The sequence below is a fragment of the Neorhizobium turbinariae genome (assembly GCF_023223505.1).
GTDB lineage: Bacteria > Pseudomonadota > Alphaproteobacteria > Rhizobiales > Rhizobiaceae > Neorhizobium > Neorhizobium turbinariae.
In genome coordinates this window covers 1-53,490 of the sequence record NZ_JALPRY010000012.1, presented here as the reverse complement: position 1 = coordinate 53,490, position 53,490 = coordinate 1, and the positions used below count along the sequence as shown (strand labels likewise).

The following is a 53,490-nucleotide window of genomic DNA, read 5'->3' as shown; positions in this document are numbered from 1 at the left end:
CCATGCCGGTCGGCCGCAGCGAGCGATTTCATGATCTGCCAGCCGGAGAAATTGGACACGCCGATGTAGCGCAGCTTGCCGTCCTGCACGAGGCGATCAAGCGTCGCGACCACTTCCTCGACCGGCGTGGAGGCATCGAAGGCGTGCAACTGGAAGATGTCGATATGGTCGGTGCCGAGGCGCTTCAGCGCCGCCTCGACGGAAGCGATCAGCCGGGCGCGGGATGAGCCCCAGTCATTGGCGCCGTCGCCCATCGGCAGGCTGGCCTTGGTGGAGATCAGCACATCGGCCCGCCGGCCCTTGATCGCCTGGCCAAGCACCTCTTCCGAAGCACCGGCGGAATAAACGTCGGCTGTGTCGAACAGGTTGACGCCGGCCTCAAGGCAGATGTCGACGAGGCGGCGCGCCTCTTCCACGTCGGTTCTGCCCCAATGGCTGAACAGGGGGCCGGAGCCGCCGAACGTGCCGGCTCCAAAGCTCAAGACCGGCACCTTCAGGCCGGATGCACCGAGATTGCGGTATTCCATGGTCGTTACCCTTCTCTGGATCGTCATTCTGCCGGGCAGGCGAGGGCGGCTTCACGCGGCTCCTTGCGATCAAGCCGGATGGCAGCCGTAGCAACCGCAAGCGCCGCGAGCGGCACCAGGCCGGCCACCAGCGTCACCGCACCAAGGCCTGGGCCGTGGTCGATCACCGCGCCACCCAGCCAGGCGCCAATTGCATTGCCGAGGTTGAAGGCGGCGATGTTGAAGGAGGAGGCCAGCCCCTGGCCGGCACCTTCTGCCTTCTGGAGGACCCAGATCTGCAGGGGCGACACCGTGGCAAAAGCAGCGGCACCAAAGAGGCCGATGGCAATCACCGCAAGCACCGGCTGGTGGATGGCTGCCGTCATGGCAAGCAGCACGGCTGAGAGCGCAATCAGGCTTCCGATCATCGTCGGCAAGAGGTGCCGGTCGGCAAGCCAGCCGCCGAGAAGATTGCCCACCACCAGTCCGCCGCCGAACACGAGCAGGATCGGCGAAACCGCAGCTTCGGAGAACCCGGTGATCTGGGTGAGGATAGGCGCGACATAGGTGAAGCCCGCAAATACGCCGACCCAGGAGAGCACGGTGGTCAGCAGCCCGAGCAGCACGGCACGTCGGCGCAGGACCGCCAGAACGCTCTGGCCTCCTTCTTCGCCTGTCTCCGCCGGGCTGTCCCTGGGTACGAGAAGCGCGATCACGATGAAGGCGAGGATGCCGATCAGCGTTACGGCGAAGAAGGTCGAGCGCCAACCATAGGCCTGGCCGAGCCACGTGCCGAAGGGCACGCCAAGGATGTTGGCGACGGTGAGCCCGGTGAACATGACGGCGATCGCCGATGCCTTCTTGTTGGCCGGCACGAGGCTTGTGGCAACCACCGAACCGACGCCGAAGAAGGAGGCATGCGCGAACGCGGTCAGAACCCGCGCGGCCATCAGCGTCCAGTAATCCGGTGCCAGCGCACAGGCGAGATTGCCGATGGTGAACACCACCATCAGCGCCATCAGCAGGGTCTTGCGCGACCAGCGGCCGGAAATGGCGCCGAGGATGGGCGCGCCGATCACGACGCCCAGTGCATATCCCGAGATGAGCAGGCCCGCGGCGGAGATGGACACGCTGAGATCGGCGCTGACATCGAGCAGCAGGCCCATGATGACAAATTCCGTGACGCCGATTCCGAAGGCGCCCGCAGTCAGGGCATAAAGGGCAAGAGGCATGGGTATTTCCTTGGGAGGAGGAGATTGTCTTGGACGCAATATCGGCCCGGCTCACTTGCCTGTGTAGCGGCACAGGCGGATAATCATCTGTGAAACAAATTCACAGGTGGAACGATGGATAACCGCGCCGGTGAGATGGAAGTGTTTGTGCTGGCGGCGGAACTGCGCAGCTTTTCCGCTGCCGGGCGCAAGCTCAAGCTTTCCCCATCCGCCGTCAGCAAGCTGGTGACGCGGCTCGAAAACCGGCTGGGCACCCGGCTCGTCGTGCGCTCCACCCGCCTCCTGCAACTGACACCGGAGGGCGAGACCTATCTGGCGCGGGCGCAACGGATCCTCGCCGAGATTGCCGATACGGAAGAGGTGGTTTCCGGCGGTGGCCGGATGCGGCCGCGCGGACCTCTAGTGGTCAATGCCTCCGTCGGTTTCGGAGAGCGTTACATCCTGCCGCTCGCTGGCGAGTTCCTGCGGCTTTATCCGGAGGTGCAACTCGACGTCACGCTGACCGACGATACGGTCGACCTGATCCGCGAGCGTATCGACATCGCCATCCGTCACGGGCCGCTGCGGGACTCGTCACTGATGGCAAGGCGGCTTGGTGAAAGCCGCCAGGTCGTCATCGCATCGCCGGAATATCTCGCGCGGCACGGCACGCCGCAGGTGCCGGAAGAGCTTGGCAAGCACAACTGCATCAACTTCAACTTCCGCCGCTCGGTCGAAGGTTGGCTGTTCCGCGATCCCGCCACGGGCCAGCGCGTGATTCTGCCGGTCTCTGGCAGCCTCAAAGCCAGCAGCGGCTCGATCATCCGCCGCTTTTGCCTTAACGGACTCGGCATCGGCCGGGTCGGCCGTTTTCATGTGGAGCCGGATATCACGAGCGGTCGGCTTGTGCCGGTGCTGGAAGACTTCAACGCCGAGGATACCGAACAAATTCATGCCGTTTACGCCGGGCATGAACATCTGGCGGTGCGGGTTCGCGCCTTCATCGACTTCCTTCAGGAGCGGCTTTGACCGAGGCCGGCAGCGACCCGAACGTTCGCCTCAGTGACATCATTGCCACAAAACCGCCTTGCTTAGGTCTATTTCCGGACCCACATCCGCGAGCAGGAGATTTCAGCATGAATCAGCAACTGAACGAAATCATTGCCCGTATCCGGACCGAGGTCAGCGCCGATTCCGCAAGTCGTCCTCATCTGACGGTTGCGACCGAAGAACTTCGTCTCATCCTCCAGAGCCTGGAAATGCTTCATTCGGAGAAGGAAGAGCTGCGTCGCAAGGCGGAGCAGCAGGCGGAGGTCGTTGAAGCCGTCGAAGTCTTCATTGCGGCCTATCGCGACAAGTACAAGAACTATGGCAGCGGCGGCATCCGCCCGAGTGCGGTCTTCCGCCGTGAGGTCAGCATGATCTGGGCGGCGATGAACGGTCGCCAGCTTGCCACCGAGATGAGCTTCTAGACGCCGATTTTGAACTGGTGCATCACAGCCTTTGAGAACTGCCCCCCTCGGGCGGGCGATCGCTTATGATCAAATTTTGTGATGACTCATTTCATATTGTCGCTTGACCTGCCGCTCCGGCCAAGCCTTCACTCACCGCGAATTTTCAAGACGACAATTTTGCAGACCCAAGGAGACTAGCATGTCCGTCGACACCACCCCGCGCTCGACCACCTGGACCTATGTGGAGGGGGAATGGCTGGAAGGTAACCCGAAGCTGATCGGACCGACCTCCCATGCCATGTGGCTCGGGACCACCGTGTTCGACGGCGCCCGCTGGTTTGACGGCATCTCGCCCGACCTCGACCTGCACTGCCAGCGAGTCAACCGCTCGGCCACCAACATGGGCATGAAGCCCACGATGGAGGCCAAGGAGATTGAGGCGCTGGCGCTCGAAGGCGTGCGCAAGTTCGATGGCAAGACGGCGATCTACATCAAGCCGATGTACTGGGCCGAGCACGGCATGCCCTACAGCGTGGTAACGGCCGATCCGGAATCGACCCGCTTTGCGCTTTGCCTGTTCGAAGCGCCGATGCACACTGCAAAGCCGTCGTCGCTCACGGTTTCGCCTTACCGCCGCCCGAACCCGGAAGTCGCCATGACTGGCGCCAAGACGGGCAGCCTTTATCCCAACAGCGGCCGCATGATCATGGAAGCCCGCAACCGCGGTTTTGACAACGCGCTCGCCCGCGACATGAACGGCAATGTCGCCGAAACCGCGTCCTCGAACATCTTCATGGTCAAGGACGGCGTGGTGATGACGCCGATCGCCAACGGCACTTTCCTTGCCGGCATTACGCGCTCGCGCGTCATCGGCCTGCTGCGCCAGGCAGGGCTCGAGGTGCGTGAAACCACGCTGACGGTCCAGGACTTCATGGATGCCGACGAGATCTTCACCTCCGGCAACTATTCCAAGATCGTGCCGGTGAACCGCTTCGAAGACCGCCAGCTCCAGGAAGGCCCGGTCGCCCGCAAGGCGCTTGAAGTCTACATGGACTGGGCTCGCTCCAAGACCAGCGATCTTTGAGCCTCATCGGGCCATTCGCGTGCACCGTGCTGGACGAACAGGACTTCGACCTGCTCTTCGGTGACGCGATAGGCCACGATGTAAGGCGTACCCGTCACCACGAACTCGCGCGCGCCCTTTATCTTGCCCGATCGTCCCATGAAGGGATTGGCGGAAAGGGCGCGCGTTGTTCTTGAATGGATGGCATTCACCACCCGCGCGGCAGCGCGAGCATCATGTGAAGTGGTATAGTCGCCGATGGTGGAGAGTTCCTGCAGATAACGTCTGGTGAAGACGATCCGCATGCGGCTCAGATGCCGCTATATTTGTTCAGGACCGCAGTGATTTCCTGCTCGCTGACAAAGTCCCCATTGTCCGCATCGGCAATGCCGGCCTCGACGCCGGCAACCCACTTCTCCTGCCATGCAAGCGAACGGCCATGCGCCAGTGCATCCTCGATGATCTGCTCGCGTGTCAGCCGCGATCGCGCCGCCAGCTGATCAATCCGGCGGCTCAGGTCTTCAGAGATTTGCAGGTCTTGGGCCATGGGTTAATTCTGCCATATCCCGGCATCAGGCGCCAGCCTTTCACCCGTTACATGAACCGCACGGCAGCCGTGCCGATGATGATAAGCGACACGGCGATCATCAGCGGCTTCACGGGCAGCCTTTTCACCACCAGCGCCCCGATCGGCGCCGCCAGCACACCGCCCAGGATAAGGCCGAGCGCCGAGGACAGTTCCGACCAGCCAAGCGTAATGATGAAGGTCGCCGAGATCACGGTCGTCACCGCGAACTCGGTGAGGTTGGTGGAGCCGATCACCTTCTTGGCGTCGTGCCCACGCCCAAGCAGCGAACTGGTGACGATCGGCCCCCATCCGCCGCCACCCATGGCATCCAGCACGCCGCCGCCACCACCCACGAACGGCACGATCCAGTCATGCACGTCGCGCGGAAATTTCGGCTGGAAGGCCTTGTAGAGAATGTAGAGGCCGACGGCGATGAGGTAGGCTGAAACATAGGGCGCGATTGCATCGCCATCGATGTTGGACAGCGCGTAGGCGCCGATCGCCCCACCCACCATGCCGGCCGGCGCCAGCCGGATGACGAGCCGCCAGTCGACATTGCGCTGGTAGAGGTGAGACAGGCCGGAGGCGGCGGTGGTGAAACACTCGGTCACATGCGTCATGGCGCTTGCGGCCGCCGGCGCCACCCCGACGCTCAGGAGCGCCGTCGTGGTCAACACGCCAAAGGCCATGCCAAGTGCTCCGTCGACGATCTGAGCCAGGAAACCGATAAGCACGAAGATCAGGAAATCGGACGTCAGAAAGTCGAAGGACATGCGGCATCCTCTGAGGGTTCGGCGTCCGCCTTCAATTCGTCGCATGGGAGAAAAGTTCCTGCCGCATCGGCGGTCCTGGCCGGGCATGCCGTCTTCCGGCGTCACAAAACCGCCTCCGCCCGGCTCTCGGCAGATAACCCGTTCGTCCTTTCGCGTTGGCGGGTTAGCGGGAAAAGTCTTGGTGAAAAGCCCCCCATTTTTGGCAAGTTCACCGTTGCCTCTTGTGGCCCGCGCACCTATGTTCCCGCTCAACCCTTCCACACACGTGGTTGCTGAAGAGGAGTAAACCCATGGCTTTCGAACTTCCCGAACTTCCCTACGATTACGAAGCCCTTTCGCCCTACATGTCGAAAGAGACCCTGGAGTTCCACCACGACAAGCACCACAAGGCCTATGTCGACACGGGCAACAAGCTCGCAGCCGAAGCCGGCATGGCGGACCTCTCGGTCGAAGAAGTGGTGAAGAAGTCCTACGGCACCCACCAGACGCTGTTCAACAATGCGGCCCAGCACTACAACCACATCCACTTCTGGAAGTGGATGAAGAAGGGTGGCGGCGGCACCTCGCTGCCGGGCAAGCTGCAGGCTGCGATCGACAGCGATCTCGGTGGCTACGACAAGTTCAAGGCTGACCTCATTGCCGCCGGCACGACCCAGTTCGGCTCCGGTTGGGCCTGGCTTTCGGTGAAGGACGGCAAGCTTGCCATCTCCAAGACCCCGAACGGCGAAAACCCGCTGGTTCATGGCGCAGAGCCGATCCTCGGCGTCGATGTCTGGGAACACTCCTACTATATCGACTACCGCAACGCGCGTCCGAAGTACCTCGAAGCCTTCGTCGACAACCTGATCAACTGGGACTACGTGCTCGAGCGCTACGAAGCGGCCACGAAATAACCAGTCCTCATTGGTTTGATGAAACACCCGGTGCTGCAGAGCCCCGGGTGTTTTTGTTTGCAATGGAGAGCTAGCCTCGATGTAACCGTGTTTGGGTCAAGAATGAAATTGACCCAAAACCGGTTACATCTTATGTTTGACCCTATGTCGGGTCAGGAAAAGAATTATTTCGCGGTCTTGATGGGCGATCTCGTGAACAGCGAGAAGGGCGCCTCGGCGGAATATCACGCTCGCTTCAATGATGTAGTCGAGCAGCATAACAAACATGCCCGTCGCGTCCTGGCGTCTCCCCTTACGATCACCCTTGGAGACGAATTCCAGGGGCTGACGAGGTCCCTCGTGGCTGCAGTCTCCTTGGCTCGCGATATCCGATACGACCTCATGGACCACGCAATCGACTGCCGGTTTTCGGTTGGTGTGGTAGACCTTCAGACACCTCTCAATACGAAGAACGCCTGGAACATGATGGGGCCAGGTCTGGCGAAGACCCGCGCAAAGCTAAACGATAAGGGCTCGAACAATAGATACCGCTTCTCGATCCTCGGCCAGCCTCTTCTAGAGCAGATGTTGGAAGCCTGTGGTGCAACACTGACGGTGATCGAGCAAAGCTGGACGCAGACTCAGCGCCTCGATATCCGGGCGCTTCTTAACGGGGCAACGCCCAACAAGATCGCCAAGGGCAGGGGCGTTTCCGTACACAGTGTTTACAAGGTTCGCGCATCAGGTAACTTCGAACTGTATCTGACCCAGTGGGATGCGATAAACGAGGCGCTTGCAGATCTTGACGAGATGTTCTCCATGAACAGGCCGGACGCATGATCCATGCCTTTATCTATAGCGTTCTGGGACTGCTGCTTTTGACCTATGTTGGCAATGTGATCTGCCGCGGTATCTTCAAGATCACGGGGCTCGCTGCCGCGACCGCGCATGTGCCCGCGCCAGATTATCGGGCCGGCAGAGTAATAGGTATCTTAGAGCGGTTGATCCTTGTCGCCGGGATCATGCTCCAGAGCTGGGAAATCCTCGTTGCCGTTATCGCACTTAAGACCGTTGCTCGGTTTCAGAAGATGGATCAGCGGGAATTTGCCGAGTACTTCCTGGTTGGATCGCTGTTCAGCATCCTCTGGGCACTCCTCGTGACTGGTGCCTGGTCTGCCTATGACCAGCACGTTGGCATTAATCTTCGCCAGACGGTTCGTGAGTTGCTCAGTACGGAGCAGCCGCTAGCCCAACGTACCAATCGGCCAGATCTGCCTGCAAATGCAAACGCGGATACATGACGCACACCACACCCATCCTTCGCTTCGGCGTCCTTGCCGACCGGCAATATGCCGATGCCGAGCCGTGGCTGCTGCTTGATCGCCATTATCGCAACAGCCTGAAGAAGCTTCAGGACGCGATTGCGGTCCTCAATGCCGAGGACCTCGCCTTCGTCGTCACGCTCGGTGACCTGATCGATCGCGATTGGCAGAGCTTTGGCCCGGTGCTGGAGGTGTACAGGACGCTGCGCCACGAAAGCATCCTGCTGCCCGGCAACCACGATTTCTCCGTCGCGCCGGAGTGGTTGGGAGAGGTGCATGCGCGGCTTAAAATGCCGCATGCCTGGCATCATTTTGCCCGCGGCGGCATCCGCTTCGTGGTCATCGATGGAAACGAGGTGGCGGCCGAAGGCAAGCCGAACGCCAAGCAGTGGAACGGCGGCATCGGCGCCCAGCAATTTGCGTGGCTGACGGAGGTGCTTTCCGAGGCCAAGAAGGCCGGCGAGAAGGTCATCGTTTTCGGGCATTACCCGCTTTATCCGGAAAACGAGCACAATCTCTGGGGTGCCGAACGGCTCACCGAACTTTTTGCGCGCTCAGGCAATGTCCTGGCATACCTCAACGGCCACAACCATGCGGGCAATCTCGGCCGCCACGGCTCCACCTGGTATGTGAACTTCAAGGGCATGGTGGATACGGAGCACGAAAACACCTTTGCGGTAGCCGAGGTGTTTCAGGACCGGATCGAGATCATCGGTTATGGCCGCAAAGAAAGCCGAACCTTGCCGCTCTAGTCGAAGAGCACATCAGGAGGCCTCGGCGGGACTTGTGTTCCACCCGTCGATCCAAAGCGCCCGCAGCCGCTCCCCGTCGCCGCGGAAGAAGTCGTCCACCAGCTCGCAATGCTCCACCCGGTCGGCGCGGAAGTTGCGGATCGCCTGGCGCAACTCGCACCAGGCAACGATGTTGGCGGTCTGCGAATAATAAACCAGCGCGATCGGCCGGATGGTGCGCTCGGTGGCGCGGGCATATTCGTCGCGATAATCGAGCGCCAGCTTCTGCTCGTTGCGGATCGCCCGCCGCACGGTGGCAAGATCAACAGCCTCCGGCGCAGGCACGCCGCTGCCCCAGGCATGCAGGGCATTGCCGGAAAAAAGCTCAGCCAGCGGCGGCGGAAGGGCGGCGGCAATCTTGCGGTTCACCTGCTTGGCCGCCTGTTTCAGCCCCATGTCCCCCGTCCGGTCAAGCAGAGCCAGCGCCAGCACGATCGCCTCCGTTTCCTCGATCGACAACATCAGCGGCGGCAGCGTGAAGCCGGGCCGCAGGATGTAACCGATGCCGCGTCCGCCTTCGATCGGCACGCGCATCGCCTGGAGCGCTGCGATATCGCGATAGATGGAGCGCGGCGTTACCTCCAGCTGTGCGGCAATCTCCGCAGCCGTCACCGGCTTGCGCGCCAGCCGCACGATCTGGATGATTTCGAACAGGCGCGAAGCCTTGCGCATCGTTTTTTCTCCGCCCGACGCCAACGCAACTGACATCAGGCTGTCAGTTGGCCAACTGTATAGGAAGCCACATCCACCATGAAAGCAAGGCTTCCCGCAGCGAAGCCCGGATGATGCGAGGCTGGCATACTGACATGACCTATACCGAAAACCTCTGGCTGTTCTTTACCCTGCTCTTCGGCATCATCGTCGTGCCGGGAATGGACATGATCTTCGTGCTCGCCAATTCGCTGACACGCGGCAGGGCGGCGGGGCTTGCCGCCACGGCGGGCATCATGGCGGGCGGCCTGGTACACTCGCTTTACGGTGCGCTGGGCGTCGGCCTGCTCGCGCATCTCATGCCGGTGCTGTTTCGACCGCTCCTGGTCGTCGGCGCGCTCTACATGGCCTGGATCGGTTTCAGCCTGCTGCGCAGCTCCATCACCGTCGATCATGTTGGCCCCGCCCAAACCCGCAGCCACCGCGATGCCTTCCGGCGCGGCATGGTGACCTGCCTCATCAACCCCAAGGCCTACCTTTTCATGCTGGCCGTCTATCCGCAGTTCCTGCGGCCGGAGTTCGGGGCACTGGCGCGCCAAGCAACGGTGATGGCCGGTATGACGGCGGCGACCCAGCTGCTTGTTTATGGTGGCCTGGCGGTCGCCGCCGGGCGGGCGAGGGAACTGCTGGTTGGCAACAGCACCGCCACCATCTGGGTCGGACGGACCGCCGGCCTCCTGTTGATCCTCGTTGCGTTCATAACCCTCTGGGAAGGCGTGGCGGGATAAGGCCTGGTCGTCTCCTCTGAGCGAACACTGTGTTCACACCTGGCATCGAAATCCGCCGTGGGCCTGACAGAAACGTGACTTCTGTCGGCCTCATAAGCTTGTCATCATGTTGGGGCAGTATGTCGCAGTTCGCGATCTGAATGAGGAGCATTTTCATGAAGTTTAAGGGTCTTGCCGTGGCCGCCACGGCTCTTTGTCTGGGCTTTACCGGCGTTGTCGCGCAGGAGACACCCGTTGCAAAGCGCGAACAGATGATGAAGCAGATCGGCGGCTCGCTGGGTGCTCTGAGCGGCATCGCCAAGGGCGAGAAACCCTATGACGCAGAGGTCGTGAAAACCTCGCTGACGACGATCAGCGCCAATATCAAGGCCTTCCCCGACCAGTTTCCCGAAGGCTCGCAGGAAAATTCGGCGGCCGCCCCGGCAATCTGGGAAAACAACGAAGACTTCCGCGCCAAGGCGGCCAAGCTCGGCAGCGACGCCGATGCGCTTCTCGCCGCCATGCCAGCCGACCAGGCAGGTGTGCAGAAGGCCATGCAGACGCTTGGCGCAAGCTGCGGCGCCTGCCACCAGACCTACCGCCTGAAGAAGTAAGACCTCTCCTCTTAAACAACGGTCGCCGGTTCGCGCGGCCGTTGTTGCTGGAGGAGACGGACGGAGAATGAGCATGGCCTCCATCTGGGCTAAGATCCTTGGTGCCTGCATCGTCGTCGCGGCGGCCGGTGCTGCAACCGCGTGGGCTCTGACCAAGCCCGATCCGCATCATGCCTCCCATTGGGATGGTCTGGGCGAACCCGACCTAGCCAAGGGCGAGCAGTTGTTCTGGGCAGGTGGTTGCGCCAGCTGCCATTCGGCCGAGGGGGCGCAGGGCGATGCGGTGAAGGTATTGAGCGGCGGCCGTGCGCTGGCGAGCCCCTTTGGCACTTTCACCATTCCCAATATATCGCCCGATCCCAAGGCCGGTATCGGGGAGTGGACGCTGGCCCAGTTCGGTGATGCCATGACGCGCGGCGTCGGCCGCAACGGCGAACATCTTTACCCGTCCTTCCCCTATGGCTCCTACGCCCGCCTGTCGCCGAGCGATATCAACGACCTCTTCGGATACCTGAAGACCCTGCCGGCAAGCGACAACGTCGCGGCGGGCCATGACCTGCAGTTTCCCTACAATATCCGGCTCGGCGTCGGGGTCTGGAAATACCTTTACCTGAATGACCAGCCGCGAGTGACCCTGGCATCTACCGACGACAAGCTGAAGCGTGGCCAGTTCCTCGTCGAAGGGCCCGGCCATTGCGGCGAATGCCACACGCCTCGAGACAGCATGGGCGGTTTCCTGTCGGGTAAGTGGCTTGCCGGTGGTGCCAATCCGGAAGGCGAGGGGCGCATCCCCAACATAACTCCGGCTTCGAAGAGTATCGGCTCCTGGAGCGAGGACGACATCGTCAATTACCTGGAAACCGGCTTCACGCCTGAGTTCGACACCGTTGGCGGCTCCATGGTGGAGGTTCAGCAGAACCTCGCCCACCTACCGAAAAGCGACCTCGAAGCCATCGCCGCCTATCTCAAGGCCGTGCCAGCTGTCGAATGAGCCGCTTGCACAAAACCTGATCCGATTGGGAATTAAGCCATGACCAATGTGATGACCTACAAAGGTTATTCCGCTCGCATCGAGTTTGATGCCGAGGACGAAATCTTCGTCGGGCGCCTAGCAGGCATCAACGATGGTGTCGGTTTTCATGCGGACAATGTCGAGGAACTGCGGACTGCCTTCCACGAATCCGTCGATGACTACATCGAAACCTGCGCCAAGATCGGCAAATCACCTGAAAAACCTTATTCCGGCAAGGTGATGTTCCGCATCGATCCTGAAGTCCATGCGCGGGCAGCGCGGGCCGCGGAACTTGCGGGCAAGAGCCTCAACGAATGGGCAGGGGAAGTGCTGGCCAAGGCCGCCGGTTAAAGCCGCCAGCTTCACCGGTGCTCGGCGGAAAATGGTGCCAGTTCCTCTTCCGCCGTGGCGTTCCAGAGCCCTAAACCCTTCAGCACTTCCACGGTGAAGGTATAGGGTGCCGTGCCGGCCGCGGTCACGACGCCGCCATCGGACACTGCCTTCGGTCCAGCAACGTATAAGCTTGAGCCGGCATAGCCGGGGTGCTGCTGGTGTGATTCGAGCCGGTTGCCGGTGTGGCGAACCTCGTTGAGCACGCCCGCACCGGCCAGCGCGCTCGCGGCAGCACAGATGCCGGCGGCCATCCTGTTCTCGGCGCGGAAGGCGCGGATCAACTCATCCAGTCCTGGCGGCACTACGTTCTTTTCCCAGGCAAGCCCGCCGGGCACGACAATCGCATCGAACGCGTGCGGCTCTATCTCCGCGAAAGACAGATCCGGCGTCACATGCAGGCCACCCATGGAGGAGACCGGTCTGCCATCGGCTGTTGCGGTCTTAACCGTCACATCGAGATAGCTGCGCGCCACCGCCATCAGAAGCGCGCATTCCCAATCCGCAAATTCTGGCGTCAGAGCCACCACGATCGCCGTCATGTCACCCTCCCAGAGTGCGACGTCAGGCAATCGCCTGCATATAGCGCATGCCGGTCACCGGGCGCGGCTTGAAATCCATCTGTTCGTAGAAGCGGTGCGCGGCAAAATTGCCGGTGGCGGCGCTCACCGAAAGGTAGCCGCATCCGGCATTGCGGGCAATTTCGCGGGCGCGCGAAACGAGATGCTGGCCGATCCCGTGGCCACGGTGGCCGTCGCGAACGAAGAGATGGTGCAGGTCCATGCCGCGGCTGCCTTCCTGGGCGCGATAGAGCGGCACGAGGATCGCGTAACCGATCAATCCGGCGCCGGTATCGGCCACGATGGCGTTGATCCATGGCACGGGCCCGAAAAGGTCGCGCTCGAGCTTTTCCGGCGTCATCGTCACCTGGTCGTTGTGATGGGCAGCAAGCGCTGCGATCATCTCGTTCAACTCCGGCAGGTCACGGGGCTTGGCGGCGCGGATCGTCACCACGGCGGGGCGCGGAAGTGTTTCTTCGGTATCTTCGATCGTCTGGGGGCACATGGCCGGCATTCCTTTTTTCGGTTTGATCGCCGTCAGGTGCCGGTTGAAACAACAAAGCCGCCTGACGGCGGCTTGTTGACATGGTGAACTGTCGGGCCGCCTTTTACAGGAAGGCCCAAAAATACGAGCAGGTGGTGGTGGTGCGCGTGTTCATCATGGGCAGATCAATGCTCCCAGATGCAGATGTTGTCAAGCGCGTTGGTAAAGAGGGCCGTCATTGGGGCGAGGCGATGGTTCGCTGGTGGCGACCCGAAAAGGGCAGGGCAACAGGGCCTGCCGCCAGGGCGAGAAACCGGAGCTTATCCCCTTGCGAGGGGAGGGCGCGTTGTATATCGCTGCCGCGGTCAACGGCGCGCGTGAACGCCGCTGATGCGGCGAGGATCAGACGCCTCAAGCGTCGGCAAATTCCTGGTAGCGGCTTTCGACCCAGTCCTGCGAAAGCGCGGGTGCCTGCACCTCGGGGGTATTGGCATCTGCGGCTTCCATGACCCAGAGCGCCTTGGCGAGCGAGGTCGAGAACAGGGTGCTGCTGCCGGTAATCGCGTTGGGCGACCGGCTGACCTTCTGGGTCTCGCTTTGCTGGGCTTCCTCGGTCTTGCGCTCGGGAGCCTGGGTTCGGTTTGGATACTGGTAGCCGCTGTGGCCGCTATCAATCTTCATGGCTAAACGCCCGCTTGTTCAATAATTTAACGAAGCGTTAACCCTCGAAGCTTGCGTCAAGCTTGCGCGAATGACGTTGTTTTGCGGTGGGCCTCTTGACAGTTTTGGGGCGTTAGACATCCGGCGGGCGAGTTGCTGCTTCGCCCGCCCGCATGTCGCGAGTTCTACATCTTTCCCGCCACCTTGGTGGCAAAGGCGTATTCGAAGGCGATCTCCTCAAGCCGTTGAAAACGCCCGGATTTTCCGCCGTGCCCGGCTGCCATGTTGGTCTTGAGCAGGATCGGTGCATCACCGGTCGTATATTCGCGCAGCTTGGCCACCCATTTGGTCGGCTCCCAATAGGTCACGCGCGGGTCGGTAAGGCCGGAAATCGCCAGGATCGGCGGGTAGGGCCTGGCGTTCACATTATCGTATGGGGAGTAGGCGGCGATCCACTGGTACTCCTCCAGGCTGTCGATCGGGTTGCCCCATTCAGGCCATTCCGGCGGGGTCAGCGGCAGCGTGTCGTCGAGCATCGTGTTCAGCACGTCGACGAACGGCACGGCGGCGATGATGCCGGCAAACTTTTCCGGCGCCATGTTGGCGACCGCACCCATCAGCATGCCGCCGGCCGAACCGCCTTCTGCAATGATGTTGTCGTAGGAGGTGAAGCCCTCCTTCACCAGATGGTCCGCTGCGGCAATGAAGTCGCGGAAGGTGTTCTGCTTGTGCTCCATCTTGCCGGTTTCGTACCAGGCAAAACCCTTGTCCTTGCCGCCGCGGATATGCGCGACGGCGTAAACAAAGCCACGATCGGCGAGTGAAAGATTGTTGGTGGAGAACGCGGCCGGGATGGTGATGCCATAGGCGCCGTAGCCGTAAAGCAGGCAGGGGGCGGAGCCGTCGAGCGGCGTGTCCTTGCGGTAAAGCAGCGAAACCGGCACCAGTTCGCCGTCATGCGCCGGCGCCATCACGCGCCGCGTCACATAGTCATCCGGGTTGTGGCCGGACGGGACCTCCTGCGTCTTCAGGAGCGTGCGCTCGCGCGTCACCATGTTGTAGTCGAAGAGCTGCGTCGGCGTCGTCATCGAGGAGTAGGAGAAGCGGATGACGTCCGTGTCATATTCCGCCGCACCGGATAGCCCGAGCGAGTAGGCTTCCTCGGCAAAGGCGATTGCGTGTTCTTCGCCGGTCTGGCGGTCGCGGATGATGATCTGCGGCAGGCCGTCCTTGCGCTGCAGCCAGATGAGGTGGCGTGCGAAGGCCATGTGGGAAATGATCAGGCGGCCAGGCTCATGCGGCACGACCTCGACCCAGTTTTCCTTGCCAGGCGCGGACACCGGCGCCTCGACGATCTTGAAGTCTTTGGCGTCGCCGTCATTGGTGAGGATGTAGAAGACATCGCCACCTTCCGTCATCGAATACTCGATGCCCTCGACGCGCTCGGCCACCAGCATCGGTTCTGCGGTGAGATCCTTGGTCGAAAGCAGGCGGTATTCGGATGTCTCGTGGTCGTGGATGTCGATATAGATGAAGTCGTCCAGCAGCGAGCCGCCGACGCCCATGAAGAAGCCCGGATCCTTCTCCTCATAAACCAGCCGGTCTTCGGACTGCGGCTGGCCGACGATATGGTGGAAGACCTTCGAGGGCCGGTGGTTCTCGTCCTGCAGCGTATAGAAGAAGCTCTTGCCGTCGGGCGCCCAGACGCCACCGCCGCCGGTATTTTCCAGCACGTCGTCCAGGTCCTGGCCGGTTGTCAGGTCGCGGATGCGCAGCGTGTAATATTCCGAACCCTTGTCGTCGTAGCCCCAGATGCCGCGCGAATGGTCTGTCGTGTGGTCGATGCCGGAAAGCCGGAAATAATCCTTGCCGGCCGCTTCCTTGTCGCCGTCGAGCAGCACCTGCTTGTCGCCGCCATCACGCGGGGTACGGAAGTAATGCGGCTGCTCGCCGCCGGTCACGAACAGCGAGCCATAGGCATAGGGCCCGTCCTTCATCGGCACCGAACTGTCGTCTTCCTTGATGCGGCCGCGCATCTCCGCAAACAGCACCTTCTGCAACTCGGCGGTGTCGCCCATGGCTGCTTCCATGTAGGCGTTTTCCGCCTCCAGATGGGCGCGGATCTGCGGGTCGAGGAGCGTCGGGTCCTTGAACATCGCCTGCCAGTTGTCGGCGCGGAACCAGGCGTAATCGTCGGTGCGGGTAATACCGTGGCGGGTGTCGGTGACGGGCTTCTTGGGCGCAACAGGGGCGGCGGGAAGATTGGCGAAAGGCGAACGGCGGGAGGTGGCCAAGGAAGCACTCCGGGAAGATGTGAAAGGAGTGCCACAGATAGGCAGCGCGTCGCCCGGAGGCAAGCGCGAGGTGGCGGCAGTTACTTCTTGCGCGGCTTCTGGTTAGGCAGCACGCCGTCTCGCCAGCTCTCGAAAAAGACGACAGCAACGGCCAGTGAGACACCGAATACGGGAAGCAGAAGAAGAATGATCTGGTCTGAAGTCATCGCGTGAGGCCTCTCAGGATCCATCCACCCCCTAGATGTAGGACGACGCCCAGGAAAAAGCAAACGAGCATAGGGAGCACAAACTTCGAGAAACCAGCTTCGACCGCAGATCCGTCATACACGAGTCTTGCTACAGGCGTGAATACTCCCACAAGCAGGACACCGATGCCGATGTTGTTCAGGAACGTCGCTCGAAGCTTGATTTGTTCTTTCTGCGCATCTGAAAGCGTTCCGTCAGCCATTGATCCACCACCCACGCGATGCTGGATCCTATCTATGGTTGTGGCATGCGGTCAACAACGACAATCCTTATCCCGGGAGGTTCGGCACCGTCTTGCGGTCGGGGAAGAGCTCCGACAGCACCGTCATGGCAATCAGCGACATCGGGAGCGCCAGCATGGCGCCGACCGCGCCCCACATCCAGGTCCAGAACAGGATGGCGAGGAACACCATGAACGGGTTGATTTCCCACTGGCGCCCCATCACCGCCGGGAACACCAGGTTTTCCATCACCAGGTGGACGGTGAAGAATACGATGGCCGGCAGGAGGCCGATCAGCAAGGTGTCGTGGGTGAGGATGCCCGCGACCGTGACGGACAGCGTCATGACCGTAATGCCGAGGAACGGGATGAAGCTCGACAGGAAGGCGAACACGCCCCACATCACCGGCATGGCAAGGCCGCCGAAATAGGCGATCAGCGTCATGCTGATGCCGAGCGCGAAATAAAGCACCGATGCGGTGGCGAAGTAGTAGCCGAGCACCTTGTCGATGGCGTTCAGCACGCGGATGGCGATCAGCCGCTGGCGACGGGTGGGGAAGGCCATGATGAGCGTGCGGCGCAAGCGCAGCCGACCGTAAAGGAAGAGCAGCAGCGCGGCGAAGAAGATCATGCCCTGTATCACGGCGGGCGTCAGCTGTGCGGTGACGACGCCCAGGATATTGCCCGAATTCTCGATGAGCTTGTCCATCGAAAGCGGGCCGTTGGTCAGCGTCGCAGGCGAAATTTTCAGCCAGCGCTGGCTTTCCAGGAACGGCATGATGCGGGCAATCGTCTGCTCGACGAGGTTGGGTCCTTCGCTGATCAGCGTGGAGACCGGCTGGGCAAGCGAGTTCGCAATCAGGAAGACCGCTGCAAAGACGAGTGACGAGAGGATGAGCGCGATACCAGCGCGCGGCACGCCGTAGCTGCCGAGCTTGTCGGCGGCGAGGCCGAGGATCAGGCCGACGACGATCGCAAGCGTAATCGGGATGAGGATCATCGACATGTAATGCACGAGCGCAAACAGCATCATGCCGAAGATGCCGATGATCGCCCAGGCCATCGCCACGTCGAGCGCTTCGCGGCCGAGGATATAGGGTTCGTCGAGGTCTAGATCGTCACCCGGAAGTGCCGGTTCCTTGCGGGCTCCGGCAGCCACGTCAGCTAACTGTTTCTTTGGCGACTTGAAGCCACCTCTTGCACTGACTATGGCCATGATGATCCCCAATCTGCCGCCTATGGCACAAGAACGCAAAAGCAGCCCTCCGGTTCCGGAGCGCTGCTTCAGCAGAAGCATCAGAGACTAAGGAAAACCGGCCTTTTGCCGCTGTCAAGCGGCGAGTGTTAACCCGATACCCCAAGGGTCGAGCAACTTGTGTCCTTCGGCCGTTTTGGTGGTGGCAATTCCCTGCCGGTCGAGTGCCAGGAGTGCCTTCTCCAGCGTTGCCTTGTCGTTGAACTGGATCGCGTAGTCGGAAAGCCCGGTCATCTTGCCTTCGCGGCTGCGGGCGCCGCGGCTGTTCCAGATGTTGGCGGCGATGTGGTGGTGGTAGCCGCCGGTCGCAAAGAAGCTCGCCCCGGGATACCGGGCCATCACCTTGAGGCCCAGGACGTCGCGATAGAAGGCGTCGGCTTGCGGAATGTCGCCGACCTGCAGATGGATATGGCCAACTGAGGTGCCGTCGGCCATGCCCGACCAGGTTTCCTTAGGGGCGCTGTCGTAGAGCTCCTGCAGGTTCAGCCGCTCGGTGGCCATGGCGACCGTACCGTCTTCGGCATAATCCCAATCCTGCGGCGTGCGGTCGCGATAGATCTCGATGCCATTGCCTTCCGGATCGGAAAGGTAGAGCGCTTCACTCACCAGATGGTCGGAGGCGCCATCGAGCCGGATGCCGCTTTCGGCGGCATTGCGCAGCCAGTGGGCCAGCGCCGTGCGGTCCGGCACCAGGAAGGCCGTGTGGAAGAGGCCGGCGGCATTGCGCGGCGCCGGCGTTGCGTCATTGGAGGTCGTCAGCGTCAGCAGCGGTACGCCACCAACACCCAGCACTTCGCCGTTTGCCGTGCGTTCAATCACCTGAAGGCCGATGATCTTCTGGTAGAAGTTCGACACGAGGGAAAGGTCGCGCACCACGAGATGGGCGTTGCGCACATAGGCGGGGCGGGTCAGGGCAAAGGGCTGCAGGGTCTCAGACATGGTCGTTCCTCGAAAGCGGCTGCTTGCCGCGCAGGACACTGATATGGCTGAAGTGGATTGTTCACGGAAGTATCGAGATCGGTGAAAGATCGTCAACAAGATGAAGACAATCACGCCGCCTGAACAAGTCGCTTGCCACCAGTTGCACGCATCGCCAAAGAAGCATCACGCTGCTTCGTTTCAACAGGCCGATGGAACGAACATGAGTGCAACCGAATTTGAAACCGCCTCCCATTGCATTGGCCCGGGAATGATTTCATGTTGATCTCATTCTGTACCGAAAGGAGACTGAAGGACTGGCATGAGCGACCTTTTTGATTTCGGCCGCAAATACGACTTCCACGAGATCGTAGCAGATGGTGTGGTGCATGGGATCGGCATCATTTTCGCCCTGGTGGGGGCGACCGCGCTGATCTTCTATGCCACCGTCTGGTCGAGCCACAGCGGCATGGTCGCCGCCTGGATCTATGGCCTTGGCCTCGTGCTCTGCCTGTCGATTTCCTTCACCTACAATATCTGGCCGCATTCGCGCACGAAGTGGATCCTGCGCCGTTTCGACCATTCGGCGATCTTCGTGCTGATTGCCGCGACCTACACGCCCTTTCTGGAGCGCGGCGCGGAGGATCCGTTGATCCTCGGTATGCTGATCGCGATCTGGGCGACCGCATTTCTCGGCATCACCATCAAGTGCCTTTTCCCGGGTCGTTTCGACAAGCTCGCCATCCTGCTTTACCTCGCCATGGGTTGGAGCGGCGTCATGGTCATCGGCCCCGTGTCGGAATATCTGCCAACCGTCACCAGCTGGCTCATCGTCATCGGCGGCCTCATCTATTCGCTCGGGGTCATCTTCCATGTCTGGGAAAGGCTGCGGTTCCAGAATGCCATCTGGCATGCATTCGTGGTGGCAGCGGCGGCCGTGCATTACAGCGCGGTGATGACCTGCTTCAGCCTGTCAGGCGGGATCTGAGCCGCAGCGCTGGACAAGAGCGACCCGGACGCCCATAGGAAGCCGACCATATTACGAGCTGGACGTCCCATGACCGATATCATCGTTCGCGATGCCACCGAGGCAGATCTGCGCGCCATCCTGGAAATCTACAATGACGCGGTCGCCAACACGACCGCGATCTGGAACGAGGTGCTGGTTGATCTTGCCAACCGGCAGGACTGGTTTGCGGCCCGCAAGGGCCGCGGTTTCCCCGTTCTCGTTGCCGAACTCGATGGCGTCGTTGCCGGCTACGCCTCCTATGGCGACTGGCGCAATTTCGATGGTTTCCGGCATACGGTCGAACATTCGATCTACGTGCACCGCGAGGCGCGCGGCGGCGGAATCGGCCGGCTGCTGATGCGCGAACTGATCGCGCGCGCCGCCTCGAACGGCATTCACGTGATGATCGCGGCGATCGAATCGGAAAACGCCGCCTCGATCCGCCTGCATGAGCGCATGGGCTTCCGCATCGCCGGCAAGTTTTCCGAGGTCGGCACCAAGTTCGGCCGCTGGCTGGACCTCACCTGCATGGAACTGCGCGTCGCCGGCTGAGCGTTGATCCGCAGGCGGGCGAGCGCTATCTTGGATGCATGGAGAAAACCATGGCAAGCAGCACGAACCTCGGTCAGCCTCTGGAAGATTACGTCAACGGCCTGGTGAAGGCCGGCCGCTTCGAAAGCCGGGATGATGTCCTGCGCGAAGGCCTTCGCCTGCTGCAGATCAAGGAGCGGCGCCAGGCGGAACTCGATGCGGCGCTCGATCGCGGGCTGGCCGATATCGAGGCGGGTCGGTTCAAGCCGCTCGAAGAGGTCGCTGAACGGTTGAAGGCAAAGTACACAGCCATGAAAGACTCTGGCGAGTGATTGTCGTCATCGCCGATGAGGCCGGGAACGATCTCGGCGACATTGGTGATTACATCAGCCAATCTGATCCCGGCCGAGCCGCAACCTTTATCGATGAAATTGTCGGCCGTTGTTTCGCGCTTTCAAGCATGCCTTACCGTTACGCGGTCCTGCCTCGCTACCAGCGCCAAGGCATCCGCCATTTTCCTCACGGCCGTTATGTCGTTTACTATCGTATTGATGCAGAGCGGATAGAGATCGTCCGCATATTGCACAGCGCTCGCGATCACTCCGCGATCCTGGCTTTTGATGACGAGGACGGTATCTAGCCTCTCGATTTCTTCTCCTGACGAATCTTCCGAGAGTTGCCGCATGACCAGCCTTACCCGCATCGCGAACCGCCACCTGACGATCGAGCTTTCCTCGCTCGGCGCCGAAATGCAGAGCGTCACCAGTGCCGATGGTCGCGCCTGGTTGTGGAATGGCGACGCCAGGTTCTGGACCGGCCACGCGCCGATCCTGTTCCCGATGGTCGGCAAGGCGCCCGACAACCGCGTCGAGATCGAGGGCAGGACCTACGAGATGGCGCAGCATGGCTTTGCGCGCCGCAGCGAATTTACGCTGGCCGCCTCGAGCGACACCACCTGCCGTTATGAGCTTTCGGCTACCGAGGCCACGCGCGCCGTCTATCCCTTCGAGTTCCTGCTGGCGGTTGAATATGGGCTCGATGACGCGCGGTTGACGGTTTCGGCAGAAGTCGAGAATCGCGACACACGACCGATGCCGTTCGGCTTCGGGTACCACCCGGCCTTCCTCTGGCCGCTGCCCGGCGGCGAAGGTGAGGCACATCTGGTGACGCTGGACAATGGCGCCGAACCACCGTTGACGCAGCTCGAAGACGGGCTGGTGAAGGATGAAACGAGCCCGTCGCCATTCCGGCAGGGCACGCTCGTGCTGGAGCACGAGCTTTTCCAAAACGACGCGTTGATCTTTGCCCAAGGCGCGGGCACGAGGCTCACCTATGCTGCCGAAAACGGCCCGCGTCTGCACTTCACCTTCGAAAACCTGCCGAACATCGCGCTTTGGCAGAAGGTCGGTGCGCCCTTCCTCTGCGTCGAGCCATGGCATGGCACCGCCGCCCGGCATGGTGGTTCGCGTGATCTGGCGAAGCGCCCTTATTCGGTCATCCTGCAGCCGGGTGAAAAGTCCCGCTTCGCCTTCACAGTTGAATTTTCGGGCTAGACTGAACCAGTTCGCGCCTCGCGGTTTCGGTGATCTGCCGGGTGAGGGGGCTGAGCCGGTCCGCCGTCAGCCGGTTGATCTGCCAGAACAGCGGAATGTCGAGCGGCGTCTTCGGGATCATTTCCACCAGCCGCCCGGCCTTGATGTGCTCGCGCACCAGCATGGCCGGGTTCATGCCCCAGCCCATGCCCATCAGGCTTGCGTCCACGAAGGCCTGCGTCGACGGCAGCCAGTGGCTCGGATGGCGCACCGCGCGCCCGAACTGCTGCTTGATCCACTCTGCCTGCAACTGGTCCTTCTGGTTGAAGGTGAGCGACGGCGCGCTCGCCAGCGCTTCCGGCGTCACCCCCTCCGGGAAAAAGCGCTGCACGAACTCAGGGCTCGCCGTTGCGTGGTAACGCAGCGCGCCGAGTGCCGTCACCCGGCAGCCCTGGACGGCTTTGCCGAGGCTCGTCACCGCGGCCGTGACGCGCCCCTGCCGCAGCCATTCGGCCGTATGGTCCTGGTCGTCCACCGCCACATGCAACATGAAGCCGGATGCCTTGGCATAGTCGGCAATCGCCGGCAGGAACCAGGTGCCGAGGCTGTCGGCATTGGCGGCGATGTGCAGCGCCACCGGCCCCTTGTCCTCGTTCTCGTCGGCGAGCGCGGGCAGATGCGTCAGAAGCTCCGCCTCCAGCATGCCGACATGCTCCATGTGCCGGCAAAGCCACTCACCCTTTTCGGTTGCACGGCATCGGTTGCCGCGCACCACCAGCACCACGCCCATTCGCTCCTCGAGCTGCTTGACGCGCTGGGAGATCGCCGATGGCGTAACGTTCAGCCGCGCCGCAGCCTTCTCGAAACTCCCGGTTTCGATCACGGCGGCAACGGCTCTGAGAGCAGGGTAGTCGAGCATTAGCCAAGCTTAATCGCCTGCAGCAGGTTTAACTATCCTAAAACGACGGAAGGACGTATCAGCGCCGTCATTGGTGATGGTGGCGGGGCTATGGATCTTTCGACCTATCTTGCAGGCTTGAGCATGGGGCTCAGCCTGATCGTGGCGATCGGCGCGCAGAACGCGTTCGTGCTGCGGCAGGGGTTGCGGCGCGAGCATGTATTTGCCGCTTGCCTCGCCTGCGCTCTCTCCGATGCCGTGCTCATCACGCTCGGCGTCAGCAGTTTCCGGCAGGTCACGGAGCTCCTGCCATGGCTCGATCCGGTGTTGCGTTATGGCGGCGCGGCCTTCCTGCTCTGGTATGGCATCCGCAGCCTGCTGTCCGCCTACAGATCCTCGGAAGCGCTCGTGCTGGGCGAAGGGGCAGGGGCGAGTTTCCGTACCACGCTCCTCACTTGCCTGGCCTTCACCTGGCTCAACCCGCATGTCTACCTCGATACGGTGGTGCTGCTCGGCACGGTGTCGACGCAGTTTGCCGGCAGTCGAACCTCGTTTGCGGCGGGCGCAGTGACCGGTTCCTTCCTGTTCTTCTTTTCGCTGGGATATGGCGCGCAATGGCTGCGGCCGCTGTTTGCCAGGCCCGCTGCCTGGCGGCTGCTTGAAACGCTGATCGGCCTGATGATGCTGGGGCTGGCCACCGGCCTTGTGGTGGAGCGCTAGGCCACCGTTATTCCGCTGCCGCCTGGGCCGCGGCAATCCGGCTGTCCCAGCCAAGCAGCGCGACATCCGCGACCGCTTCCAGGTCCGCCTGGCCGGCACCGTCGCGCGCCTGGATCGACATGCCGAACTGCACCGTCTGCACGAAACGCGCCAGCGCCTCGATATCCGTCGCGGCGGGGATTTCGCCATCCGCCACCGCTTTTTCGAGACGTGCGCGGATGCGGTCGAACGTCACAGTGCGGGCGGCGCGCACCAGTTCGCCAAGCTCGCGATGCCCCTCGCTGCCGACAGACGACAGCGTCACCATGCAGCCGGTCGGGATGTCGGCGGCGCCGCCAGTCAGGACTGCCGCAGAATCGGCAAGGAAAAAGGCAACCGCCTCGCGCGCCGTTCGTGCCGCAAAGAACCGCTGCCAGACCATTGCCTCGTAGCTTTGCTGGTAACAGCCGAGTGCTTCGGCATAAAGCGCCTCCTTGGAGCCGAAGGCGGCGTAAAGGCTGGGCGATCCAATGCCCATGGCCTCGGTCAGGTCCGCCATCGAGGTCGCCTCGAAACCCTTTTCCCAGAACAGGCGGGTTGCCCGCTGCAGCGCCGCGTTGCGGTCGAATGCGCGCGGGCGTCCGCGCGGCCGGGATGGCGCGGGATGATCGGCTTCAGGCTTGTCGTTCGATTTCCGCATCATTCATTACATAAGTCGCTCAACGACTTACGGCAACTGCGCGCTAGTTTTGTGATGATCGACACATAAATGCCTTGAACGGGCGCGCCGCCGTCCCCAGTTAATCTGTGTCGATCATTACAGAAAGGTTGTTCAATGACCGAATTGTTGGGAAAACGCGCGCTTGTCACCGGTGGATCGCGCGGCATAGGCGCAGCCATCGCCCTGGCGCTGGCAGAAAAGGGTGCCGACGTGGCGATCACCTATGAACGTGCAGCCGATCGGGCAGCCGAGGTGGTGCGTGCCATCGAAGGGCAGGGGCGCAAGGGCCTCGCCATACGGGCCGACAGCGCGGATCCGGCGGCGGTCAAACGCGCGGTCGATGAAGCTGCCGGCACACTGGGCGGGCTCGACATCCTCGTCAACAATGCCGCGATTGCGCTTTATGATACGATCGAGAAGTTCAGCGTCGGGGAAATCGATGCGCTGCTGAAGGTGAATATTCGCGGGCCGATCCTCGCCTCGCAGGCCGCCATTGCGCATCTGAAAGCCGGCGGACGGGTCGTCAACATAGGCTCGGCCGGCGCCGACCGCATCGTCGGCGACACCGGCACGGTCTACTACATGACCAAGTCGGCTCTGCAATCCTTCACCCGCGGCATGGCGCGCGAGCTCGGGCCGCGTGACATCACCGTCAACCTGGTGCAGCCGGGCTCGACGGACACCGACATGAACCCGGCGAACGGCGAGTTTTCCGATTTCCAGCGCGCCCTGAGCCCGCTTGGGCGGTATGGCGAGCCGAAGGATGTCGCCGCAGCCGTCGCGTTTCTGGCCACGCCCGCCGCACGGCATATCACCGGAACGGTGCTGACGGTGGATGGCGGCCAGTTGACGTAAAACCCGCCAAAAATGCGCATGAAAAAAGGGAGGGGCCGGTGGCTCCTCCCTTCGTGTGTCGTGGGCTGATTACTTCAGCGGCTCGAACGTCATCGCATGGCCGTTGATGCAGTAGCGCAGGCCAGTCGGCGGCGGGCCGTCCGGAAATACGTGGCCAAGATGGCCGCCGCAATTGGCGCAGCGCACCTCGGTGCGGATCATCCCGTGGGTGGTGTCGCGATGTTCGGTCACCGCATCGGGCTTGGCGGGCTCGAAATAGCTCGGCCAGCCGCAGCCGGAGTCAAACTTGGTGTCGGAAATGAAAAGTTCTTCGCCGCAGCCGGCGCAGCGGTAAAGGCCCTTTTCCTTGCTGTTCCAGAACGGGCCGGTAAAGGCGCGCTCGGTGCCGGCCTGGCGCAGGATGCGATATTGCTCCGGCGAAAGCTCCTCACGCCACTCGGCATCAGACTTCTGGACTTTGGGGGTGACGACGTCGGACATGGTCGATCCTTTCCTTTGCCTCCTAGATAGGTGTGCGAAAGCCTAAGGAAAAGGCGAGTTCCTGTGCGTTTTGACCGGTTTTGCTTGAGGCAAGTGATTCTTTCCCATAGAAAACCATTTCCTTCCGCCACCCAGGCGCCCAACGACAAAAAACATGGGAGAGGACATGGCCGCCAATGCGCCGGCAGTGACTTTCATTGCGCTTTTCCTGCCGTTTCTGGCTGCGCTGCTTGCGCCGGTTCTCGTCCGGACGCTAGGTGCGAAGGCCGCCTGGCTCCTGGCGCTCGCGCCCGCCATGGCCTTCCTGCAGTTTGCGCGTTTCCTGCCCGAAGTGGCGGCCGGTGAAGTCGTGACCGGCGGTTATGTCTGGGTACCGAGCTTCAATCTCTCCTTTTCCTGGTTCCTCGACGGCCTGTCGCTCACCTTCGCGCTGCTGATCACCGGCATCGGTGCGTTGATCGTTGTTTACGCCGGCGGGTACCTCAAGGGCCATCCGCTGCAGGGGCGCTTCCTCGGCTTCATCCTCGCCTTCATGGGCGCCATGCTGGGCCTGGTGATCTCCGACAGCTTCCTCATGCTGTTCGTGTTCTGGGAACTCACCTCGATCACCTCCTTCCTGCTGATCGGATTCGATCATGAGCGCGAGGCCGCGCGCCGTGCCGCACTGCAGGCGCTGGTGGTTACCGGCGCAGGCGGGTTGTCGCTGCTCGCTGGCCTGATTTTCCTCTGGAATGTCACTGGCGTCACCCAGCTTTCGCTGCTCGTCCATGTGAGCGATGGCCTGCGCCAGAGCCCGTTCTATTTCGCGACACTGCTTCTGGTGCTCGGCGGCGCCTTCACCAAGTCGGCGCAGTTCCCGTTCCATTTCTGGCTGCCGAACGCCATGGAAGCGCCGACGCCGGTCTCGGCCTATCTCCATTCGGCCACCATGGTGAAGGCAGGCGTTTATCTCCTCATGCGCCTCAATCCGGTGATGGGCGATACGCCGGCCTGGGAAATCCTGCTGCCCTTCTTTGGCGGCATCACGCTGATCAGCGGCACGATCCTTGGTTTGCGCCAGACGGACCTGAAGCTGATGCTCGCCTATACGACCATGGCCTCGCTCGGCCTGCTCGTCATGCTCACCGGCTTCGGCTCGACCTATGCGGTGGAGGCGGCGGTTCTGTATCTCGTGGCGCACAGCCTGTTCAAGGGCGCGCTCTTCATGGCGGTCGGCGCGATCGATCACGAGGCCGGCACGCGCGACGTGACGAAGCTCGGCGGACTTCGCTCCGCCATGCCGATCACCTTTGCCGCCGCATTGCTCGCCGCCCTTTCCATGGGTGGCGTGCCGCTGTTCTTCGGCTTCCTCGCCAAGGAAGAGATCTATGCCGCGCTTGCCGCCGGCAATCCGCGCGCCGTCTTCTTCACCGCCATCGCCGTCGTCGGCAATGCGCTGATGTTCGCGCTCGCTTTTGCCGTAGGCCTCAAGCCCTTCCTCGGTCGCCACGTCGAAACACCGCGCCATGCCCATGAAGGCCCCGTCTCGTTGTGGCTCGGCCCTGTCGTGCTGGCAGCGCTCGGCCTGCTTGCCGGCATCTTCTCGGGCGTCGCGCATTTCTACATCTCCTCGCCGATGGCAAGCGCCGTCGTTGACGAAAAGGTGGTGATTGACATCTCGACCGTGCCGCATATCGGCATGCCGCTGCTGCTGTCGCTCGTCACCATCCTGCTCGGCCTGGCGATCTTCTGGCGGATGGACAAGGCCCGCGCCTGGGTCGTGCAGTTCGTCGATGCGCTGGGCATCGGTCCCGACCGCGGCTTCGATTATTTCGTGCGCGGACTGGTGCGCATGTCGTCGGCGATTACCCGGTTCGTGCAGCCGGGCCGCTTGGAGCTTTATCTCACCGCCACCTTCATCCTGCTGGCGCTTGCCCTGCTGTTGCCGCTGATCCTCGCCGGCGAATGGCCGACGCTGCCGCCCTTGCCGGATCTGCTGCTGGTCCAGGAAGCGGCCTTCCTCATCATCGCGGCAATCGGCATCATCGCCGTGCTGCGCGCCAAGAACCGGCTGACGGCGATCGTTTCGCTCGGTGTCCAGGGTTTTGCGGTCGCGGTCATCTTCTTGCTTTTTGGCGCACCGGACCTTTCCTTCACCCAGTTCATGGTGGAAACGCTGTCCGTCGTCATCCTTGCGCTGGTCATGACACGGCTGCAGCTCTGGAGCCGCGACCACCGTCCGCTGCCGCAGAAACTGCTCGACTCGACGATCGCGATCGCCTGCGGCCTCGGCTTCACCCTGCTTCTCCTGAAGTCGCTGCAGACGCCGTTCGATACCGTGCTGTCCGACTTCTTCAACACCTATTCCAAGACCATCGCGCATGGCGCCAATGTCGTGAACGTCATCATTGTTGACTTCCGCGGCGTGGATACCTTGGGCGAGATTTCGGTGGTGATGATCACCGGACTTGCGGTGCTGGCGCTGATCCGCGTTCGCTCCAGGCGGGGCGCAAGGGAGGGCAAGCTATGAGAAGGGGAGGCCGCCCATGAACAGCCTGATCCTGCGCACCGTCGCACCGGTGCTCACCGCCCTGATGCTGCTCTTTTCGATCTTCGTGCTGCTGCGCGGGCATAACGAGCCGGGTGGCGGCTTCATCGGCGGGCTGATCGCCGCATCGGCCTTGGGTGTCTATGGCATCGCCTTCGGCGTCACCGCCGTGCGCCGCGCCATCCGCTTCCATCCGATGGCGATTGCCGGCGCCGGCCTGATGCTCGCTGCCTTGTCGGGCCTCATCTCGATCTTCTTCCGCGTGCCCTTCATGACCGGGCTCTGGGTTTATCCGCAGATCCTCGGCGTCGAAGTGCCGCTTGCCACCGTCATGCCCTTCGACATCGGCGTCTATCTCGTCGTCGTCGGCGCCATCGCCTCCATCGCGCTTGCGCTCGAACAGGAGCCGGGCCCGACGATTGGACCGGAGGAGAAACACTGATGGAAACGCTGTTCGCCATCCTGATCGGCATGTTCTTTGCCGGCGCGGTTTACCTGATGCTGTCGAAATACACGGTGCGCATCCTGCTTGGCGTCGCGCTGCTCGGCAATGCGGTGAACCTTCTGCTGTTCACCTCCGGCCGCCTGACGCGCGAAGTGCCGCCGATCATTCCGGCCGGCGAGGACGTGCTGACATCGAGCGCGGCAAACCCGCTGCCGCAGGCGCTGATCCTCACTGCCATCGTTATCTCCTTTTCCTTCTTTGCCTTCCTCCTGGTGCTCACCTATCGCGCCTTCCAGGAACTGGGGACGGACGATACCGACGAGATGCGGCTTGCCGAACCGCGCAACGAACCGCTTCCGCCGATGGGGTACTGACACATGACTGAGCTTTCCCTGCGTCGCGAAGGACGGACAAGCGGAGGTGCGGCCTGATGGCATCTCCTGCCACCATCGATCTTTCCTCCGCCCTCGTGCTGACCCCGACGCCGACCGCCGACTGGCTGGTGGTGCTGCCGGTGGTGCTGATGATCACCGTCGGCGCCGCGCTTATGATGATCCGCAAGTCGGTGCGCTTGCACGGCTTTGTCGCGATCGGCGGGCTGGCGCTTCTGGTGGTGCTGGACGCCGCGCTCTTGTGGAAGGTTTCGACCGAAGGCCCGGTGACCATGGTCATGGGCCGCTGGCTGCCGCCCTTCGGCATTGCCTTCACCGCCGATCTCTTCGGTGCCGCCATGGCACTTGCCGCGGCCGTTGTCGCTCTGGCGGTCGGCATCTATGCGCTGGTCGATATCGACGGGAGCGGGCGCCGCTACGGCTTCTTCCCATTCCTGATGCTGCTGATGGCGGGTGTTTCGGGCGCCTTCCTCACCGGCGATATCTTCAACCTTTATGTCTGGTTCGAGGTTCTGCTGATCTCGTCCTTCGGCCTGCTGATCCTCGGTTCGGAGCCGGAGCAGATCGACGGGGCATTGAAATACGCCATCCTCAACCTCGTCGCGACGACGCTGTTCCTCATCTCGGTCGGTTACCTTTACGCGATCTTCGGCACGCTCAACATGGCCGATATCGCCCGCAAGGCCGGGGAACTGCGCGACACCGCGCCGCTCGTCACGCTGACGACACTGTTCATCCTCGCCTTCGGCATGAAGGCGGCGGCCTTCCCGGTCAATTTCTGGCTGCCGGCCTCCTACCACACGCCACGCATCGTCGTGTCGGCGCTGTTCGGCGGCCTGCTCACCAAGGTCGGCATCTACGCGCTGATCCGCGTCACCGTGATGCTGTTCCCGGTCGAGCGCGAGACGCTGAGCCTCATCCTTGCCGTCTCGGCGGTGCTGACGATGATGCTCGGTGCCATTGGGGCCCTGGCGCAGACCGACATCCGCCGGCTGACCGGTTACCTGGTGATCGCCGGTATCGGCAACATTCTCGCCGGTGTCTCGATTGGCACGCCGGCCGCCATCAGCGGCGCCATGCTCTATGCCCTGCATTCCATGGTCACGATGACGGCGCTCTATGTCGTTGCCGGCCGCGCCGCCCATCTTGCCGGCTCCTGGTCGCTTGCCTCGCTGGGCGGGCTTTACCGGCAGGCGCCGTGGTTCTCGGCCGCCTCGCTGCTGCTCTTCCTCGCCGCCGCCGGCCTGCCGCCGCTTTCCGGCCTCTGGCCCAAGGTGGCGCTCCTGAAGGCCTCGCTCGACATCGGCGCCTGGTGGCTGGCGGCGGGCATCCTGCTTTCCGCCTTCCTGATCACGCTGTCGCTCGCGCGCGTCTTCCTGCTCGCCTATTGGCGCCCGCAGGCTGAAACGCCGCCCGCGCCGAAGGCCGCGCATGGCTGGCGCTCCGTCCTGCCGATCGGCGCCCTGACGGCGCTGGTCCTCTGGTTCGGCCTGTTGCCGGAGCCGCTTCTGGCGCTGAGCCAGGCCGCCGCCGACGGCCTTGCCGATCCGAGCGCCTATATCCTGTCGGTCTTTCCTGATGCCGTGCGAGGTGCCACGCCGTGATCACCTTCATCCTCACCCTTGTCTTCGGCCTCATCTGGGTCGTCGTCACTGGCAGCGCCACCGGCCATAACCTGCTGTTCGGCCTGGCGCTCGCCACGCTGGCGCTCTGGGTCGTCCGGCGGGAGATGAACGCCCACGGCTACTGGCCACGCGTAGGAAAGTTCATCTCGCTCGTCGTGCTGTTCTTCCGTGAGCTCGCCATGTCCGCCTGGAAGGTTGCGGTGCTTGTCACCCGCCGCCGCATGGACCTGAAGCCCGGCATCTTCGCCTTTCCGTTGACGGTGGATCGCGATTTCGAGATCACGCTGCTTGCCAACCTCATCACGCTGACGCCCGGCACGCTGTCTGTCGATGTCTCGGAGGACCGCAAGACGCTCTTCGTGCATGCCATCGATTGCTCGGACATCGAAGGCGCCAAGCGCGACATCGCCGAAGGCTTCGAGCGCAAGATCATGGAGGCGTTTCGATGACCGCCGCCGCCTTCATCCTTGGCCTTGCCACCTGGCTCGGCTTCGTCATCCTCGGGCTTGCCTTCCTGCTCACGATCTGGCGGGTCATCCAGGGCCCGACGCTCGCAGACCGCGTCGTGGCGCTCGACATGCTGACCGGCATCGTCATCGGCTTCATTGCCCTGATCGCGATCCGCACCGGCTTCAACCTTTATATCGACATCGCCATCTCGCTTGGCCTTGTCGGCTTCCTGGCAACCGTTGCCTTCGCACGCTTCATCCTTTCGCGCGGCAGCGTGCCACGCTCGGCCGAAGGCGGGGTGGATGAAACGGCCGAATCCCGAGCCGCCACCAGCGGAAGGAAGAAGCAGGCGCCAGCCCGCAAGGCAGCCACAACAGGCAAGGTCGGTGCAGGCAAGGCAGCCACAGGAAAGGGACGCAAATGATCGAGCTCCTCGTTTCCATCGTCACGGCCTGCCTCATCCTGGCGGGCGCGGGTTTCGCGCTTGTCGCGGCGATCGGCCTCAACCGCTTCCCGGAAGTTTTCACCCGCATGCATGCGGCCTCCAAGGCAGGTACGGTGGGCTCCGGCCTGCTGCTCTTGGCCGTCGGCCTCCACGCCGGAGACCTCTCGACCTTTGCGCGAGCCATTGCCGGGTTTCTCTTCTTTGTATTGACGGCACCGGTATCTGCGCACCTCCTAGCAATGGCGGCCTACAAGGTAGGATATCGGCTCGGGGATGATTCGATCTGTGACGAAATGAAGCGCTACAAATCGGGAATACAGTCCTCGTTGCGTCAGAAATAAGCTCTCAACTGTTCTGCCTATAGATTTTATTCATCAGTAAAGCTCAAACGCCGGTCACAGCGTGGCGTGATCGACCATCGTAGGACATTTTGCTGCTTGATATTCGTCGAAGTAATGTTACTTCAGTACGCAGTAGAGTTCGTGGCGTTCCCGCACATCGCATTTCGCATCACTGCAAGTCGACTGGCATCCAAGGCTTGTGCGACATGAAGTGATTCCGAATATGCGGCGGAACTCCATCTGGTGATAATCTCTCCGCCCGTAATGAAGCTTAGGGGTAGGCTTCCTTCGGACACGATGCGGGTGAAGAGTTTCCTCCGGAGAATTCTGCAAGTGGACGCGTTTCGCGGAGGTCGCGGGCGCGCCATGAGTTGAACAGGAGACACATACAATGACAGAAATCGCACTGGGTAAGGGCACCGATCTGCTGGTCGAACTGACGGCGGATATTGTGGCCGCCTATGTGAGCAACCACGTCGTTCCCGTGGCGGATCTCTCTAACCTGATCTCGGACGTGCATGGGGCGCTCAGCAACACCTCGTCCCCGGCGCCAGTCGTCACGAGCACCGAAAAGCCGAAGCCGCCGGTTCCGATCAAGAAGTCGATCGAAGACGACTACCTGATCTGCCTGGAAGACGGCCAGAAGTTCAAGTCGCTCAAGCGCCACCTGATGACGCACTACAACATGACACCGGAAGAATATCGCGAGAAGTGGGGCCTGCCTGCTGACTATCCGATGGTCGCTCCCGCCTATGCGGAAGCCCGCTCGCGTCTCGCAAAGGAAATGGGCCTCGGCCAGCGCCGCAAGCGCGCCAAGGCGTAAAAAGAAGCACGCCGGTTCGTCCCGTCTGACTTCCGGGCTCGCCCGGAAGCAAGGACGTGTGGACACCACGGTGGATGAGCCGGCCCTCCGAGCCCGGTTTTTCTTTGTCCGCTTTCCAGCAGCACATGTGGATGGGGAGAGGAAAAAAATCCCATTAGTTTTCCACGGCTTGCCGGCTTATCAATGGCTTAGCATCGAAGCATCCCAAGATTCGGCTTCGTTTATCCCCGCTCTTGCTCTAGGGTATATGAATTAATTCCTATTTGATGAGGAGTTGTTCATGCCCTTCCAGATTTCCCCGGATCCGTATTTTCCTCCACCCGCGCGGGTTCTGGCCATGCCGGGCCCGCGCCTGCCGGCAAGCCTCCCGATCCGCATTGCCTGCCGCCTCGTGCGCCAGATGGTGGCCGAGCTGATCTGCCTGCTGGGCGATCGGGTGAGTCTCCGCCGCGACCGTCGCCGCTTTACGTGCCAGGTGCGCCAGATCGCCATGTATGTCTGCCATGTCGCGCTCGGCATCTCCATGAGCGATATCGGCGAAGCGCTCGGCCGTGACCGCAGCACGGTGAGCCATGCCTGCCATGTGGTGGAAGACCGGCGCGACGACCTCGCCTTTGACGACTTCATCTCCACCGTCGAACGCCTTGTGACGGCAATCTTCAGCATTCCGGAGGTGGCAAGCCATGACTAAGCGCATGACCCGGAAACTGCAGCCCACCAGCGCCCGGCGACAATTGCTGCGGCTCGTCCGACAACTGGCCCGCGGCGCCTGCACCATCGAGCCGGCGGAAGGCGGCATGTTGCGGCTGCTGCGCGATGGCGAGGAGCGGATCCACGAACAGGCGATGGTCAACGAGGCCGTGTCGCTCGGCCTTGCCGTAAGGAGCGGCAACACGATCACAGCCAGCAGCTCGGCTTCCGCCTTCCTCCGCCGGGCGCTGGCGGAAGGAGAGGAGGCCTTTGGCGACCAGCATCGCGAGGTCCAGGTTTCCACGGCCGATGTCGAGGGCCAGCGCCAGCCGGTGCGTCGCAACCTGCAGGAATCGCCGCTCGGCGCCGTTGCCCGGATGAAGGATCGCGATGGTAGGGCCTTCGTGCCGGTCGAGGCGGTGGATGCGGGCGAGCGGCTGTTGTCGGATTTCACCCGCGGGCAGATGCAGCCGCGCGTCACGGCCTCCTGGGAGCCGCGGCTTGCTTCGCGCTCCAGGGGAGGTGCTGGCGGTCAGGCGGAGATCGCCGACAGTGCGCTGGCAGCCCGAAGCCGTTTTACCCGCGCGGTGGAAGCGATGGGACCGGAGCTTGCCGGTGTCGCGGTCGATGTCTGCTGCTTTTCCAAGGGGCTGGAAACGGTGGAGCGTGAGCGGCAATGGCCGGCGCGCTCCGCCAAGCTGATGTTGCGCACCGCACTTCTGGCGTTGGCGCGCCATTATGCGCCACCGGTCAGCCAGGGGCCCCGGCGCAGCCACCATTGGGGCACGGACGACTTTCGCCCGACGATCGAGAGTTGAGGAGGGGTCGTTAAGCCGCGGCGCGCAGGCTTGCTTCGCCGCGGATGCGCTTTACCATCGAACGCAGGCCATTGGCACGCTGCGATGACAGGTGTTCTACCAGGCCGATCCGGTCGAAGATCTCGATCGCATCGGTACCGGCAATCTCGGAAGCATGTTTGCCGGAATAAACGGCAAGCACGATCGCCACCAGCCCGCGCACGATATGCGCGTCGGAATCACCTTCGAAGGTCATCACCGGGTCGCTGCTCTGGTCTTCAACATGGCTCACCAGCCACACCTGGCTCGCGCAGCCCTGCACCTTGTATTCCGCCGTCTTCTTCTCCTCGGGAAGGTCCGGGAGCGCCTTCCCAAGTTCGATCACATAGCGGTAGCGATCTTCCCATTCGTCGAGGAATGCAAAATCGTCGATGATCTGCTCGATGCTGGCCATAGGAACTCCGGGTGTTGCTGCTCCATATAGGTGCTCACCGGCAGGATCAAAGCAAAAAAATCGCCGTGAAGACCTTCGTCCTCACGGCGCCAGCAGATGCTGATAGGCAAGCAGGCAGTGTCCCGCGCCGGACAAAGGGATATCAGGTATCCGGCGCAAGCTTGAAGAATTTCGGGATGGATCAGTGGGCGGGGCGCTTCTGCGGCACAGGCACCGTTCCGGTCGAAATCGCATCAGGCTCCGCGGTGGCGGCTTCCTGGCCGGGGAATGGCGTCGGCTCCGGATCGCTCATCAGCGGCGTGCTGGCAGCCTTCTTGCCGCTACCGAACTGCTGGTCGAGCAACTGGAAGGCAACCAGCGCGCCTTCCTTGGCTCGCACGCCGAGTGCGGAGAAGGTTTCGCTGCCCTTTTCGCAGACCTCGGGCTTCTCGCTGCAGAGCGCGCTGACATAGTGGTAGGCTTCGGTCGCAGCCGACAGGGCGCCGGCGACTTCGAGCGGCGAGGCGCCACGATCATCGCTTACCGGGTTGCTGCTGAAATAGGACAGCACCACCAGCACGGCTGCAAACCAGAACGTTCCCTTGATCAGAAACCACATGTTCTACCCACCTGTCTTTCCCGCGATCATCTTGCGGGGCGTGCGCCGGTCTCTCCCGGTCTTGGAGCGAGGTGTAACGTCTCAGAAGCAAATTTGGCTTTGAAGCCGCTGCTCGAATTTTCCGCAAATTTATCTCGAATTTGAATGATCCCGATCTGGCACAGGCAAGATTGCAGCCTCGCCCCGACGTTCTGCCGCAGCTGTTAAGCATAATTGCGGCGGCAGGGCCGTGGACACCGGGCTTTGCACGGGAGTCGGTTGCCACAAAAGTTAACACAAAAGGAAAAATGCAAGCAAATCCGTCGCTTACCTGCCGTTAACCACAAGCCGAGAAGCTTCGCCGAGAATGTCCCAAAGGGGGATTTGGCGGCTTTTGAGCCTTTGCGACTCGCTATCTTTTATCCATTCCTTAAGCGGCGGAGACCTATTGTCTGCGCCAAGAAACGAGTTTGTTCCAGGGTATTGCGTGCGCGTATTGGGTAACATTGCCGGTCGGGTGGTTCAGCTGGTCGACGCGGCCGCTGTCCGCTGGCTTGCCAGCATTGGCGACGGCGAAACGGTGCGCCTCGGCGATGTCGCGCTGGTCAGACGCCTGGCCTTTGGCGTGGCCGGGGCGCTTGTGGTCGTGCCGGCCATGCTGACGCTGGTCATGAAGCCGGCGCTTGCGCTTCCAGTTGGCGTCGCTCTCGTCTTTTCGTTGTTTCTTCTGTCCGTCGCGACCCTGTTTGCGCTCCTGAAACGCGAACCCGCGCAAGCGGCAGCACCGCAGATCGACGAGCGGATCTTTGCCGCATGCCCGGGTCTGGCGCTGATGCTCGATCCGCATGGCGACGTGCTGAAAACCGGCGGCCGTGATGCACATGCCTTTCCGGTGAAGCTTGCCGATTCGACCGGCGAGCCGCTCGCCGAACTCGCCCACGTTTCGGACCGCATAGCGCTGGTCCAGGCCTTTGACGCTTTGCGCCAGGGTGCCGACAGCGCCTGCGCCGATATCCGCATCGAACGTCCGCTGTCGGTCTCCGGCCGCCAGTTCATGCTGATTCGCCTCGACATGACGGCGATCCGCGATGATGCCGGTGATCTGTCTTCCGTGTTTGCCCAGGCGCGCGACCTTTCCGAGGACGAGGAGCTTCGCGCCGAGGCTGCCGCCCACATGGCCGAAGCCCATTCGGCCAATGAAGCGAAGTCACGTTTCCTTGCGGCCGTCAGCCACGAGCTGCGCACGCCGCTCAACGCCATCCTCGGTTTCTCCGACGTGCTCGCCGGCGAATATTTTGGCAAGCTCGCCAATGATCGCCAGCGCGAATATGTCGGGCTGATCCGCCAGTCGGGCGCGCATCTGCTCTCGGTCGTCAACACCATGCTCGACATGTCGAAGATCGAGGCCGGCCGTTACGAGCTGCTGGCAGAACCCTTCGTCATCGGCGAGGCGATGGAAGCCTGCCGCGCCATGCTGGATCTGTCCGCCCGCGAAAAGGGCATCACGCTCACGAGCCGCACCGCACGGGGCCTCGGCGAAGTCGTGGCCGACCGCCGCGCCGTTCAGCAGATCCTGATAAACCTTGCGAATAACGCCATCAAATTCACCGGCGCCGGTGGCGTCGTCTCGATTGACGCCATATTGTCCGGTGACAACCTCGTCATCTCGGTCAGCGATACCGGCATCGGCATCGCACCGGAAAAGCTGCTGCTGATCGGCCAGCCCTTCATGCAGGTCGAAAACGCGCTCACCCGCGCTTACGAGGGCACGGGGCTCGGCCTCTCGCTGGTCAAGGGCCTGGTGGCACTGCATGGCGGCAGCTTTGATATCGAAAGCCGGCCGGGCGAGGGGACGGTTGTCACCGTGACGCTTCCCGCGGACGGGTCGGGCGTTGCAAACGACGGGGATCAGCCCCGTGAAGAAAGAGTGGAATTCCCGCCGCGGCTGAAAGCGCCAAGGCAGACCGCCATGATGGGCGAACAGGATAATTGCAATGGCCGCGCGCAAGCGAAAATCGCCTGACCGGAAAAAGAACGCCAAACGCGAACCCGGTCTTCTGGCAAGCCTTGCCGCCGGTGCGGCACGGGCTGCTGCGCGCCATCCAAAGCCATTGTTCGGTATTGCCGCCTTTGGCGTCGTCTTCAGTTTCGTTGCAGCCAACGCCTTGTGGTACCAGCCGGGCGGCCATCCATCGCCCTTCCTCGCCACGCGTGACGCCCAGGATCCGAATCGTGTTGCCGGTTATCGACCGATGCGCCGCGTCGCACCCGATGACGTGACGACCTTCAGGATCGAGCGCGCCACGTCGGCAGAGACACCGAACGAAACGACGACTGTTATCCGGCCGCAGGTTCCGGAACCGGCAGAACTGCAGGTCGAGGATCTGATTCCCGCCGAAGTGCCGGCGCAGCGTCCGCAACTGGCGCAGCCAATGCCCGAGCATGCCGTGCCGCTGCCGGCACCGATGCCGAAGCCGGCGCCAGCCCCGGCTCACGTCGAGACGGCAAGGTCGGTCACGAAGCCGCAGCCGCCCAAACCGGCACAGGAAAAACCGCGCGGCGAAGACCCGATTGCCGCGGCCATTCGCTCCGCCGAACGCAAGCCCTTCACCGTGCCGCCGGCCGATATTCCCAACGCCACAGGCTCCAACCCGGCGCGCAACGTCGTGCCGGTGTCGCAGACGCCGGCACAGCGGCTTCCCGTCGCGCCTCGCAATGAAGCGCAAGCGACGTCATTGGTGCTGCAGATCCAGCGCGGCCTCTCCAACATCGCCTATGCCGATGTGCAGGTGGATGGCGTCGCCGGCAGCCAGACGAAGGCCGCCATCCGGCGTTTCCAGAAGCACTACCGCCTGCCGGAAACCGGCGAGCCGGACGAACTGGTGCTGAAGAAGCTGAAATCGATCGGCGCCCTCTAGCCACGACCCGCCGAACGCATTCCGTTTGCGCTGCGCGCTGCGCCACCCTATGAGGGTCGCATGCGCCTCAAGACCGATATGTTCGTTTCCGCCCTTGTCCGCCGCGTCTTCGGGCTCGGCGGGTTTGCTGCCGTGGAACACAAGGGCGCCGAGTCCGCCGGCGCCATCTTCATCCGCCAACGGTTCCGCGATGGACTGGAAACGCTTTACGCGCCCGCACCGCAGAGCTTCTTTGGCGAGGACGAGGGCAGCCGCAAGTTCGAGGTGAGGGCTGAGCACGTCGAAGCGCACGAGATCGCTGATCTGCTGGCGCGCGAACTGAAGTTCGATCCGGATCTATGGCTGGTGGAACTGGAGATCGACGACGTTGCCGACCTCTTCGAGGTCGTCGAGCCAGACGGCTGAGATTGCCGTCAGGCGCTGCGGCGAATGCTGTAGCGGCCGGGCTGCCGAACGCTTGCGGTGGTGCGCAGGGGTGCTGCGGTTTCCTCGATGTCCTGCTGGGCTGAGCCCGCCTCGGCCGGCGGTGCGGCCACGGGCTCCGAATAGGTATAGCTGTCGGCGCGCCGCCAGGCTTCCACCCGCTGCCCGCACTGGTCTTCGTCCAGCCGGTTCCAGAGCCGTTCGGCGCGGCTCATCCCAGCCTCCGTCCCCGACAGGTGGTCATAGATCCGCTGCAGGATGAACAGCGCATCCTCCGTGTCCATGCCAAGGCCCTTGAGCGTCGTCGCCAGCTGCTGGCCGGAAATGTCGAGCATGATTCGCTCGGACAGCCAGCGGCTCGCCGAAAGCGCATCCGCCAGCACCGAGGCAAAAAGCCCGTTTTCCCGGTTGCGGGCAAAGCGCACCAACAGCGCCTGCTGCACGGCCGAAAGGCTGCGCAGCCCGAGCCTGTCGCTTGCCGGGCGGGTGATGTGGCCGGCCAGCATCCGCAGCCGCTTGCGCATGTCCTCTTCGCGTGCCACCCGCTCGGCCTCGCTCGAGGCGTTTTCCGCCGGCTGGGGTGAGGCGGGGGCGGGGTCGGCATCCGGCTTGATGCCGCGGTCGTGCCGCAGGCCAACCAGCGCGTCGATGACCCGTGGCGACAGCGCCTCGCGGCGCACGATCGCGCGTGCATGCGCCTCGCCTTGCGTGCGGGCAATCGCAATCAGCGTGTCGTCGCTGAGGCAGTGCGAAGAGATCAGGAAGGGGGCCGCAATGGCGATCGGCTGGCTGGCAATGAAGAAGGCAACGGCAGGTGGCACGTTCGGGCATTGCGACAGCGCGGCGACCGCCTCGCGACGTGCTTCCTCGGATGAGGCGGTAAAGAGCGGCGTGAAGAGCTCGGCGAACTGTCGGAGTTCCGACCGCGAGGGATGCGGCAGGCTCTCGAAACTCGTCACCGTGGCCATCAGCACCACATCCTTTTTACGCACGGCCTGAGGCCTCTCCAGCTCTCGAAACTCATTGTTCACAGGGCTTACCCGCATCCTACGCAATACAAATCGGATGGTGCGACGACACTGATGGAGGGCGCACACATGCCCGCCGCGTCATCGTACCTTTCCTGGGAAACTCCCGGCGGCGTCGCACCATCAGGCGAGCGTGGATGTCGTCGCAAAACGGAACGCGCTGGTTTAACCGGATGCTAACCGTTCGACGGTTAACGGTCGGTGAAAATGCATCGTATTGATACGTCTGTCGGTGCTGCCGTCCACAGGCTGGGACGGGAACAGCATTGTGACCGCAAGGCCCGTGAACCAAAGGCCCGTGAACCAAAGGCCAGGGCCTGCGTTTTACGCTTCGGATCCCAGACATGCATGGTTGGCAACTGCTACATTAGCGTTAATCGGCTGTTAACCATGCTCTGGCTGAATCTGCGGTAACTGGTTCTGCTTCGGCCGAGCTTGCTCGAGGGGCCGGATGGTCCTGCTCCTTGATCCTGTCGGTGGAAATGAGCCGGCGAAATGGAAATGTCCCTGCGCCTCGGAGGAGGCGCACAGACGAGAAAGGCGCGGATGCCGGGAAACCGGAAGCGCCAGCCCATCGGTTTGGGCAGGGTGAGATCGATCCGTCTTCATCCGTCTCGAATTCCTAGCGGAGGCGAGCATGGCAGAGATCGTAATTTTGAACAAATGGCGCAGCGAACACGCCGCGCGCAAGCCGGAGATCCGCATTGGCGAGGACAAGCCGTCCGCGCAGGTCCTGCTGTTTACCGGGGTGCGCTACGAACGATATGGCGACTGGCTGAACAGCCGGCCGGAAAACCAGGCGGTCGCGGCGGAGTAGTTCCTGCGATCAGAAACGGCTTCTGGAGCGCCACTCGAAGGGCGCGCAGCTTGCCTCGCTCAGGAACTGCGACGCGAGATCCTCGTAGCTTGGCTGGGGCGCGAGGCTCCGCAGCACGACATAACCCTGTGCCGCCGTGGTTTCGACCATGATCGATTGTGACACAGGCTCCGGAAGCGAACGGCGCAGCGCCGTCAGTTGCACCGGCGTTGCAATCACCACGTTCAGCACGCCGCCGGCAGAAGTCCGGTCGTTGATGCTGAAGATCTCGTTCGAGGAAGCATCGAACACGGCAAGCGACCAGAACGGCAGTCCGTTGTTGGCCGCCGCAAGCCGCACCGGCCCTTCCGAAATGTCATACGCGCAGACCGCAACCGGCAGGTAAGGGTCGTCCATGCCAAGCCCCGTGCGGTCAGCAACGGATCCAAGCTGGTAGAAGCGGTGCATCTCGCCCTTGGCGAGCACGCGGGTATAGGCGTCCTTCTCGCTGAACTCCGGCAGCAGCAGCACGATGATGAGGTGCAGGAGCGCAGCACCGATGAGGCCGACGACGACCGCGAGGATCAGCTGGAGCGCGAACCTAGACATTGCCGCACCCGATCTTCTCGATGCGCGGCATCGAGAGGTCGATGAGGCCGGAACTGCCGGCGGTCGGAGTGTCGAGCAGCGTCAGCGTCAGCCGGAAAGGACCACGGGCCGGAACCGCGAGCCAGTTGCCGGGCGTCGCAGTCGGCGAAATTATGATATCGAAGGCACCCTCTGCGTCACGCAAAACGGTGCGTGAGTTGAGCGCCGAAGGAAGATCGGCGTTCGATGTCGGCCGCCGTCCGTCCGGCAGCGTCGTGAACAGAGTCCAGAGGCGGGCAGGGGGCGTATGGCCCGACATGCGGTAGGAACAGTCGCCGCTCAGCCGCGCGCCGCTTTCATCCGTTGCTGCGGTGAATGTAAGCCCTTCGGCGCTGGCGTAAAGCAGCTTGCCGGCGTTCGCCCGGTGTGCCTTGGCATAAGGGTCGGCACTTGCGGTCTGCGCCTGCGGAAAGGCTTCCCATGGACCAAGCTTGATCGCGCCGAAGCCGACGGTCGCATCGAGCGCCACCAGTGTGGACCAGATTCCGCCGCCGAAGGCGATCGTCAGCGCGATGGCGATAAGAAGAGGAACACGAAACACTGGCAGCTTTGGCTTTCGGATCAGACGCGTCAGAGGGTTAGCACTGATTTCGCCGAGGGGAAATGGGTGACGGACAAACTCGCGGTGATTGCCGTATACTGTACCCTTATCTGTGGAGGCCCCGCCGATGTCGAAATCGTCGACTACCATGCCTGACAACGATCAGTTGCCGAACCCGCATCCGGGCGAAATCCTGCTTGAGGAATTCCTGAAGCCGCTCGCTCTCAGCCAGAATGCCCTGGCCCGCGCCATCGACGTGCCGCCGCGCCGCATCAACGAGATCGTCATGGGTAAGCGCGCAATCACGGCCGATACGGATCTGCGGCTGGCGCGGTATTTCGGCATGTCCGAAGGCTTCTTCCTTGGCCTGCAGGCAGATTACGACCTCATGCAGCGGCGCCGGGAGCTCGGCGAACAGCTGGAGCGGATCGCGCCACGCGCCGCATGACGGCTACCGCCGTACATCCAGGCTGATTGGCTTGAAGATGGCTTCCGGCTTGCCCGGTGCGACGGCCGGCGAAACCACCGGCGCCTCTGCTTCCGCGACGCGGGCAGGGGCCGCGGGAATAGCCGATGCGGATTTCAGGCTCTCGGCGATCTGCTTCAGGACGCGGGTGGAATCGGCCGAAAGCGTGCGCGGGCGGGTGAAGGCCTGCGGTGCGGCCTTGCCGTCTTCGCCCTTCTTGGCGACTTCGGTTCCCTTCCGGTTGCCGGTCGGCAGCGGGTTTTCGATGCCCGGGATCGGTTTCAGCTCGATGCCCTGGTGGGCATAGTCCATCACCGTCTTGAAGGTCATGGCCGGCAGCGAACCGCCTGTCATGTTGTTCATCGAGGTGAAGTCGTCGTTGCCGAACCAGACGCCGGCCGTGTAATTGCCGGTAAAGCCGATGAACCAGGCGTCGCGATAGCTCTGCGAGGTGCCGGTCTTGCCGCCGGTGACGATGCCGCCATCCAGCGCCGCGCGCCGTGCCGTGCCCTGGTAGGGGATCGTCGACAGGATGCGGTTCATCGAAACCATGGCCTGTTCGGACAGAACGCGCTTCGCCGGTGGCTCGTCCCGGTTGAAGTCGTAGAACACCTTGCCGTTGTAACCCAGCACCTGCTCGATGCCGTGGCGGCGTGACTGCATGCCGCCGGCCGGCATCACGGCATAGGCCGTCGTCTGGTCGAGCACGGTGACTTCCGAGGTGCCGAGCGGGATCGTCTTGTCCTTGCGCAGCGGTGTTTCAACGCCAAACGCCTTGGCCGTCTGGACGATCACGTCGGTGCCGAGGTTTTCCTTGGCGAGCCGCACGGGAACGGTGTTCAGCGACTGCTGCATCGCCGACATCAGCGTCACCTTGCCCTTGTAGGAGCGGCCGTAGTTTTGTGGCGACCAGCCGTTCCAGGTGATCGGCGCATCGGAAATGGTCGTCTCGGGCTTCATCCCGGCTTCCATGGCCGCCGCATAGGTATAGAGCTTGAAGGAGGAGCCCGGCTGCCGCAGCGCCTTGGTCGCGCGGTTGAACTGGCTTTCGCCGTAGTCGCGACCACCGACCATGGCGCGCACCGCACCGCCGCTTTCGATCACCACCATGGCGCCCTGCTTGACGCGGTAGCTCTCGCCATACTCGCGCAGGCTCGATTCCATCGCGGCTTCCGCCACCTGCTGCAGGGCGGTGTCGATCGTGGTGCGCACGATAACCGAGCGCTCCTTGAGCTTGCCCCGCGCATGCAGCCGCTGCACCTCGTCGAAGGCCCAGTCGAGGAAGAAGTCCGGCGCCTTGACGTCGGCGCGGTCGATGACGGAAGCCGGGTTGCGGCGTGCGCCGATCACCTGGCCTTCGGTCATCATGCCGCTCTGCACGAGGTTGGAGAGCACTTCATTGGCGCGCGAGCGGGCAGCCGGCAGGTTCACATGCGGCGCATATTTCGCCGGTGCCTTGAAAAGGCCGGCAAGCATGGCCGATTCCGCCAGCGTCACCTCGGTGATGTTCTTGCCGAAATAGAACTGGGCTGCCGCTGCAGCGCCAAAGGTGCCGGCGCCCATATAGGCGCGGTCGAGGTAATGCGAGAGGATTTCCTTCTTGGAAAGGTTGGCTTCCAGCCACAGCGCCAGGAAGGCTTCCTTGATCTTGCGTTCGATCGACCGTTCGTTGGTGAGGAACAGGTTCTTGGCAAGCTGCTGGGTCAGCGTCGAGCCGCCCTGGACGACGCCGCCCGCCTTGGCATTCTCCGTCATGGCGCGCGCGAGGCCGAAGAAGTCGATGCCGAAATGGTCGAAGAAGCGCCGGTCTTCGGTGGCCAGCACCGCCTTGATCAGGTGGTCCGGCAACTGGTCGACCGGAACAGAATCCTCATGGATGATGCCACGGTGGCCGATCGGATTGCCGTAGCGGTCCAGGAAGGTCACGGCAAAGTCGCCGCGGTTGCGCCAGTCTTCCTTGGTTTCCTCGAACGCCGGCTGGGCGAGCGCCAGAAGCAGCACGAAACCGGCGGTGCCGAGCGTCATGGCCTCGCCGGCAATCTCGAAGCCGAGCTTCTTCCAGCCGCGCACGCGGAAACGCCGGAAGAAGATGGTGATCTCTTCCCAGATCTCGCCAAGCTTGAAGCCGAGATTCCAGACGGTGGAGTCGATCCACGAGTCGATGCGCAGCAGGATATGCCGCTTGCGTTTCGGCGCGGGTGGCATGTCCTTGGAAGGCATGTCGTTGGATGGTTTTGGCTCGTCCTGCACCTTGTCGTCCCCGCCCAAAAATCCCCACCCTTTGATGAGATACGCTTGACGCCATCCCGTGCAGGGATCAAAGGCAATAGCGTCTCACCGTTATTCAGCATTAGCTGACAAAAGGTTTATGCGCGATAGCGAAATCGCAACAGAGTAAAAGGACGAGGCCGAGGATTTGTTCCATTCTGCCGCAAATATCATAGCCGAGCCGGCGGCCGACGAGCCGTTCTGGAAAACCAAGCGGCTGGACGAGTTCAACCAGGCGGAATGGGAAAGCCTCTGCGACGGCTGCGGCCTGTGCTGCCTCAACAAGCTGGAAGACTGGGACACGGGCGAGGTGGTCTTCACGTCGGTCGCCTGTCGGCTCTTGGACGGCACGAGCTGTCGCTGCAAGGACTACGAAAACCGCCAGGCCACCGTGCCGGACTGCATCCAGCTGACGCCGGAAACGGTGAACGACATCAGCTGGCTGCCGCCGACCTGCGGTTACCGCCTCATCCGCGATGGCGAGGATCTCTACTGGTGGCACCCGCTCGTCTCGGGCGACCCGCAGACGGTGCACGAGGCCGGCATCTCGGCCCAGGGCCGCACAGTGAGTGAAACGGACGTCGCGGTGGAAGATTTCGAAGACTATCTCGTAGACTGGCCGCTGCATGTGGGCGAACAACGCTAGAATCTGACAAATCTGCGTCAAAAGCCGTGGTTTACCCAGTAGATTTGCGGGTATACGCCCGGCTATAACGAGCCTAAGAGGCGTGCTCTCCCCCTTAGGTCCTGGCGCGACGCATGAAGTCAGACGAAAACTTTGCTGATAGTCTCTACGAAGCGGCTCTTGTTCCAGAACTCTGGACGCAGACCTGCGAAAAGCTTGCGGCGGAAGCCCAGGCCGACTGCGCCTCCATCTTCACGGTCGATACCTATGGCAACCACCGCTTCGTGACGACGCCGAATGTCGCCGAAGCCTATGCCAAGTTTGCCGCGAGCCCGCACGCCCAGAACAATACACGCGCCTTGCGGGCGCTTGAGCGCAGTCCCTTTGTTTTCGCCCGCGACATCGACGTCTTGACCGAGAAGGAATTTCGCGAGGACCAGCTCGCGCCGCTCTTCCTTCATCCGAATGGCATCGAATGGGAGGCCGGCTGCGTTTTCCAAGAGCCGAGCGGTCACATGATCGCGATCATCCTGATGCATGCCAAGGGGCGCGGCCACTTCACCGATGAACAGCTCGCCAAGCTGAACCTCTTGAAGCCGGACCTCGCGCGTGCCGCCTACATGGCCTCGCAGCTCGGTTTCCGCGAAGCCCGCTCGATGGCCGACGCGCTGTCGATGGTCGGCGTTCCGGCCGCCGTCATCGGCGACACCGGTCGCTCGATTGCAATGAACAACCAGATGGAAGCGCTTTCACCGCGCATCCGAACCGGCGCGGGCGACAAGATCGTGCTGGAAGCGCCGGGTGCCAGCGCGCTGCTGGATGATGCGATCCGCCGCTACAAGGCCCAAGCCGTGCCGACGGTGCAATCCCTGCCGATCGCCTCGCGTGACGGGGAGCCGGCGCTGATCCTGCATCTCCTTCCGGTTCGCCGCGCGGCGCGCGACATCTTCTCCCGCTCGATGGCGATCCTGGCGGTGACGACCGTGGGCGAAGTCGGCCCGCCCGACATGCGCGTGCTCTGCGGCCTGTTCGACCTGACGCCGGCGGAAGCCCGCGTGGCGCGTGGCATCGCGCTGGCGCAGACGCCGGAAACGGTGGCCGCCAATCTCGGCATCTCGATCCAGACGGCGCGCTCGCACCTGAAACGGATCATGCAGAAGACCGGCACGACACGGCAGGCAGAACTCGTGCTGCTGCTCTCCGGCCTGTCGGTCCCGGGGGATGGTGGCAAAAATCCTTGATTGCCTCTTGACCTTCCCATGATGGGAAGCCCCACATAAGGCAGGAAAGCGAGATTCCTGCCATGAACCAGACTGTCAAGCCGATCCATAAAGCAGAGCCCTTAACCATCCCTGTCGAAGGCATGACCTGTGCATCCTGCGTGCGCCGGGTGGAAAATGCCGCTGCCAAGGTGGCCGGCGTCGACAAGAGCGCCGTCAACTTCGCGACCAAGAAGCTGTCGATCGAATCCGCCGAGGGCTTTTCGCCGGGGGAGCTGGAGAAGGCGATCCGCAAGGTGGGCTATGAGATCCCCGCTGGCGCCATGCAGCATGCGATGCGCGAGGCGGGCCTGGCGACGTTTGGGCCGGAGGATGTGCATCGGCACCACGGCCACGGCCATGGGCACGGTCACGAGCACGGGCGTGGAGACGCAAGCGCTCACGCGGATCATGCGACCCATGCCAGCCATGCGAGCCACGGGAGCCATGAGAGCCATGCCGGCGGGCATGACCACATGCAGATGCATCGCGGCGAGGAGGGCAAGCTGAAGCGCGACCTGGCGATTGCGCTGGTGCTGACGCTGCCGCTTTTCGTGCTGGAAATGACCGGCCATGCCTATGAGCCGTTCCACCACTGGCTGATGGTCGTGATCGACGCGCAGAACCTCTATTACCTCTACTTCCTGCTGGCGACCGCGGTGATCTTCGGGCCCGGCCTGCCCTTTCTGAAGCACGGCATCCCGGCCCTTCTGCGCGGCGCGCCGGAGATGAATTCGCTGGTCGCGATCGGCGTGCTGGCGGCCTATGGCTATTCGCTGGTGACGACGTTTGCGCCCGGCCTGCTGCCGGAAAGTGGCCGCTTCGTTTATTACGAGGCGGCGACCGTAATTGTCACGTTGATCCTGTTCGGGCGGCTGCTTGAAGCCCGGGCAACGGGCAAGACGGGCGAGGCGATCGAGAAGCTGGCTGGCCTGCAGGCCAAGACCGCACGCGTCGAGCGCGACGGAAAAGTGCTGGATATCCCGGCCGGCCAGGTGGTGGCTGGTGACGTGGTCGTCATTCGTCCGGGCGAGCGGGTGCCGGTGGACGGCACGGTGCTGGATGGTGCCTCGAATGTCGATGAATCGATGATCTCCGGCGAGCCGCTGCCGGTCGAAAAGACCGCGGGCAGCACCGTCATCGGCGGCACGATCAACAGGACCGGCTCCTTCCGGTTCCGGGCGGACAAGGTTGGCCGCGATACGATGCTGGCGAACATCATCCGCATGGTGGAGCAGGCACAGGGTTCTAAACTGCCGATCCAGACGCTTGTCGACCAGGTGACGGCCTGGTTCGTGCCGGCGGTGATCCTGCTGTCCGTGCTTACCTTTGCCGTCTGGTACCTTGTCGGGCCGGAACCGGCGCTGACGCATGCGCTGGTGAATGCGGTGGCGGTGCTCATCATTGCCTGCCCCTGTGCCATGGGACTTGCGGTGCCGACCTCAATCGTCGTTGGCGGTGGGCGTGCGGCCGAACTCGGCGTGCTGTTTCGCAGGGGCGAGGCGCTGCAGGAGCTGAAGACCATTTCGACCGTCGTGGTCGACAAGACCGGAACCGTCACCAAAGGGCGTCCGGAACTGACCGATCTGCAGGCGGCAGACGGTTTCGGTGAGGACGAGGTGCTGGCGCTTGTTGCAAGTGTCGAGGCGCAGTCGGAACATCCGATTGCCGAAGCGATCGTCAAGGGCGCCGAGGCGCGCCGGCTCACCCTGCCGCAGGCGAAGAACTTCCAGTCGGTGACCGGCTACGGCATCGAGGCGGAGGTCGACGGGCGGCAGGTTTCGGTCGGTGCCGACCGCTTCATGGAAAAGCTCGGGCTGTCCGTTGGTCAGTTCGCTGATGTTGCCGCAAGCCTTGGAGACGAGGGCAAGACACCCATCTATGCTGCGGTGGATGGCCGCCTGGCCGGTGTGTTGGCCGTGGCTGATCCGGTCAAAGCGTCGAGCCGCGAGGCGATCAAGGCGCTTGAGGACATGGGCGTGGACGTGGTGATGGTGACCGGCGACAACCGCCGCACCGCCGAGGCCGTCGCGCGCCAGGTCGGCATCGACAAAGTCGTGGCCGAGGTTCTGCCGGAAGGCAAGGTGAAGGCGATCCACGAACTGCGCCAAGCTGGCCGCCGGCTCGCCTTTGTCGGCGACGGCATCAACGATGCGCCGGCGCTGGCCGAGGCGGATATCGGCATTGCGATCGGCACCGGGACGGATATCGCCATTGAAAGCGCCGACGTTGTTCTGGTTGGGGGCGAGTTGACGGGCGTTGTCTCGGCGATCGGCATGAGCCGGGCCGTGATGAAGAACATCAAGCAGAACCTGTTCTGGGCCTTCGGCTACAACGTGGCGCTGGTGCCGGTGGCGGCAGGGGTTCTGTACCCCGCCTTCGGCTGGCTGCTGTCGCCGATGATCGGGGCGGGCGCCATGGCGCTTTCGAGCGTCTTCGTGCTCGGTAACGCACTGCGGCTGAAGACGGCAAGGATTGGAGAAACGCGATGAATATCGGTGAAGCATCCGCCGCATCCGGCGTATCGGCCAAGATGATCCGCTATTACGAGGAGATCGGCCTGATCCGGCCGATGGGCCGGACCGGCAACAACTACCGCGTTTATGGCGAGGAGGAGGTGCATGTGCTGCGCTTCATCAAGCGGGCGCGCTCGCTGGGCTTTTCGCTGGAGGAGACCGAAACGCTGCTGAAGCTTTGGCAGGACAAGAGCCGCACCAGCGCCTCGGTGAAGGAAGTCGCGACCGCGCATATCAGCGATCTGGAGCGGCGCATCGCCGAGATGCAGGGCATGGTGAAGACGCTGAAACACCTGGCGCATTGCTGCGGCGGCGACGACCGGCCGAGCTGCCCGATCCTCGACGACCTGGCAGGCGAGGGTGCCGGTGCGCCCCAAAGCTCAACGGAAACCAGGCAGATCGCCTGACGCGGCTGCCGACGAACACGCACATCAACCAAGGAGAAAAACAATGCCAGCCATTTTCAATGTGCCCGACATGACTTGCGGCCATTGCGAAAAGACCGTTCGCGGCGCGCTTGAAGAAGCGCTGCCGGGTGCACCGGTGACGGTGGATCTCGGCGCCCACCGGGTGACGGTGGAAGGTGACGCGGTGAAGGCAGAAGACGCCATCCGCGAAGCCGGTTATTCGCCGGAAAGGGTCGCAGCCTAAAGTCCGTTTGGAGCGCCCGGAGCATGAAGCTTTGGGCCGCCCCGGAGCAAAGCTTTGGCTAGTCTAGAGAACCGCGCGGAGCATAAAGCTTCGGCCAAAGGGATAGAAAAAGAACCGCCCGGAGCGAAGCTTCGGCCAAAGGGATAGAAAAAGAACCGCCCGGAGCGAAGCTTCGGGCGGTCTTGCAAACACGGCGGAGGAGGTTGCCGTGCCGCTGGAGATTTAGAACTTCACGGCAATGCCGACGTTCACGACGTGCTGGTCGAAATCGACATCGGTGCCGGCGATGTCACCGCTGCCGAAGTCGTTGTAGCGATATTCGACACGACCGAAGACGTTATCGGTGAAGGCGTAGTCGAGACCGCCGCCGATGGTCCAGCCATGCAGCGTATCGTCATCATCCACGCCACCGCCATCGACGCTGACATTGGTTGCCGTCCAGCCACCGGCTGCGAACAGCAATGCGCGGTCGAAGGCATAACCGACGCGGCCACGAACCGAGCCCGAGAAGCCGGATTCGGCATCGACGCCGGCATAGGTGTTCTCGTTCCAGTCGTAGTTTACGTCACCTTCGATACCGGCGACGAAGCCGTTCGAGAACTGCCAGTTGTAGCCAACGAAGGCGCCGAACCGGCCGCCGTCGAAGTCATCCGAACCGCCCGGCAGAAGCGTCGAATCAGCGTTGCCCCAGGCGTAACCGCCGTGCAGACCGATGTAAGGGCCCGACCAGGTGAATGCGGAAACGGTCTCGATCGCCTCGGGCGCGGCCGGGATGGTTTCAACCGCGTCGGCGGCGTAAACAGCGGAAGAGGCGGTCATGGCGGCCGCGGATGCAAGAATGAGAATAGCCTTCATGGGTATCCCTCCGGGTTGATCATGAAGGCATAGATAGTGCGCCGAGGTTCTTCGGCTATGACTAAAATACAACACCCTGAAAAATCTGCGCTTGCCGTATAACCCATTGATTATTAAAGGCAAAAGTAATCCGGGAAGATCTTGAAATCGCGGTGCGGGCGGACAGCGGGTTGCTCTGGCAATGTTCGCGAGGCTCCTTCAAGGGGTAAGCGGACCGGGTCGAGCGGGCTTTTCGGTGGCGGCAGCTTCCGCAGAGGGCGCAACGAAAAGGCGCCTGCCTTGTTCGGTTTTTGAGCTTCCCCATATTGGGGCCGAAGGAGAATTCCGTGTTTCGTTTCGACAATTCCTATACCCGACTGCCCGAGCATTTTTATGCTTCCGTTTATCCGGAGCCGGTGGAAGGGCCGACGCTTCTGAAGTTCAACACGGCCCTGGCCGACGAGCTTGGCATCGAGGCTGATGAAAGTGACCCGGTGCGGCTGGCGGCGATCCTGGCGGGTAACGTCGTGCCGGCCGGTGCCTCGCCGATCGCCATGGCTTATGCCGGGCACCAGTTTGGCAATTTCGTGCCGCAACTGGGCGATGGCCGGGCGATCCTGTTGGGCGAGGTGGTGGACAAGGCTGGGCGGCGGCGCGACATCCAGCTGAAAGGCGCCGGGCCGACGCCGTTTTCGCGCCGGGGCGACGGAAGGGCTGCACTCGGGCCGGTTCTGCGGGAATATATCGTTTCTGAAGCGATGCACGCGCTCGGCGTGCCGGCGACGCGGGCGCTTGCCGCCGTGGCGACGGGCGAGCAGGTGTATCGTGAAAATGTCGAGCAGGGCGCGGTTTTCGTGCGCGTGGCTGCAAGCCATGTGCGGGTCGGGACCTTCCAGTTCTTTGCCGCCCGCGGTGACACCGACGGCGTGCGAACGCTCGCCGACTATGTGATCGAGCGGCATTATCCCGAGCTGAAAGACAGCGACGACCGTTACCTGGCACTGTTGCGGGCGGTGGCCTTTGCGCAGGCTGATCTCATCGCCAAGTGGATGGGCATCGGTTTCATCCACGGGGTGATGAACACCGACAACATGACAGTGTCCGGCGAGACGATCGATTTTGGTCCATGCGCCTTCCTCGACGAATATGATGCGATGAAGGTGTTTTCTTCGATCGACCAGATGGGGCGTTACGCCTATCGCAACCAGCCGGGCATCGGCCAGTGGAACATCGCTCGGCTGGCCGAATGCCTGTTGCCGCTGTTGGACGAAAACGAGGAAAAGGCCGTGGAAGGCGCCAACGCCGTGCTGAAGGCGTTTAGCGAGCGTTTCCAGGCGGCCTGGCTTGCTGTGTTCCGGCGCAAGATCGGGCTTGGGCGCGAAGCGGAAGGCGACGGGGAGCTCGTTCAGGCGCTGCTGGGTGCAATGCACGAAGGCGAGGCGGACTTTACGCTTGCCTTCCGGCGGCTGGCCGATGCGGCCGAGGGCAAAGACGAAGTTTTTGTCTCGACGTTCAAGGATCCGGCCAAGGCGACTGACTGGCTTGGCCGCTGGCGCGAACGGCTCGGTGCGGAGGATCTGGGCGATGCGGCGCGGGCGGCGGCGATGCGGAGCGTCAACCCGGCGATCATTCCGCGCAACCACCGGATCCAGGAGGCGATTGCGGCCGCCAACTACGGCGACCTGAGCTTCTTCGAGCGGCTGCTGCAGGCGCTGGAAAAGCCCTTCGAGGAGCGGCCGGAGTTCGCCGATTACATGCTGCCGCCGAAGGCCGAGGAGCGCGTGACGCAGACATTTTGCGGCACGTGAGGAGGCCTTCGCCTCCGCCGCTCAGATCGGGAAGCGCGGGGGCGGTTCGGCTGTCTTGTCGAGCATTCCGGGCTTGAGGCCACCGTGGCCGAAGGGGCATTGCAACGGTTCGGTGACCGGTGTGCGATTGCGCTGCGAGCGGAAGGCGGCGGAACGCTCATAGGATTGTTTTCTCAACCGCATGATCTGGCCGAGCGGCTGGTGGGCCGCTAGCCCGTTCCAGGGGCTGAAATGCATACCGTCATCCACCTGGCGGGCACGCTCTTGCGACCACGCCTGCTGCGGTTCGACCGTGATGCGGGCAACGGTGACGAAGGGGCTTTTCTCTTCCGGCCAGGGATCGACGCCTTCCACCGGCATGGAATCAAGATCGGTGCAAAGCTGCACCTGCAGGTTCCAGACCGCCGTCTCGTCTTCGAAAAATTCTTCCACCGCATGGCGGATGACATCGCCGTCCTTCGAGGTGTCGAGCTTGGCGCCGGCCAATGCCTTGAGGTTTTGCGAGGCGGGCACGACGGCGACCTTGGCGATGTAGTCGCCATAGCGCAACGGCAGCTGGGTAAAGAAGCTTTCGCCGAGGATATGGGTCGGCGGATTGCCGCCGAGCGATTTCAGAGCGGCACTCTCGAGCCCCACTTTTTCCAAGGTCGCTTCCACGCCGCGGAAGACTTTTGACAGCACTTCCTTGGTGCCTTCGAGGCGATCAGTGGTGGCTGCAAGTCCTTTCAGGTTCAGGAGAAACGCCCTGGCGCTCGGCGAATTGAACTCCCTGGCATTGACCATCACGAAGTCCTGGCTGCGCGATTCCTCCGAGCCGGGCAGGCGATCGCCTGCCACGTCGAGGATCTTCAGCGCCATGCCGCGTGGCGTCGACACCGTGTCATGCAGGAAATCGCCTGGCGTCGTGGAGAGGCGGATAATGGCTTCATAGGTGCCGGGCCTGGCGAACAGGCCCTGCGCAAGTTCCGGCGGCAGGTCGTCCAGCACCTCGACCCGCGCTTCGAGCAGCCCGTGGCTCTTGGCGTGCACCGAGCGGATGGCATGGGCGGAATTCGAATAGGTTTCCTGCGAGATCGACAGCATGGTGTCGGCGATCGACTTTGCCAGCGTCGGCTCGTCCGGCTGGATATCCTCAACCTCGGGGCGGTACCGAACGGGCGTGACGGAGAGGCGATTGATCATCGGGCGGCTCGCTTTCGAGGGCAGGTGAGGCGGCGTGGTGCCGCCGGGCAAACGGGATGATGTCGCCTCAACGGAAGGGTCCGAGGAATGTTCCGGCAGAACAAGGTGTTGGACGGTACCGTGACGATTTATGCGATGGATAGGAAAATAATCCTTGACGGCGTGACGGTGCTTTGGTAGGTTTTGGTCATCGTTGAGGAATTGCGGCGGCAGACTGGTTCCGGCTTCCTGGAGCATACACGATAAAGCCGAAGTTAAACGCATTATCGGCATTCATGACGTTCAAGAAGACCCATAAGAACTGGATCGGCTTGCTGCTTTGAGACCTAACCCACTTCGTTACTGGTGCACAGGCAGACATCACAATCATGCACAGCACAGCAGGCGCCAAGAGCAGCGTGAAGAAGGCTGCGCAGGTTTGGCATGAGTTCGTTGAGGAATTTCAAAACGACAAGATCACTGGAGTACCCCTTTTGACCGGACATGTGGGCTAGTTTGATTTAGCTCTGATGAACTGCCGAGGGGAAGCCATCTTGAGCGCGGAATGAGGATGGATTTCATTGTAGATGCTATGGACGAGCCGCCCGGCTCATCCGCTTCATCGA

Annotated in this window: 63 protein-coding genes (1 of these 63 only partly in view); 39 read left to right on the top strand and 24 right to left on the bottom strand. The window is 62.5% G+C overall.

Annotation, left to right across the window (positions count from 1 at the left end):
- Both M0654_RS10930 and M0654_RS10925 read right to left on the bottom strand, forming a co-directional pair.
- A protein-coding gene (locus M0654_RS10930) for an aldo/keto reductase (protein WP_248683122.1) crosses the window boundary here: on the bottom strand, nucleotides 1–527 show its 5' portion. 511 nt of this gene lie to the left of the window's left edge; only the first 527 of its 1,038 coding nucleotides appear in the window; it begins with the start codon at nucleotides 525–527; the stop codon falls past the left edge of the window.
- Nucleotides 528–550: 23 nt separating this feature from the next.
- Nucleotides 551–1,738: an MFS transporter gene (locus M0654_RS10925; RefSeq protein WP_248683121.1), complete on the bottom strand. Its 1,188-nt coding sequence runs from the start codon at nucleotides 1,736–1,738 to the stop codon at nucleotides 551–553.
- A gap of 114 nt (nucleotides 1,739–1,852) precedes the next feature.
- On the opposite strand from M0654_RS10925, the gene M0654_RS10920 reads away from it, so the two are divergent.
- From M0654_RS10920 to M0654_RS10910, 3 genes are all read left to right on the top strand, one after another.
- Entirely contained in the window at nucleotides 1,853–2,746 is an 894-nt protein-coding gene (locus M0654_RS10920) for a LysR family transcriptional regulator (protein WP_248683120.1), read from the top strand.
- A 107-nt stretch (nucleotides 2,747–2,853) separates the two neighbouring features.
- Nucleotides 2,854–3,189 (top strand): hypothetical protein, encoded by a 336-nt coding sequence (locus tag M0654_RS10915; RefSeq protein ID WP_118848971.1) that lies wholly within the window; start codon nucleotides 2,854–2,856, stop codon nucleotides 3,187–3,189.
- 181 nt (nucleotides 3,190–3,370) lie between these two features.
- A complete protein-coding gene (locus tag M0654_RS10910; protein WP_248683119.1) occupies nucleotides 3,371–4,255 on the top strand; it encodes a branched-chain amino acid aminotransferase in 885 nt (294 codons plus the stop codon).
- Here the strand turns inward: M0654_RS10910 and M0654_RS10905 are convergent.
- From M0654_RS10905 to M0654_RS10895, 3 genes are read right to left on the bottom strand one after another with little or no spacing between them, the layout of a single operon-like run.
- Nucleotides 4,216–4,539, bottom strand: coding sequence for a type II toxin-antitoxin system RelE/ParE family toxin (locus M0654_RS10905; protein WP_248683118.1), 324 nt, complete (start codon nucleotides 4,537–4,539; stop codon nucleotides 4,216–4,218). The genes M0654_RS10910 and M0654_RS10905 overlap by 40 nt on opposite strands.
- 5 nt (nucleotides 4,540–4,544) lie before the next feature.
- Nucleotides 4,545–4,781 (bottom strand): CopG family ribbon-helix-helix protein, encoded by a 237-nt coding sequence (locus tag M0654_RS10900; protein WP_248683117.1) that lies wholly within the window; start codon nucleotides 4,779–4,781, stop codon nucleotides 4,545–4,547.
- 47 nt (nucleotides 4,782–4,828) lie between these two features.
- Nucleotides 4,829–5,560: a sulfite exporter TauE/SafE family protein gene (locus M0654_RS10895; RefSeq protein ID WP_248683349.1), complete on the bottom strand. Its 732-nt coding sequence runs from the start codon at nucleotides 5,558–5,560 to the stop codon at nucleotides 4,829–4,831.
- A 305-nt stretch (nucleotides 5,561–5,865) separates the two neighbouring features.
- Between M0654_RS10895 and M0654_RS10890 the strand changes: the two genes are divergently transcribed.
- The 4 genes from M0654_RS10890 to M0654_RS10875 all read left to right on the top strand — a co-directional run bounded on the left by M0654_RS10890 (nucleotide 5,866) and on the right by M0654_RS10875 (nucleotide 8,521).
- Nucleotides 5,866–6,468 carry a superoxide dismutase gene (locus M0654_RS10890; protein ID WP_118848975.1) on the top strand — a complete coding sequence of 201 codons (603 nt, stop codon included), beginning with the start codon at nucleotides 5,866–5,868 and terminating at the stop codon, nucleotides 6,466–6,468.
- Between the two features lie 102 nt (nucleotides 6,469–6,570).
- Nucleotides 6,571–7,287, top strand: a complete 717-nt coding sequence (locus tag M0654_RS10885) for a SatD family protein (RefSeq protein ID WP_248683116.1) — start codon at nucleotides 6,571–6,573, stop codon at nucleotides 7,285–7,287.
- Nucleotides 7,284–7,748 (top strand): hypothetical protein, encoded by a 465-nt coding sequence (locus tag M0654_RS10880; RefSeq protein WP_248683115.1) that lies wholly within the window; start codon nucleotides 7,284–7,286, stop codon nucleotides 7,746–7,748. Before M0654_RS10885 ends, M0654_RS10880 begins: the two co-directional genes overlap by 4 nt.
- Nucleotides 7,745–8,521, top strand: a complete 777-nt coding sequence (locus M0654_RS10875) for a metallophosphoesterase (protein WP_248683114.1) — start codon at nucleotides 7,745–7,747, stop codon at nucleotides 8,519–8,521. Before M0654_RS10880 ends, M0654_RS10875 begins: the two co-directional genes overlap by 4 nt.
- 12 nt (nucleotides 8,522–8,533) lie before the next feature.
- On the opposite strand, the gene M0654_RS10870 is transcribed toward M0654_RS10875, so the two are convergent.
- Entirely contained in the window at nucleotides 8,534–9,232 is a 699-nt protein-coding gene (locus M0654_RS10870) for a helix-turn-helix transcriptional regulator (protein WP_248683113.1), read from the bottom strand.
- 134 nt (nucleotides 9,233–9,366) lie between these two features.
- Here M0654_RS10870 and M0654_RS10865 point away from each other — a divergent pair, with 134 nt between their 5' ends.
- From M0654_RS10865 to M0654_RS10850, 4 genes are all read left to right on the top strand, one after another.
- Nucleotides 9,367–9,999, top strand: coding sequence for a LysE family translocator (locus M0654_RS10865; RefSeq protein WP_248683112.1), 633 nt, complete (start codon nucleotides 9,367–9,369; stop codon nucleotides 9,997–9,999).
- Between the two features lie 155 nt (nucleotides 10,000–10,154).
- Complete coding sequence (locus M0654_RS10860; RefSeq protein WP_248683111.1) at nucleotides 10,155–10,592, top strand: c-type cytochrome; 438 nt, start codon at nucleotides 10,155–10,157, stop codon at nucleotides 10,590–10,592.
- A 73-nt stretch (nucleotides 10,593–10,665) separates the two neighbouring features.
- On the top strand, nucleotides 10,666–11,583 hold the full coding sequence (locus tag M0654_RS10855) for a cytochrome c (protein ID WP_248683348.1): 918 nt from the start codon (nucleotides 10,666–10,668) through the stop codon (nucleotides 11,581–11,583).
- A 39-nt stretch (nucleotides 11,584–11,622) separates the two neighbouring features.
- Nucleotides 11,623–11,955: a type II toxin-antitoxin system HicB family antitoxin gene (locus tag M0654_RS10850; protein WP_248683110.1), complete on the top strand. Its 333-nt coding sequence runs from the start codon at nucleotides 11,623–11,625 to the stop codon at nucleotides 11,953–11,955.
- Nucleotides 11,956–11,966: 11 nt separating this feature from the next.
- Here M0654_RS10850 and M0654_RS10845 read toward each other — a convergent pair whose 3' ends face one another.
- The 7 genes from M0654_RS10845 to M0654_RS10820 form a co-directional block, all read right to left on the bottom strand.
- Complete coding sequence (locus M0654_RS10845; protein WP_248683109.1) at nucleotides 11,967–12,536, bottom strand: DJ-1/PfpI family protein; 570 nt, start codon at nucleotides 12,534–12,536, stop codon at nucleotides 11,967–11,969.
- 22 nt (nucleotides 12,537–12,558) lie between these two features.
- Nucleotides 12,559–13,059: a GNAT family N-acetyltransferase gene (locus M0654_RS10840; RefSeq protein ID WP_248683108.1), complete on the bottom strand. Its 501-nt coding sequence runs from the start codon at nucleotides 13,057–13,059 to the stop codon at nucleotides 12,559–12,561.
- A 390-nt stretch (nucleotides 13,060–13,449) separates the two neighbouring features.
- On the bottom strand, nucleotides 13,450–13,719 hold the full coding sequence (locus M0654_RS10835; RefSeq protein WP_248683107.1) for a hypothetical protein: 270 nt from the start codon (nucleotides 13,717–13,719) through the stop codon (nucleotides 13,450–13,452).
- A 164-nt stretch (nucleotides 13,720–13,883) separates the two neighbouring features.
- The gene (locus M0654_RS10830; RefSeq protein ID WP_248683106.1) at nucleotides 13,884–15,992 is read right to left on the bottom strand and encodes a S9 family peptidase; all 2,109 of its coding nucleotides are present in this window, start codon (nucleotides 15,990–15,992) and stop codon (nucleotides 13,884–13,886) included.
- An 80-nt stretch (nucleotides 15,993–16,072) separates the two neighbouring features.
- Nucleotides 16,073–16,198: a hypothetical protein gene (locus M0654_RS22770; protein ID WP_256371647.1), complete on the bottom strand. Its 126-nt coding sequence runs from the start codon at nucleotides 16,196–16,198 to the stop codon at nucleotides 16,073–16,075.
- Between the two features lie 309 nt (nucleotides 16,199–16,507).
- Nucleotides 16,508–17,674, bottom strand: coding sequence for an AI-2E family transporter (locus tag M0654_RS10825; protein WP_118851458.1), 1,167 nt, complete (start codon nucleotides 17,672–17,674; stop codon nucleotides 16,508–16,510).
- Nucleotides 17,675–17,788: 114 nt separating this feature from the next.
- Complete coding sequence (locus tag M0654_RS10820) at nucleotides 17,789–18,652, bottom strand: VOC family protein (protein ID WP_248683105.1); 864 nt, start codon at nucleotides 18,650–18,652, stop codon at nucleotides 17,789–17,791.
- A gap of 301 nt (nucleotides 18,653–18,953) precedes the next feature.
- Between M0654_RS10820 and trhA the strand changes: the two genes are divergently transcribed.
- From trhA to M0654_RS10795, 5 genes are all read left to right on the top strand, one after another.
- The gene (gene trhA / locus M0654_RS10815) at nucleotides 18,954–19,619 is read left to right on the top strand and encodes a PAQR family membrane homeostasis protein TrhA (protein ID WP_248683104.1); all 666 of its coding nucleotides are present in this window, start codon (nucleotides 18,954–18,956) and stop codon (nucleotides 19,617–19,619) included.
- A 69-nt stretch (nucleotides 19,620–19,688) separates the two neighbouring features.
- The gene (locus tag M0654_RS10810) at nucleotides 19,689–20,192 is read left to right on the top strand and encodes a GNAT family N-acetyltransferase (protein ID WP_248683103.1); all 504 of its coding nucleotides are present in this window, start codon (nucleotides 19,689–19,691) and stop codon (nucleotides 20,190–20,192) included.
- 50 nt (nucleotides 20,193–20,242) lie between these two features.
- Nucleotides 20,243–20,503: a type II toxin-antitoxin system ParD family antitoxin gene (locus M0654_RS10805; protein ID WP_248683102.1), complete on the top strand. Its 261-nt coding sequence runs from the start codon at nucleotides 20,243–20,245 to the stop codon at nucleotides 20,501–20,503.
- Nucleotides 20,500–20,811, top strand: a complete 312-nt coding sequence (locus tag M0654_RS10800) for a type II toxin-antitoxin system RelE/ParE family toxin (RefSeq protein WP_248683101.1) — start codon at nucleotides 20,500–20,502, stop codon at nucleotides 20,809–20,811. Before M0654_RS10805 ends, M0654_RS10800 begins: the two co-directional genes overlap by 4 nt.
- A gap of 43 nt (nucleotides 20,812–20,854) precedes the next feature.
- On the top strand, nucleotides 20,855–21,724 hold the full coding sequence (locus tag M0654_RS10795; protein ID WP_248683100.1) for an aldose 1-epimerase family protein: 870 nt from the start codon (nucleotides 20,855–20,857) through the stop codon (nucleotides 21,722–21,724).
- On the opposite strand, the gene M0654_RS10790 is transcribed toward M0654_RS10795, so the two are convergent.
- Nucleotides 21,702–22,622 carry a LysR family transcriptional regulator ArgP gene (locus M0654_RS10790; RefSeq protein WP_248683099.1) on the bottom strand — a complete coding sequence of 307 codons (921 nt, stop codon included), beginning with the start codon at nucleotides 22,620–22,622 and terminating at the stop codon, nucleotides 21,702–21,704. The two genes, M0654_RS10795 and M0654_RS10790, sit on opposite strands and share 23 nt — an antisense overlap.
- Before the next feature lie 90 nt (nucleotides 22,623–22,712).
- On the opposite strand from M0654_RS10790, the gene M0654_RS10785 reads away from it, so the two are divergent.
- Nucleotides 22,713–23,321: a LysE/ArgO family amino acid transporter gene (locus M0654_RS10785; RefSeq protein ID WP_248683098.1), complete on the top strand. Its 609-nt coding sequence runs from the start codon at nucleotides 22,713–22,715 to the stop codon at nucleotides 23,319–23,321.
- Between the two features lie 7 nt (nucleotides 23,322–23,328).
- On the opposite strand, the gene M0654_RS10780 is transcribed toward M0654_RS10785, so the two are convergent.
- On the bottom strand, nucleotides 23,329–24,000 hold the full coding sequence (locus M0654_RS10780; protein WP_248683097.1) for a TetR/AcrR family transcriptional regulator: 672 nt from the start codon (nucleotides 23,998–24,000) through the stop codon (nucleotides 23,329–23,331).
- 135 nt (nucleotides 24,001–24,135) lie between these two features.
- Here M0654_RS10780 and M0654_RS10775 point away from each other — a divergent pair, with 135 nt between their 5' ends.
- Entirely contained in the window at nucleotides 24,136–24,876 is a 741-nt protein-coding gene (locus M0654_RS10775) for an SDR family NAD(P)-dependent oxidoreductase (RefSeq protein ID WP_248683096.1), read from the top strand.
- A gap of 69 nt (nucleotides 24,877–24,945) precedes the next feature.
- On the opposite strand, the gene msrB is transcribed toward M0654_RS10775, so the two are convergent.
- Complete coding sequence (msrB, locus tag M0654_RS10770) at nucleotides 24,946–25,356, bottom strand: peptide-methionine (R)-S-oxide reductase MsrB (protein ID WP_118848998.1); 411 nt, start codon at nucleotides 25,354–25,356, stop codon at nucleotides 24,946–24,948.
- Nucleotides 25,357–25,522: 166 nt separating this feature from the next.
- Here msrB and M0654_RS10765 point away from each other — a divergent pair, with 166 nt between their 5' ends.
- The 10 genes from M0654_RS10765 (at nucleotide 25,523) to M0654_RS10720 (ending at nucleotide 33,912) form a co-directional block, all read left to right on the top strand.
- Complete coding sequence (locus tag M0654_RS10765) at nucleotides 25,523–27,865, top strand: putative monovalent cation/H+ antiporter subunit A (RefSeq protein ID WP_248683095.1); 2,343 nt, start codon at nucleotides 25,523–25,525, stop codon at nucleotides 27,863–27,865.
- Between the two features lie 16 nt (nucleotides 27,866–27,881).
- The gene (locus M0654_RS10760) at nucleotides 27,882–28,325 is read left to right on the top strand and encodes a Na+/H+ antiporter subunit B (RefSeq protein ID WP_248683094.1); all 444 of its coding nucleotides are present in this window, start codon (nucleotides 27,882–27,884) and stop codon (nucleotides 28,323–28,325) included.
- Entirely contained in the window at nucleotides 28,325–28,702 is a 378-nt protein-coding gene (locus M0654_RS10755; RefSeq protein ID WP_248683093.1) for a Na+/H+ antiporter subunit C, read from the top strand. Before M0654_RS10760 ends, M0654_RS10755 begins: the two co-directional genes overlap by 1 nt.
- A gap of 56 nt (nucleotides 28,703–28,758) precedes the next feature.
- Nucleotides 28,759–30,324 (top strand): Na+/H+ antiporter subunit D, encoded by a 1,566-nt coding sequence (locus tag M0654_RS10750; RefSeq protein ID WP_248683092.1) that lies wholly within the window; start codon nucleotides 28,759–28,761, stop codon nucleotides 30,322–30,324.
- A complete protein-coding gene (locus M0654_RS10745) occupies nucleotides 30,321–30,794 on the top strand; it encodes a Na+/H+ antiporter subunit E (protein WP_118849003.1) in 474 nt (157 codons plus the stop codon). The genes M0654_RS10750 and M0654_RS10745 overlap by 4 nt, the downstream gene beginning before the upstream one ends.
- Nucleotides 30,791–31,219 carry a cation:proton antiporter gene (locus tag M0654_RS10740; RefSeq protein ID WP_248683091.1) on the top strand — a complete coding sequence of 143 codons (429 nt, stop codon included), beginning with the start codon at nucleotides 30,791–30,793 and terminating at the stop codon, nucleotides 31,217–31,219. The genes M0654_RS10745 and M0654_RS10740 overlap by 4 nt, the downstream gene beginning before the upstream one ends.
- Nucleotides 31,216–31,581 carry a monovalent cation/H(+) antiporter subunit G gene (gene mnhG / locus M0654_RS10735; protein WP_118849005.1) on the top strand — a complete coding sequence of 122 codons (366 nt, stop codon included), beginning with the start codon at nucleotides 31,216–31,218 and terminating at the stop codon, nucleotides 31,579–31,581. The genes M0654_RS10740 and mnhG overlap by 4 nt, the downstream gene beginning before the upstream one ends.
- Before the next feature lie 391 nt (nucleotides 31,582–31,972).
- Nucleotides 31,973–32,404, top strand: a complete 432-nt coding sequence (locus M0654_RS10730; protein WP_118849006.1) for a MucR family transcriptional regulator — start codon at nucleotides 31,973–31,975, stop codon at nucleotides 32,402–32,404.
- Between the two features lie 280 nt (nucleotides 32,405–32,684).
- Entirely contained in the window at nucleotides 32,685–33,095 is a 411-nt protein-coding gene (locus M0654_RS10725) for a helix-turn-helix domain-containing protein (protein ID WP_390919998.1), read from the top strand.
- Nucleotides 33,088–33,912: a DUF6456 domain-containing protein gene (locus M0654_RS10720; protein ID WP_248683090.1), complete on the top strand. Its 825-nt coding sequence runs from the start codon at nucleotides 33,088–33,090 to the stop codon at nucleotides 33,910–33,912. The genes M0654_RS10725 and M0654_RS10720 overlap by 8 nt, the downstream gene beginning before the upstream one ends.
- A 10-nt stretch (nucleotides 33,913–33,922) precedes the next feature.
- On the opposite strand, the gene M0654_RS10715 is transcribed toward M0654_RS10720, so the two are convergent.
- Complete coding sequence (locus M0654_RS10715) at nucleotides 33,923–34,345, bottom strand: SufE family protein (RefSeq protein WP_118849008.1); 423 nt, start codon at nucleotides 34,343–34,345, stop codon at nucleotides 33,923–33,925.
- A gap of 181 nt (nucleotides 34,346–34,526) precedes the next feature.
- Nucleotides 34,527–34,943 (bottom strand): DUF5330 domain-containing protein, encoded by a 417-nt coding sequence (locus tag M0654_RS10710; protein WP_118849009.1) that lies wholly within the window; start codon nucleotides 34,941–34,943, stop codon nucleotides 34,527–34,529.
- Nucleotides 34,944–35,409: 466 nt separating this feature from the next.
- On the opposite strand from M0654_RS10710, the gene M0654_RS10705 reads away from it, so the two are divergent.
- The 3 genes from M0654_RS10705 to M0654_RS10695 are packed head-to-tail and all read left to right on the top strand — an operon-like array spanning nucleotide 35,410 to nucleotide 38,245.
- Nucleotides 35,410–36,945 (top strand): sensor histidine kinase, encoded by a 1,536-nt coding sequence (locus M0654_RS10705; RefSeq protein WP_248683089.1) that lies wholly within the window; start codon nucleotides 35,410–35,412, stop codon nucleotides 36,943–36,945.
- Complete coding sequence (locus tag M0654_RS10700) at nucleotides 36,917–37,840, top strand: peptidoglycan-binding domain-containing protein (protein ID WP_248683088.1); 924 nt, start codon at nucleotides 36,917–36,919, stop codon at nucleotides 37,838–37,840. The genes M0654_RS10705 and M0654_RS10700 overlap by 29 nt, the downstream gene beginning before the upstream one ends.
- A gap of 60 nt (nucleotides 37,841–37,900) precedes the next feature.
- Entirely contained in the window at nucleotides 37,901–38,245 is a 345-nt protein-coding gene (locus M0654_RS10695; RefSeq protein ID WP_248683087.1) for a DUF1491 family protein, read from the top strand.
- 8 nt (nucleotides 38,246–38,253) lie between these two features.
- On the opposite strand, the gene M0654_RS10690 is transcribed toward M0654_RS10695, so the two are convergent.
- A complete protein-coding gene (locus M0654_RS10690; protein WP_248683086.1) occupies nucleotides 38,254–39,294 on the bottom strand; it encodes a DUF2336 domain-containing protein in 1,041 nt (346 codons plus the stop codon).
- A 634-nt stretch (nucleotides 39,295–39,928) separates the two neighbouring features.
- On the opposite strand from M0654_RS10690, the gene M0654_RS10685 reads away from it, so the two are divergent.
- Entirely contained in the window at nucleotides 39,929–40,108 is a 180-nt protein-coding gene (locus M0654_RS10685) for a hypothetical protein (RefSeq protein ID WP_248683085.1), read from the top strand.
- A gap of 9 nt (nucleotides 40,109–40,117) precedes the next feature.
- On the opposite strand, the gene M0654_RS10680 is transcribed toward M0654_RS10685, so the two are convergent.
- Entirely contained in the window at nucleotides 40,118–40,696 is a 579-nt protein-coding gene (locus M0654_RS10680; protein WP_248683084.1) for a DUF1254 domain-containing protein, read from the bottom strand.
- On the bottom strand, nucleotides 40,689–41,276 hold the full coding sequence (locus M0654_RS10675) for a DUF1214 domain-containing protein (RefSeq protein WP_248683083.1): 588 nt from the start codon (nucleotides 41,274–41,276) through the stop codon (nucleotides 40,689–40,691). Before M0654_RS10675 ends, M0654_RS10680 begins: the two co-directional genes overlap by 8 nt.
- A 127-nt stretch (nucleotides 41,277–41,403) precedes the next feature.
- On the opposite strand from M0654_RS10675, the gene M0654_RS10670 reads away from it, so the two are divergent.
- A complete protein-coding gene (locus M0654_RS10670) occupies nucleotides 41,404–41,724 on the top strand; it encodes a HigA family addiction module antitoxin (RefSeq protein WP_248683082.1) in 321 nt (106 codons plus the stop codon).
- A 3-nt stretch (nucleotides 41,725–41,727) separates the two neighbouring features.
- Here the strand turns inward: M0654_RS10670 and M0654_RS10665 are convergent, their stop codons facing one another.
- Nucleotides 41,728–43,962 carry a transglycosylase domain-containing protein gene (locus M0654_RS10665; RefSeq protein WP_248683346.1) on the bottom strand — a complete coding sequence of 745 codons (2,235 nt, stop codon included), beginning with the start codon at nucleotides 43,960–43,962 and terminating at the stop codon, nucleotides 41,728–41,730.
- A gap of 196 nt (nucleotides 43,963–44,158) precedes the next feature.
- Here M0654_RS10665 and M0654_RS10660 point away from each other — a divergent pair, with 196 nt between their 5' ends.
- The 5 genes from M0654_RS10660 (at nucleotide 44,159) to M0654_RS10640 (ending at nucleotide 49,061) form a co-directional block, all read left to right on the top strand.
- Nucleotides 44,159–44,656 carry a YcgN family cysteine cluster protein gene (locus M0654_RS10660; RefSeq protein ID WP_245450399.1) on the top strand — a complete coding sequence of 166 codons (498 nt, stop codon included), beginning with the start codon at nucleotides 44,159–44,161 and terminating at the stop codon, nucleotides 44,654–44,656.
- A gap of 113 nt (nucleotides 44,657–44,769) precedes the next feature.
- On the top strand, nucleotides 44,770–45,876 hold the full coding sequence (locus M0654_RS10655; RefSeq protein ID WP_248683081.1) for a helix-turn-helix transcriptional regulator: 1,107 nt from the start codon (nucleotides 44,770–44,772) through the stop codon (nucleotides 45,874–45,876).
- A gap of 62 nt (nucleotides 45,877–45,938) precedes the next feature.
- Nucleotides 45,939–48,386 carry a heavy metal translocating P-type ATPase gene (locus M0654_RS10650; protein WP_248683080.1) on the top strand — a complete coding sequence of 816 codons (2,448 nt, stop codon included), beginning with the start codon at nucleotides 45,939–45,941 and terminating at the stop codon, nucleotides 48,384–48,386.
- Complete coding sequence (cueR, locus tag M0654_RS10645) at nucleotides 48,383–48,817, top strand: Cu(I)-responsive transcriptional regulator (protein WP_248683079.1); 435 nt, start codon at nucleotides 48,383–48,385, stop codon at nucleotides 48,815–48,817. The genes M0654_RS10650 and cueR overlap by 4 nt, the downstream gene beginning before the upstream one ends.
- Nucleotides 48,818–48,860: 43 nt before the next feature.
- A complete protein-coding gene (locus M0654_RS10640) occupies nucleotides 48,861–49,061 on the top strand; it encodes a heavy-metal-associated domain-containing protein (RefSeq protein ID WP_248683078.1) in 201 nt (66 codons plus the stop codon).
- 222 nt (nucleotides 49,062–49,283) lie between these two features.
- On the opposite strand, the gene M0654_RS10635 is transcribed toward M0654_RS10640, so the two are convergent.
- A complete protein-coding gene (locus tag M0654_RS10635) occupies nucleotides 49,284–49,916 on the bottom strand; it encodes an outer membrane protein (protein WP_248683077.1) in 633 nt (210 codons plus the stop codon).
- A 326-nt stretch (nucleotides 49,917–50,242) separates the two neighbouring features.
- On the opposite strand from M0654_RS10635, the gene M0654_RS10630 reads away from it, so the two are divergent.
- On the top strand, nucleotides 50,243–51,703 hold the full coding sequence (locus M0654_RS10630) for a protein adenylyltransferase SelO (RefSeq protein WP_248683076.1): 1,461 nt from the start codon (nucleotides 50,243–50,245) through the stop codon (nucleotides 51,701–51,703).
- A gap of 21 nt (nucleotides 51,704–51,724) precedes the next feature.
- Here M0654_RS10630 and M0654_RS10625 read toward each other — a convergent pair whose 3' ends face one another.
- Nucleotides 51,725–52,885 (bottom strand): catalase family protein, encoded by a 1,161-nt coding sequence (locus M0654_RS10625; RefSeq protein ID WP_248683075.1) that lies wholly within the window; start codon nucleotides 52,883–52,885, stop codon nucleotides 51,725–51,727.
- Nucleotides 52,886–53,490 lie beyond the last annotated feature (605 nt).

Bases quoted from the DNA above. Each gene is read 5' to 3' on its own strand.
- M0654_RS10740 (WP_248683091.1), top strand. From the start codon at position 30,791: ATGACCGCCGCCGCCTTCATCCTTGGCCTTGCCACCTGGCTCGGCTTC.
- M0654_RS10910 (WP_248683119.1), top strand. From the start codon at position 3,371: ATGTCCGTCGACACCACCCCGCGCTCGACCACCTGGACCTATGTGGAG.
- M0654_RS10875 (WP_248683114.1), top strand. From the start codon at position 7,745: ATGACGCACACCACACCCATCCTTCGCTTCGGCGTCCTTGCCGACCGG.
- M0654_RS10720 (WP_248683090.1), top strand. From the start codon at position 33,088: ATGACTAAGCGCATGACCCGGAAACTGCAGCCCACCAGCGCCCGGCGA.
- M0654_RS10750 (WP_248683092.1), top strand. From the start codon at position 28,759: ATGGCATCTCCTGCCACCATCGATCTTTCCTCCGCCCTCGTGCTGACC.
- M0654_RS10845 (WP_248683109.1), bottom strand. From the start codon at position 12,536: ATGACGGCGATCGTGGTGGCTCTGACGCCAGAATTTGCGGATTGGGAA.
- M0654_RS10785 (WP_248683098.1), top strand. From the start codon at position 22,713: ATGGATCTTTCGACCTATCTTGCAGGCTTGAGCATGGGGCTCAGCCTG.
- M0654_RS10755 (WP_248683093.1), top strand. From the start codon at position 28,325: ATGGAAACGCTGTTCGCCATCCTGATCGGCATGTTCTTTGCCGGCGCG.
- M0654_RS10925 (WP_248683121.1), bottom strand. From the start codon at position 1,738: ATGCCTCTTGCCCTTTATGCCCTGACTGCGGGCGCCTTCGGAATCGGC.
- M0654_RS10655 (WP_248683081.1), top strand. From the start codon at position 44,770: ATGAAGTCAGACGAAAACTTTGCTGATAGTCTCTACGAAGCGGCTCTT.
- M0654_RS10865 (WP_248683112.1), top strand. From the start codon at position 9,367: ATGACCTATACCGAAAACCTCTGGCTGTTCTTTACCCTGCTCTTCGGC.
- M0654_RS10905 (WP_248683118.1), bottom strand. From the start codon at position 4,539: ATGCGGATCGTCTTCACCAGACGTTATCTGCAGGAACTCTCCACCATC.
- M0654_RS10730 (WP_118849006.1), top strand. From the start codon at position 31,973: ATGACAGAAATCGCACTGGGTAAGGGCACCGATCTGCTGGTCGAACTG.
- M0654_RS10790 (WP_248683099.1), bottom strand. From the start codon at position 22,622: ATGCTCGACTACCCTGCTCTCAGAGCCGTTGCCGCCGTGATCGAAACC.
- M0654_RS10915 (WP_118848971.1), top strand. From the start codon at position 2,854: ATGAATCAGCAACTGAACGAAATCATTGCCCGTATCCGGACCGAGGTC.
- M0654_RS10920 (WP_248683120.1), top strand. From the start codon at position 1,853: ATGGATAACCGCGCCGGTGAGATGGAAGTGTTTGTGCTGGCGGCGGAA.
- M0654_RS10680 (WP_248683084.1), bottom strand. From the start codon at position 40,696: ATGTCTAGGTTCGCGCTCCAGCTGATCCTCGCGGTCGTCGTCGGCCTC.
- M0654_RS10835 (WP_248683107.1), bottom strand. From the start codon at position 13,719: ATGAAGATTGATAGCGGCCACAGCGGCTACCAGTATCCAAACCGAACC.
- M0654_RS10890 (WP_118848975.1), top strand. From the start codon at position 5,866: ATGGCTTTCGAACTTCCCGAACTTCCCTACGATTACGAAGCCCTTTCG.
- M0654_RS10880 (WP_248683115.1), top strand. From the start codon at position 7,284: ATGATCCATGCCTTTATCTATAGCGTTCTGGGACTGCTGCTTTTGACC.
- M0654_RS10665 (WP_248683346.1), bottom strand. From the start codon at position 43,962: ATGCCTTCCAAGGACATGCCACCCGCGCCGAAACGCAAGCGGCATATC.
- M0654_RS10765 (WP_248683095.1), top strand. From the start codon at position 25,523: ATGGCCGCCAATGCGCCGGCAGTGACTTTCATTGCGCTTTTCCTGCCG.
- M0654_RS10760 (WP_248683094.1), top strand. From the start codon at position 27,882: ATGAACAGCCTGATCCTGCGCACCGTCGCACCGGTGCTCACCGCCCTG.
- M0654_RS10870 (WP_248683113.1), bottom strand. From the start codon at position 9,232: ATGCGCAAGGCTTCGCGCCTGTTCGAAATCATCCAGATCGTGCGGCTG.
- trhA (WP_248683104.1), top strand. From the start codon at position 18,954: ATGAGCGACCTTTTTGATTTCGGCCGCAAATACGACTTCCACGAGATC.
- M0654_RS22770 (WP_256371647.1), bottom strand. From the start codon at position 16,198: ATGACTTCAGACCAGATCATTCTTCTTCTGCTTCCCGTATTCGGTGTC.
- M0654_RS10700 (WP_248683088.1), top strand. From the start codon at position 36,917: ATGGCCGCGCGCAAGCGAAAATCGCCTGACCGGAAAAAGAACGCCAAA.
- M0654_RS10850 (WP_248683110.1), top strand. From the start codon at position 11,623: ATGACCAATGTGATGACCTACAAAGGTTATTCCGCTCGCATCGAGTTT.
- M0654_RS10885 (WP_248683116.1), top strand. From the start codon at position 6,571: ATGAAATTGACCCAAAACCGGTTACATCTTATGTTTGACCCTATGTCG.
- M0654_RS10795 (WP_248683100.1), top strand. From the start codon at position 20,855: ATGACCAGCCTTACCCGCATCGCGAACCGCCACCTGACGATCGAGCTT.
- M0654_RS10820 (WP_248683105.1), bottom strand. From the start codon at position 18,652: ATGTCTGAGACCCTGCAGCCCTTTGCCCTGACCCGCCCCGCCTATGTG.
- M0654_RS10780 (WP_248683097.1), bottom strand. From the start codon at position 24,000: ATGCGGAAATCGAACGACAAGCCTGAAGCCGATCATCCCGCGCCATCC.
- M0654_RS10685 (WP_248683085.1), top strand. From the start codon at position 39,929: ATGGCAGAGATCGTAATTTTGAACAAATGGCGCAGCGAACACGCCGCG.
- M0654_RS10805 (WP_248683102.1), top strand. From the start codon at position 20,243: ATGGCAAGCAGCACGAACCTCGGTCAGCCTCTGGAAGATTACGTCAAC.
- M0654_RS10725 (WP_390919998.1), top strand. From the start codon at position 32,685: ATGCCCTTCCAGATTTCCCCGGATCCGTATTTTCCTCCACCCGCGCGG.
- mnhG (WP_118849005.1), top strand. From the start codon at position 31,216: ATGATCGAGCTCCTCGTTTCCATCGTCACGGCCTGCCTCATCCTGGCG.
- M0654_RS10695 (WP_248683087.1), top strand. From the start codon at position 37,901: ATGCGCCTCAAGACCGATATGTTCGTTTCCGCCCTTGTCCGCCGCGTC.
- M0654_RS10670 (WP_248683082.1), top strand. From the start codon at position 41,404: ATGTCGAAATCGTCGACTACCATGCCTGACAACGATCAGTTGCCGAAC.
- cueR (WP_248683079.1), top strand. From the start codon at position 48,383: ATGAATATCGGTGAAGCATCCGCCGCATCCGGCGTATCGGCCAAGATG.
- M0654_RS10635 (WP_248683077.1), bottom strand. From the start codon at position 49,916: ATGAAGGCTATTCTCATTCTTGCATCCGCGGCCGCCATGACCGCCTCT.
- M0654_RS10640 (WP_248683078.1), top strand. From the start codon at position 48,861: ATGCCAGCCATTTTCAATGTGCCCGACATGACTTGCGGCCATTGCGAA.
- M0654_RS10810 (WP_248683103.1), top strand. From the start codon at position 19,689: ATGACCGATATCATCGTTCGCGATGCCACCGAGGCAGATCTGCGCGCC.
- M0654_RS10625 (WP_248683075.1), bottom strand. From the start codon at position 52,885: ATGATCAATCGCCTCTCCGTCACGCCCGTTCGGTACCGCCCCGAGGTT.
- M0654_RS10900 (WP_248683117.1), bottom strand. From the start codon at position 4,781: ATGGCCCAAGACCTGCAAATCTCTGAAGACCTGAGCCGCCGGATTGAT.
- M0654_RS10860 (WP_248683111.1), top strand. From the start codon at position 10,155: ATGAAGTTTAAGGGTCTTGCCGTGGCCGCCACGGCTCTTTGTCTGGGC.
- msrB (WP_118848998.1), bottom strand. From the start codon at position 25,356: ATGTCCGACGTCGTCACCCCCAAAGTCCAGAAGTCTGATGCCGAGTGG.
- M0654_RS10710 (WP_118849009.1), bottom strand. From the start codon at position 34,943: ATGTGGTTTCTGATCAAGGGAACGTTCTGGTTTGCAGCCGTGCTGGTG.
- M0654_RS10840 (WP_248683108.1), bottom strand. From the start codon at position 13,059: ATGTGCCCCCAGACGATCGAAGATACCGAAGAAACACTTCCGCGCCCC.
- M0654_RS10650 (WP_248683080.1), top strand. From the start codon at position 45,939: ATGAACCAGACTGTCAAGCCGATCCATAAAGCAGAGCCCTTAACCATC.
- M0654_RS10825 (WP_118851458.1), bottom strand. From the start codon at position 17,674: ATGGCCATAGTCAGTGCAAGAGGTGGCTTCAAGTCGCCAAAGAAACAG.
- M0654_RS10715 (WP_118849008.1), bottom strand. From the start codon at position 34,345: ATGGCCAGCATCGAGCAGATCATCGACGATTTTGCATTCCTCGACGAA.
- M0654_RS10775 (WP_248683096.1), top strand. From the start codon at position 24,136: ATGACCGAATTGTTGGGAAAACGCGCGCTTGTCACCGGTGGATCGCGC.
- M0654_RS10855 (WP_248683348.1), top strand. From the start codon at position 10,666: ATGGCCTCCATCTGGGCTAAGATCCTTGGTGCCTGCATCGTCGTCGCG.